Annotated in this window: 49 protein-coding genes (2 of these 49 cut by a window edge); 11 read left to right on the top strand and 38 right to left on the bottom strand. The window is 52.9% G+C overall.

Going from position 1 to position 57,671, the window contains the following annotated elements:
* From HNQ92_RS16815 to HNQ92_RS16785, 7 genes are all read right to left on the bottom strand, one after another.
* Positions 1-836: the 5' portion of a sugar phosphate isomerase/epimerase family protein gene (locus HNQ92_RS16815; RefSeq protein ID WP_184175293.1), read on the bottom strand. It extends 127 nt beyond the left edge of the window; the window shows 836 of its 963 coding nt (coding positions 1-836); it begins with the start codon at positions 834-836; its stop codon lies beyond the left edge, outside the window.
* Between the two features lie 122 nt (positions 837-958).
* Positions 959-2,362 (bottom strand): BNR-4 repeat-containing protein, encoded by a 1,404-nt coding sequence (locus HNQ92_RS16810; protein ID WP_184175292.1) that lies wholly within the window; start codon positions 2,360-2,362, stop codon positions 959-961.
* A 28-nt stretch (positions 2,363-2,390) separates the two neighbouring features.
* The gene (locus tag HNQ92_RS16805; RefSeq protein ID WP_184175290.1) at positions 2,391-3,839 is read right to left on the bottom strand and encodes a BNR-4 repeat-containing protein; all 1,449 of its coding nucleotides are present in this window, start codon (positions 3,837-3,839) and stop codon (positions 2,391-2,393) included.
* Positions 3,840-3,922: 83 nt separating this feature from the next.
* Positions 3,923-5,365: a RagB/SusD family nutrient uptake outer membrane protein gene (locus HNQ92_RS16800; protein ID WP_184175288.1), complete on the bottom strand. Its 1,443-nt coding sequence runs from the start codon at positions 5,363-5,365 to the stop codon at positions 3,923-3,925.
* 22 nt (positions 5,366-5,387) lie between these two features.
* Positions 5,388-8,864, bottom strand: a complete 3,477-nt coding sequence (locus HNQ92_RS16795; protein ID WP_184175286.1) for a TonB-dependent receptor — start codon at positions 8,862-8,864, stop codon at positions 5,388-5,390.
* 226 nt (positions 8,865-9,090) lie between these two features.
* Positions 9,091-10,086, bottom strand: a complete 996-nt coding sequence (locus tag HNQ92_RS16790) for a FecR family protein (protein WP_184175284.1) — start codon at positions 10,084-10,086, stop codon at positions 9,091-9,093.
* 103 nt (positions 10,087-10,189) lie between these two features.
* A complete protein-coding gene (locus HNQ92_RS16785) occupies positions 10,190-10,780 on the bottom strand; it encodes an RNA polymerase sigma factor (protein WP_184175282.1) in 591 nt (196 codons plus the stop codon).
* 248 nt (positions 10,781-11,028) lie between these two features.
* Between HNQ92_RS16785 and HNQ92_RS16780 the strand changes: the two genes are divergently transcribed.
* Complete coding sequence (locus HNQ92_RS16780; RefSeq protein ID WP_184175280.1) at positions 11,029-12,669, top strand: glycerophosphodiester phosphodiesterase family protein; 1,641 nt, start codon at positions 11,029-11,031, stop codon at positions 12,667-12,669.
* Positions 12,670-12,723: 54 nt separating this feature from the next.
* On the opposite strand, the gene HNQ92_RS16775 is transcribed toward HNQ92_RS16780, so the two are convergent.
* The 19 genes from HNQ92_RS16775 to HNQ92_RS16685 form a co-directional block, all read right to left on the bottom strand.
* A complete protein-coding gene (locus HNQ92_RS16775; RefSeq protein WP_184175278.1) occupies positions 12,724-13,632 on the bottom strand; it encodes a cation diffusion facilitator family transporter in 909 nt (302 codons plus the stop codon).
* A 19-nt stretch (positions 13,633-13,651) separates the two neighbouring features.
* Positions 13,652-14,383 carry a siderophore-interacting protein gene (locus tag HNQ92_RS16770; RefSeq protein WP_184175276.1) on the bottom strand — a complete coding sequence of 244 codons (732 nt, stop codon included), beginning with the start codon at positions 14,381-14,383 and terminating at the stop codon, positions 13,652-13,654.
* Between the two features lie 80 nt (positions 14,384-14,463).
* Positions 14,464-15,324, bottom strand: a complete 861-nt coding sequence (locus HNQ92_RS16765) for an AraC family transcriptional regulator (protein ID WP_184175274.1) — start codon at positions 15,322-15,324, stop codon at positions 14,464-14,466.
* A 222-nt stretch (positions 15,325-15,546) separates the two neighbouring features.
* Positions 15,547-17,133 carry a glycoside hydrolase family 28 protein gene (locus HNQ92_RS16760; RefSeq protein ID WP_184175272.1) on the bottom strand — a complete coding sequence of 529 codons (1,587 nt, stop codon included), beginning with the start codon at positions 17,131-17,133 and terminating at the stop codon, positions 15,547-15,549.
* 25 nt (positions 17,134-17,158) lie between these two features.
* Positions 17,159-18,802: a RagB/SusD family nutrient uptake outer membrane protein gene (locus HNQ92_RS16755; RefSeq protein WP_184175270.1), complete on the bottom strand. Its 1,644-nt coding sequence runs from the start codon at positions 18,800-18,802 to the stop codon at positions 17,159-17,161.
* Positions 18,803-18,837: 35 nt separating this feature from the next.
* Positions 18,838-22,248, bottom strand: a complete 3,411-nt coding sequence (locus HNQ92_RS16750) for a SusC/RagA family TonB-linked outer membrane protein (protein ID WP_184175268.1) — start codon at positions 22,246-22,248, stop codon at positions 18,838-18,840.
* 44 nt (positions 22,249-22,292) lie between these two features.
* The gene (locus HNQ92_RS28690) at positions 22,293-23,267 is read right to left on the bottom strand and encodes a FecR domain-containing protein (RefSeq protein ID WP_184175266.1); all 975 of its coding nucleotides are present in this window, start codon (positions 23,265-23,267) and stop codon (positions 22,293-22,295) included.
* Positions 23,268-23,497: 230 nt separating this feature from the next.
* On the bottom strand, positions 23,498-24,106 hold the full coding sequence (locus HNQ92_RS16740) for an RNA polymerase sigma-70 factor (RefSeq protein ID WP_184175264.1): 609 nt from the start codon (positions 24,104-24,106) through the stop codon (positions 23,498-23,500).
* Between the two features lie 203 nt (positions 24,107-24,309).
* Positions 24,310-24,789: an ankyrin repeat domain-containing protein gene (locus HNQ92_RS16735; RefSeq protein WP_184175262.1), complete on the bottom strand. Its 480-nt coding sequence runs from the start codon at positions 24,787-24,789 to the stop codon at positions 24,310-24,312.
* 127 nt (positions 24,790-24,916) lie between these two features.
* The gene (locus tag HNQ92_RS16730) at positions 24,917-25,309 is read right to left on the bottom strand and encodes a VOC family protein (RefSeq protein WP_246440317.1); all 393 of its coding nucleotides are present in this window, start codon (positions 25,307-25,309) and stop codon (positions 24,917-24,919) included.
* Positions 25,306-25,770, bottom strand: a complete 465-nt coding sequence (locus HNQ92_RS16725; RefSeq protein WP_221307474.1) for a GNAT family N-acetyltransferase — start codon at positions 25,768-25,770, stop codon at positions 25,306-25,308. Before HNQ92_RS16725 ends, HNQ92_RS16730 begins: the two co-directional genes overlap by 4 nt.
* Positions 25,771-25,800: 30 nt before the next feature.
* Complete coding sequence (locus HNQ92_RS16720; RefSeq protein WP_184175260.1) at positions 25,801-26,502, bottom strand: carboxypeptidase-like regulatory domain-containing protein; 702 nt, start codon at positions 26,500-26,502, stop codon at positions 25,801-25,803.
* 161 nt (positions 26,503-26,663) lie between these two features.
* Entirely contained in the window at positions 26,664-27,134 is a 471-nt protein-coding gene (locus HNQ92_RS16715) for a hypothetical protein (protein WP_184175258.1), read from the bottom strand.
* A 126-nt stretch (positions 27,135-27,260) separates the two neighbouring features.
* Positions 27,261-27,809, bottom strand: coding sequence for a dihydrofolate reductase family protein (locus HNQ92_RS16710; RefSeq protein ID WP_184175256.1), 549 nt, complete (start codon positions 27,807-27,809; stop codon positions 27,261-27,263).
* Between the two features lie 93 nt (positions 27,810-27,902).
* A complete protein-coding gene (locus HNQ92_RS16705; RefSeq protein WP_184175254.1) occupies positions 27,903-28,151 on the bottom strand; it encodes a hypothetical protein in 249 nt (82 codons plus the stop codon).
* 80 nt (positions 28,152-28,231) lie between these two features.
* The gene (locus tag HNQ92_RS16700; protein ID WP_246440315.1) at positions 28,232-28,717 is read right to left on the bottom strand and encodes a putative immunity protein; all 486 of its coding nucleotides are present in this window, start codon (positions 28,715-28,717) and stop codon (positions 28,232-28,234) included.
* Between the two features lie 114 nt (positions 28,718-28,831).
* Positions 28,832-29,260, bottom strand: coding sequence for a PH domain-containing protein (locus tag HNQ92_RS16695; RefSeq protein WP_184175250.1), 429 nt, complete (start codon positions 29,258-29,260; stop codon positions 28,832-28,834).
* 127 nt (positions 29,261-29,387) lie between these two features.
* Positions 29,388-29,732, bottom strand: a complete 345-nt coding sequence (locus HNQ92_RS16690) for a low molecular weight protein tyrosine phosphatase family protein (RefSeq protein WP_184175248.1) — start codon at positions 29,730-29,732, stop codon at positions 29,388-29,390.
* Positions 29,733-29,954: 222 nt separating this feature from the next.
* A complete protein-coding gene (locus HNQ92_RS16685) occupies positions 29,955-30,866 on the bottom strand; it encodes a COG2958 family protein (protein ID WP_184175246.1) in 912 nt (303 codons plus the stop codon).
* Positions 30,867-31,032: 166 nt separating this feature from the next.
* Here HNQ92_RS16685 and HNQ92_RS16680 point away from each other — a divergent pair, with 166 nt between their 5' ends.
* Positions 31,033-31,218, top strand: coding sequence for a hypothetical protein (locus HNQ92_RS16680; protein ID WP_184175244.1), 186 nt, complete (start codon positions 31,033-31,035; stop codon positions 31,216-31,218).
* Positions 31,219-31,325: 107 nt separating this feature from the next.
* On the opposite strand, the gene HNQ92_RS16675 is transcribed toward HNQ92_RS16680, so the two are convergent.
* The 6 genes from HNQ92_RS16675 to HNQ92_RS16650 form a co-directional block, all read right to left on the bottom strand.
* Positions 31,326-32,351: a PDDEXK nuclease domain-containing protein gene (locus HNQ92_RS16675; protein WP_184175242.1), complete on the bottom strand. Its 1,026-nt coding sequence runs from the start codon at positions 32,349-32,351 to the stop codon at positions 31,326-31,328.
* 568 nt (positions 32,352-32,919) lie between these two features.
* Positions 32,920-33,327 (bottom strand): hypothetical protein, encoded by a 408-nt coding sequence (locus tag HNQ92_RS16670; protein WP_184175240.1) that lies wholly within the window; start codon positions 33,325-33,327, stop codon positions 32,920-32,922.
* Between the two features lie 127 nt (positions 33,328-33,454).
* Positions 33,455-34,102, bottom strand: coding sequence for a hypothetical protein (locus HNQ92_RS16665; RefSeq protein WP_184175238.1), 648 nt, complete (start codon positions 34,100-34,102; stop codon positions 33,455-33,457).
* A gap of 190 nt (positions 34,103-34,292) precedes the next feature.
* The gene (locus HNQ92_RS16660; RefSeq protein WP_184175822.1) at positions 34,293-34,925 is read right to left on the bottom strand and encodes a hypothetical protein; all 633 of its coding nucleotides are present in this window, start codon (positions 34,923-34,925) and stop codon (positions 34,293-34,295) included.
* Positions 34,913-35,617, bottom strand: a complete 705-nt coding sequence (locus tag HNQ92_RS16655) for a hypothetical protein (protein WP_184175236.1) — start codon at positions 35,615-35,617, stop codon at positions 34,913-34,915. Before HNQ92_RS16655 ends, HNQ92_RS16660 begins: the two co-directional genes overlap by 13 nt.
* Before the next feature lie 167 nt (positions 35,618-35,784).
* Positions 35,785-36,432, bottom strand: a complete 648-nt coding sequence (locus tag HNQ92_RS16650; protein ID WP_184175234.1) for a hypothetical protein — start codon at positions 36,430-36,432, stop codon at positions 35,785-35,787.
* A gap of 437 nt (positions 36,433-36,869) precedes the next feature.
* Here HNQ92_RS16650 and HNQ92_RS16645 point away from each other — a divergent pair, with 437 nt between their 5' ends.
* Positions 36,870-37,916: a ferredoxin--NADP reductase gene (locus tag HNQ92_RS16645; protein WP_184175232.1), complete on the top strand. Its 1,047-nt coding sequence runs from the start codon at positions 36,870-36,872 to the stop codon at positions 37,914-37,916.
* A gap of 10 nt (positions 37,917-37,926) precedes the next feature.
* Here HNQ92_RS16645 and HNQ92_RS16640 read toward each other — a convergent pair whose 3' ends face one another.
* From HNQ92_RS16640 to HNQ92_RS16630, 3 genes are all read right to left on the bottom strand, one after another.
* Complete coding sequence (locus tag HNQ92_RS16640) at positions 37,927-39,504, bottom strand: beta-N-acetylhexosaminidase (protein WP_184175230.1); 1,578 nt, start codon at positions 39,502-39,504, stop codon at positions 37,927-37,929.
* Positions 39,505-39,561: 57 nt separating this feature from the next.
* Entirely contained in the window at positions 39,562-41,022 is a 1,461-nt protein-coding gene (locus HNQ92_RS16635) for an alpha-L-fucosidase (RefSeq protein WP_184175228.1), read from the bottom strand.
* Positions 41,023-41,104: 82 nt separating this feature from the next.
* Positions 41,105-42,529 carry an alpha-L-fucosidase gene (locus tag HNQ92_RS16630; protein WP_184175226.1) on the bottom strand — a complete coding sequence of 475 codons (1,425 nt, stop codon included), beginning with the start codon at positions 42,527-42,529 and terminating at the stop codon, positions 41,105-41,107.
* A 230-nt stretch (positions 42,530-42,759) separates the two neighbouring features.
* Between HNQ92_RS16630 and HNQ92_RS16625 the strand changes: the two genes are divergently transcribed.
* A complete protein-coding gene (locus tag HNQ92_RS16625) occupies positions 42,760-44,958 on the top strand; it encodes an FUSC family protein (RefSeq protein WP_184175224.1) in 2,199 nt (732 codons plus the stop codon).
* A 16-nt stretch (positions 44,959-44,974) separates the two neighbouring features.
* On the opposite strand, the gene HNQ92_RS16620 is transcribed toward HNQ92_RS16625, so the two are convergent.
* Positions 44,975-45,421 (bottom strand): hypothetical protein, encoded by a 447-nt coding sequence (locus HNQ92_RS16620; RefSeq protein WP_184175222.1) that lies wholly within the window; start codon positions 45,419-45,421, stop codon positions 44,975-44,977.
* 109 nt (positions 45,422-45,530) lie between these two features.
* Between HNQ92_RS16620 and HNQ92_RS16615 the strand changes: the two genes are divergently transcribed.
* The 5 genes from HNQ92_RS16615 to HNQ92_RS16595 all read left to right on the top strand — a co-directional run bounded on the left by HNQ92_RS16615 (position 45,531) and on the right by HNQ92_RS16595 (position 53,721).
* On the top strand, positions 45,531-48,335 hold the full coding sequence (locus HNQ92_RS16615) for a M16 family metallopeptidase (RefSeq protein WP_184175220.1): 2,805 nt from the start codon (positions 45,531-45,533) through the stop codon (positions 48,333-48,335).
* 155 nt (positions 48,336-48,490) lie between these two features.
* Positions 48,491-49,576, top strand: a complete 1,086-nt coding sequence (locus HNQ92_RS16610) for a TlpA disulfide reductase family protein (RefSeq protein ID WP_184175218.1) — start codon at positions 48,491-48,493, stop codon at positions 49,574-49,576.
* 141 nt (positions 49,577-49,717) lie between these two features.
* Positions 49,718-50,860 carry a caspase family protein gene (locus HNQ92_RS16605; protein WP_184175216.1) on the top strand — a complete coding sequence of 381 codons (1,143 nt, stop codon included), beginning with the start codon at positions 49,718-49,720 and terminating at the stop codon, positions 50,858-50,860.
* Between the two features lie 159 nt (positions 50,861-51,019).
* Positions 51,020-52,213, top strand: a complete 1,194-nt coding sequence (locus HNQ92_RS16600; protein WP_184175214.1) for a hypothetical protein — start codon at positions 51,020-51,022, stop codon at positions 52,211-52,213.
* On the top strand, positions 52,177-53,721 hold the full coding sequence (locus HNQ92_RS16595) for a C1 family peptidase (RefSeq protein ID WP_184175212.1): 1,545 nt from the start codon (positions 52,177-52,179) through the stop codon (positions 53,719-53,721). Before HNQ92_RS16600 ends, HNQ92_RS16595 begins: the two co-directional genes overlap by 37 nt.
* Positions 53,722-53,760: 39 nt before the next feature.
* Here the strand turns inward: HNQ92_RS16595 and HNQ92_RS16590 are convergent, their stop codons facing one another.
* Together HNQ92_RS16590 and HNQ92_RS16585 are read right to left on the bottom strand one after the other, a co-directional pair.
* Positions 53,761-53,937 carry a hypothetical protein gene (locus HNQ92_RS16590; protein ID WP_184175210.1) on the bottom strand — a complete coding sequence of 59 codons (177 nt, stop codon included), beginning with the start codon at positions 53,935-53,937 and terminating at the stop codon, positions 53,761-53,763.
* A gap of 124 nt (positions 53,938-54,061) precedes the next feature.
* Positions 54,062-56,155 carry a tetratricopeptide repeat-containing sensor histidine kinase gene (locus HNQ92_RS16585; protein WP_246440312.1) on the bottom strand — a complete coding sequence of 698 codons (2,094 nt, stop codon included), beginning with the start codon at positions 56,153-56,155 and terminating at the stop codon, positions 54,062-54,064.
* Positions 56,156-56,257: 102 nt separating this feature from the next.
* Between HNQ92_RS16585 and HNQ92_RS16580 the strand changes: the two genes are divergently transcribed.
* Both HNQ92_RS16580 and HNQ92_RS16575 read left to right on the top strand, forming a co-directional pair.
* Positions 56,258-56,623: a BlaI/MecI/CopY family transcriptional regulator gene (locus HNQ92_RS16580; RefSeq protein ID WP_184175208.1), complete on the top strand. Its 366-nt coding sequence runs from the start codon at positions 56,258-56,260 to the stop codon at positions 56,621-56,623.
* A 22-nt stretch (positions 56,624-56,645) separates the two neighbouring features.
* Positions 56,646-57,671: the 5' portion of a M56 family metallopeptidase gene (locus tag HNQ92_RS16575; RefSeq protein WP_184175206.1), read on the top strand. The gene runs 1,017 nt beyond the window's last position; the window shows 1,026 of its 2,043 coding nt (coding positions 1-1,026); its start codon is at positions 56,646-56,648; the stop codon falls past the right edge of the window.

Genomic DNA, 57,671 nt, shown 5'->3' with positions numbered 1-57,671 from the left:
AGCGAGATAGGTACCTGTACCTGGTACTTTTTCAGCAAGCCAAAGTACGTCTTGAAATCCACCATGCCTTCGCCCAGGGGTACATTTTTTACCTTATACACGCCCTTGCTGTCTTTCTCCCACAGGAAATCCTTGATGGCCAAAATCTGGATGTTGGGGTGGATCAGGCGGAGGCCGTTTTGCCAGGAAGTACCCCCTTCCACGGTAGCGTGGCGGATGTCGTACTGCACGCCCATGTGGCTGGCTTCGGCGTCGCGCAGCATTTCCCAGATCTCCCAGATCGACGCCCCCACCAGCATGCCCGCGTGGTTCTGGTAGCAGCCGATCAGCCCCAGCTTTTTGTTTTGGCGGCTCAGGTCACGGACCTGGCGGCGGTACTTTTCGAGGCTTTGCGGCAGACTCTCCGTCTCGCTGTACTTGTACCAGTTCATGCGGTAGTACTTGATGCCCTGGCTGGCGGCGGTTTTCAGCACGCGGTCGTCGATGTCGCGCCCGCCCTCCACGGTGGTGGTCATCATGAGGGGGGCCAGGCCCGCTTTCTTGATGGCCTCCACAGCCTTGGGCAGGTCGTCTTCCACGCGCTCGGGCAGGACGTGCCCGCCGCCGCGCACGGTAAGATCGATGCCGTCGAAGCCCATGTCGGCGGTTGCATCGGCCAGCTCCGGGTACGAAAGAAATTGCAGGTGCTTGGAGAAAACCAGGATTTGGGGCATAGCTGCCGGGACCTGCGCTGTGGCCGACTCGCGGGCCAGTACCTCGGTAGACAGAAACGGTAGCGCACCGGCCGTGAGGGCCGCTTGCTTCACAAAATCGCGCCGGGAAAAGTGTAATTGCATAGCCTGGGTAGGTAGGTTTCGGATGTAGGAATAAAAGGGGAAAAGTACCTGCCCTTACTGCTCGCGGACGAACGGCACCGGACGGGTACTTTTAGTAAGACTACAAAACCGGCCTCAGGTACTTACTTGACCCGCTTCGGTTTTTCCGAATTTTTTTTCATGGTGTACGGTAGTTGCCATACCTGGCCCTTGCTATCCCCAAAGTACATCAGCGATTCGCTCAGCTTGTCGGGGTTGCCGTCGGTCCAGAAATAGAAGAACGGGTCGGTGCCGCCCACCACCCGCCGGATGTAGTTGTGGTTGCGAGGGCTGTTTTGGGTGAGCTGTCGGGTACGGGTCCAGGTTTTGCCCTTGTCGGTACTTTTCCACATCACTACCTCGCCGCCGCCGCCCCAGGGTTGAGGGGTATTTTCGGTCGGGGCCACGACCATCCATTCGTTTCCTTTTACAAAGAGGCTGCCCGTGTCGTAGTTGTGGTCGGAGGTGGTGATGGGGTGGTTTTCCCAGGCGGAGCCGTTCCAGTAAATCACAAACCACTCCCGCAGGCCGTTTTTGGGGCCGGGCTGGTGGCCGGGCCCGGCCAGGTACAGCGCGATGGGGTTCCCCTTTTCGTCAAAGTTCACATCTTTGATGTACACATTTTTGCCCTGGCTAAAGTACTCCCTGAGCAAGATCGGTGAGTTGACGTCCGTGACGGGAATGTCCACCTTCTTGCCATCTACGGTGGTCCAGGTTTGGCCCATGTCGGTGGTCTGGAGGTAGTAGATGTTAGTGCGCTGGTCTACGTTGCCGTTGGGGTGCCAGTTGAAAAAGAAAACGACCTTCTCGCCGTGCTGGCCGCTGATCTGGTAGTGGCCGCTGTTCTTGTCTTCGGGGCGCTTCATGCCCGCCAGCTTTTTATCCTCGGTCCAGCTGACGCCGTCGCGACTGGTTTCAAAGTACAGCTCCCGCACGCCGGTGTACTTGGTAAACAAATGCAGGAAGCCCTTGCCCGGAATGTACTTGGGCTGGGGGTAGGTCATGATTTCTTCCGTAATTTGCTCAAACGACTCGATGTCGTACGGCTTGCTGCTGCGGTACTTGAAGCCCGGCCGACTGGTATTGCGGCCACTCACAAACACCCACAGGTACCCGTCGTCGTCGAGGGCCAGGCTGGGGTTGTCGTGCGGGTCATCGACGCCCTTTTTGTCATAAACGACCGTCGGCTTCGACACCGTCTTTTTGGCGTGGTCGTATACCCCAATCATGCACAGCAGGTACCGGTCTTTTTCGCCGGTGGTACCGCCGTACACAAAGAAGGTTTTCTTCACCTTGGGCGCGTAGATCGAGAGCGGAATGTGCTTGGCCGTGTAGGTACCTAAGCCGCCGGAGTACTTGTCGCCGTACTCCGAAAACTGCCCCAGCGTAAACCAGATGCCCTTGTAGCCGTCGGCTTTCTGGTTGTTGCGGGAGGTACTTTCCTGCGCAAAACTGAGGGTAGTGGCCAGGAGAAAAAGAGCGCTTATTTTTAAAAAAGGGTACTTCATGAAAAAGCAATAAGGGTTTAGAAATAATCTATTTTTTGCGTTGGGGTGTAATCATGTCCTCGGTGGCGTGGCGGGGTAGTTGGTACACGTCGCCTTTTTGGTTGGTAAAGTAAAGGTACGACTCCGAAGGTTTCCGTCCGTGCCCATCGGCCCAGATTCCGTAAAAATCCGGCTGCGCGCCGCGCGGTTGCCGTACGTAGGAGTGGTTCATGGGGCTGTTTTGGGTCATTTGCTTTTCTTTTTTCCAGGTACTTCCACCGTCTTTACTGGCCCACATCGTGATCTCACCGCCGGGGTTGTATACCTGCGGACCGTCCACGGTGGGGCCAATGACCTTAAGTACCTTGTCGGATTCGACGTAAATCGAGCCCATGTCGTAGTTGCTGTCGGAGGTCGTGACGACGTGGTTCTGCCACTGGTTGTTTTTGAACTGGAAGAGCCGCCATTGCCGCGGATTATTGCCAGGGCCCGCCTCGTAGCCCTTGCTGGAAATTACCAGAATGGCTGGCTGGCCTTTTTTATCAAAAGTAATGTCCAGCAGGTAGCAGTTCAGCTTTTCGCTGACGAAGTCTTTCACCACGGCCACGTTTTCGATGTCCGTAAGGGGTAGTTGGGCCGTTACGCCCGTGGCCGTGTGCCAGCTCTGGCCGAAGTCGGTCGTTTCGAGGTAGTGGAGGTTGGTGCGGTAGTTGAGGCCTTTGCCCTTGGGATGAAAATCAAACGCCACGCCCACCTTGCCGTCGGCCTCGGCGCTGATCTGGTAGTGGCCCTGCCCGATGTGCGCCAGTACTTTCCACTCATTCCAGTGTACGCCATCGGCGCTGGTGTTGTAGCCAATGACGCGGTCGCTCCACTGGTTGTACTTCGTAAAAAGCGCCAGAAAGCCCTTGCCCTTGATGTGATACACCTGAAAGTAGGAGAAATTGTCGAAAGGCTTCTCCTGGCCATCGACCCGCTCGGTGGCTTTCACGGTCTCGAACTCACTGATGTCGTAGGGCCTTTTGCTGCGGTGAATGTACGACGGGCGCGACACGCCGTGGGAGGTCGAGAAGATCCAGATAATGCCCTGGTCGTCCAGCGAAATCACCGGGTTATCGTGGGCGTCGGTGGTTTTTTTGTCCAGTAGAATCACCGGGTTGGCTACTTTACCGGTTTTGTGGTCATAGTACGATACGTTGTGCAGCAGGGTAGAATTAGCGTCGTTGGTACCGCCGAAGCAGAAAAAGGTTTTATTGACCTCCTTGGCATAAATCGCAAAGGGCCGGTGGTTGGCGGGGTAGGTAGCCAGGCCGCCGCTGTACTTGTACACGTACTCGTCGTTGGAGGGTTGGTTCATGTACCAGATCCCCTTGAAGCCGTTGGCCTTTTGCAAAAGTACCTCCGCCTCGGCGTAGCGGGCGTCGGGGTGGACGTTGGTTTGGGCCTGAGCGGTAGCCACGACCGCGATCAGGGTAATAAAGTGCAGTATCTTTTTCATAGAAAAAATCAGGGAAAGAAGGCCCCGGGAGGTACGGGCAAACCTCCCCCCGGGGGCTATAAAGAATAGACGAATGGCTTAGGCTAGTACCCCGGATTTTGTTTAATCCGGTCCGGGTTGATGTCGATCTGGTTTTGGGGAACGGGCAGTACCAGCTGGTGCGCCTGGATGTTGAATCCTTTGCTGTTCATCACCTCCAGCGCACGGCCCGTGCGCACCAGGTCAAACCAGCGGTGATTTTCGAAGGCGAGCTCAAAGCGTCTCTCGTTTTCGACGGCCAGCCGGAAAGCCGCCTGGGTAGGGAGCTCGGCGCTGGTTTTGGGCGCCAGACCGGCGCGGGTCCGGATGCGGTTGAGCAGGGTAAAGGCCTCGCCGTTGGGCGTATAGCCTACTTCGTTCAGGGCTTCGGCGCGCATCAGCAGCACGTCGGCGTAGCGGAGCACGGGCCAGTTGTTGTCGGCGTCGCTGGCGGCAAAGGGAGCCGGGTCGAGGTACTTTTTTACGTACGGAATGGCCACAAAGCTGCTACCGCTGGTGTAGCCCAGCGCCAGCGAGGGTTCTTTGCGTTTGTCTTCCGGCTCGTAGGCGGCGATCATCTCGGCGGTAGGGTGGTTGTGCCCGCCTCCGGCCCCAATGGTGGTGACCACCACGCCCGACAGGCGGGGAGCAAACCGGTTGTTGAAAGGGCTCCCGAGGCCATAGCCACCCTTTTTGTATTGTACTTCGAAGAGCGACTCGCGGTTATTTTTATTATTGATCCGATAAATATCGGCGTAGTTGGTCAGCAGATCATACTGGCCGGCGTCAAGTACCTCTTTGGTTTTGGCCGCGGCTAGGTCCCACTTCTTTTGAGTAAGGTATACTTTGGCCAGGAGCCCTTTGGCGGCTCCCGAGGTAGCCCTCCCGATCTCCACCCCCGCGTAGGAAGCGGGTAGTTTTTGCTCGGCGGCCAGCAGGTCTTGCTCGATCTGCTGGTATACCTCGGCGGCCGGATTTCGGCCGTAGGAGTAGCCTTCCGTTACGTCGGAGGTTTCTTTCAGGACGAGGGGTACATCGCCGAAGATCCTGACGAGGTTGAAGTACATCAAGGCGCGCAGGAAAGTCACTTCGGCCACGTAGCGTTCTTTGAGGGTTTGATTCATTTCGACGGGCGCGATCCGGTCGATGACGGTATTGCACGCCAGAATGCCCCGGTAGTGGTCGTTCCAGATGGAGCTGACGAGCCCATTGATGGTAAGCGTCGTAAAGGCATCGATTTGGGTGATGTCGATCCCGCTCTGGGCGTCCAGAATTTCGGTGTTATCGGAGCGAACCTCCCCAACGGCGTATAGGCCCTGGTTGTACAAGCCATTGAACTGCAATGACGCATAAGCGGCATTGACCGCATTGAGCATGTCGTCGGCATTGCGGTAAAAATTCACGTTGTTGGTTTGGGATATGGGCGCCAGATCCAGAAAACCTTGGCGGCAGCCTCCGGTAGAGAGCAGTACCAGTAGCAACGGGATGAGAATACGGTATGATTTCATCTTGAATAAAGCTTTTTATGGATTATAAACCTATGTTCAGTCCCAAGGTGATGGTTCGGGCAATGGGATACCCGCCGTAGTCGACGCCCGGCGTGAGGGGATTGGCCCCGGCCACACTCACCTCGGGGTTATACCCGGAGTATTTAGTCCACGTGATAGGGTTGACCATGTTGAGGTACACGCGGGCGTTGGTAAGCGAAATTTTATTGACCAGGCCCGTCGGTAGGTTATAACCCAGCGAAATGTTCCGTACCCTCACGAAGGAGCCATCTTCGATGTGGTCCGAGGAGATATTGGCGCTGGCGTTGCTGCTGCTATAGCGCGAGAGGTCGCGGTTGACGCGGGGCGTTTTGCCATCACCGGGCTCCTGGGGCGACTTCCAGGCGTTGTGCCTGAGGCCGTTAGCCGTTCCGGCGTAGTTGGCGTAGAACCGGCGGCCCAGGTGCATGATCTCACCGCCCTGCACGCCCTGGATCAGGACGTTCAGGTCAAATCCTTTGTAGGATAGCGTGTTGGTGAGTCCAAAAATGAAATTGGGCAGCGGGTTGCCCAGGATCGTGCGGTCAAGTATGCTCAGCACGCCGTCCCCGTTGACATCCCTGAACCGGAAATGGCCAGGTCTGGAATCGGCAAAACTGGGGTTGTTGTCGATTTCCTCCTGGGTCTGGAAGATCCCGATTACTTCGTAACCGTAGAAGTTGCCCAGGGGCTTTCCGATCTCAGTGATGTGGCTGTTGCTCAGCTCATAGTTGCCGAAAATCGGCTCGCCGCTGGGCCCCAGGGCCAGTACTTTGTTGCGGTTGATCGAAATATTGAAGTCCGTAGTCCATTTCAGTTCCCGGTTCAGGTTGCGGGTCGTTAGGCCCAGCTCCCAGCCTTGGTTCTGTACCTTGCCGATATTCTGCCGGGCCGAGGTGTAGCCCGTAATGGAGGGCGTCGGTACGTTCAGGAGCAGGTCGGAAGTGATTTTATTGTAAAAATCCGCCACCAGGAATACCCGGTTCTGGAAGAGCCCGAGCTCCAGCCCAATATCCAGCTGCCGGTTTCTTTCCCAGCTCAGATCGGGGTTGCTGATGGAGTTGGGAGCGATCCCATTCACCACCGCCCCTCCGCTGCCGCCAAACACGTAATTTCGGGTGGTCAAAAGGCCTACATGGTCGTAGTTGCCAATAAAATTGTTTCCGGTGAATCCATAGCTGGCCCGCAGTTTGAGCTCACTGATAGGCGTAAAACTTTTCAGGAATGCCTCTTCCGAAATGCGCCATCCGGCCGAAACCGACGGAAAGACGCCCCATTTGTTATTGGTACCAAACCGCGAGGAACCGTCTCTCCGGATTGTGCCCGTGAGGAGGTACTTGCTCATATAGCTATAGTTGACCCGAGCCAGGTAGGAGAGCAGTGACCACTCACTGGCGCTGGTAGAGGCCGACGTCACCAGGCCCGCATTCAGGGTTTCTACCAGGTCATTGGGGAAATTGGTAGAAGAGATGGACGAACTATGTGAGTAGGCGCGTTGGGCCGTAAAGCCCCCCAGGGCATCTAGTTGGTGGTTATCCCGTGAAAAAGAGTAGTTCAAGGTATGCTCGACCAACCAGTTGTACGAGTCGTCCGTGGTATATCCTCCCACCGGGATGGTAGGCGGCGGGTTCCCGTCGGTACCCAGGGTAGAAGGCCGGTACGTCTTCCGGTTCGACGCCAAAAGATCCGTCCCGACCAGGAGCTTGTAGGTCAGGTTGTCCAGGATTTTATATTCGCCGTAGACTGTGCCCAGCAAGCGTAGGTCGGTGATGCGGTCGGTGCGTTCTCGGGCCTGCTTCACGGGGTTAGAGATGCTACTGAAGCCATTTCCCAGCGCGCGGCCGGTGGTGTACTTGCCGTTTTCGTCATAGACCGGTAGGTGCGGTGCCAGCGTAAGGGCCGAAAGTACTACGGCCCCGCTGGACCAGTGCCCTTCGGAAAGGGTCGGGTTACTTACCGTGTAGGCTGGGGTGAGGTTCACGCCTACCTTAAAGCGCCGGGAAGCGTTGGCTTCCAGGTTGATCCGGAGGGCGTAGCGTTCAAAATCGGAATTGATGACGACGCCATCCTGGCGAAAGTAGTTGCCCGATACCAGGTACTTTACGTTGTCCGTTCCGCCCGACACCGTCGCCTGGAGGTTTTGCATGGGGGCCGTTCGGAAAATTTCCTTTTGCCAGTTGGTACCTTCGCCCAGGGCTTCGGGATTTTGCAAGGCGGGGAGGATCTGGTATATGGCGCTTCGTTGTGAATTGGGGGCGGAAGGATTGCCACCAATATCGACCCAGGCGTTGTTGCGAGAGTCGATGATGTATTGCGCAAACTCCCGGGCATTCATCAAGTCCATGTATTTGGTGACGTTCTGTACCCCGGCATAGGTGTCGATATCCACCTTCATCTTGCCCGACTTCCCGCTTTTGGTCGTGATGATGACCACCCCGTTGGAGCCCCGCGAACCGTAAATGGCCGTAGCCGAGGCATCCTTAAGTACTTCGATGGACTCAATGTCGTTGGGATTGATGGAGTTGAGCGGGTTATTATTCTGGTTGTAATTGGCCGTAACCGGGAAGCCGTCGATGACGTAGAGCGGCTCGTTGCCGGCTCCGATGGAGCCCGTGCCGCGTACCCGTACCGTAAGCCCGCCGCCCGGTGTACCGGTGGTTTGGGAGACGTGCACACCCGGCATTTTTCCGGCCAAGGCTCCGTCGAGGCTGGGGGTGGGAATAGACTGGATGTCCTTAGCGCTAACCGACGACACCGAGCCCGTAATGTCCGCGCGCTTCTGGGTACCGTAGCCTACTACCACGACCTCATTCAGGGCTTTAACATCAGCCGCCAGCGTGACATTCAGCTGGGTACGGTTGCCCACGGCCACTTCCTGCGAAATGTACCCCACGAAGCTAAACACCAGCGTGGTGTTCTGGTCGGGCACGCTGAGCTGGTAGGTACCTTCGGCGTCGGTGGTGGTGCCGCGGGTGGTGCCCTTGATCACCACGCTGACGCCGGGCAGCGGCTCGTTATCGGCACTGATTACCTTACCGCCAATGGTCACATCCAGGGGCTGCACAAAGAAGCCGGGCTGTTCTTCGCGTTCAGGTACCTGTGCGGAGGTTCTTTTGCGGGCTTTGGCCAGAAGTATCTGGTTATTCACGACCCGGTACTCGATTTGTAGCGGCGTGAGCAGTCGGTCCAGTACCGACGCCAGGCGCTCCTGGTTAGCCTCCACGCTAACCGGTTGGCTGAGCCGGATCAAATCGCTGCTGTAGGCAAAGCGAACCTGCGTACTTTTTTCCAGCTGCGAAAGGGCCTCTTTCAGAGCGACATTCGTAAGCTTCAGGGTGACGCCCCGGTTCAGGAGCTCCTGAGCGGGGGTAGTATGGGCATAGGCCATCGCCGATAAAAAACTTACGCACACTAACTGGTAAAACGTTACTCGCATAATCGTGAATAAGGTTCCGTGCTTGGAATACAAATGTTTCTTCATAGTTTTACTGTAAACTGGTTAAAGGATACGTACAATACTTCCCGGGTTATGCTTGGTCGGCCTTACTACGGGAGGGAGAGCCTTAGTCAGTTCATCGTCAGGAGTGTTGCAACCACTCCTGATTTTTTTATGACCCTTGGCCCAACGTGTGAAAGCGGGGGTGGAGGTAGTGGTCAGGTCATAAAACGTAGGGTTAGGTTTAGTATACTTCTCAAAAAAGGGGTACTTAGGGGGCGCAGCCCTCGCCCGACAGCACGATGCGCTGGGCGTCCATTTCGTAGGTAGTACCCACGATGGTGTTGATCATCTCCAGGATTTCGGGCAGGCGCTGGTGGGTCAGGTCGATGGTCAGGCGGCAGGTACCCAGCCGCGCATTGGCCAGCTCGATCTTCACCTTGAAGGTACGTTGCAGGCGGGCCACTACTTCCGTGAGCGGAGTATCCTCAAACGCCAGCGACACCGGTTGCCAGTGTTCCTTGCCCGACGCCTTTTCGTGTACCTCTGAAAGCGTAAACTGGCTCGTCTGGCTTTGGAAGGTAGCCTGTTGGTTGGGCTTGAGCACCAGGCTCTCGGCCCGCGGCCGGGCTTCGGTGGAGCTTACGGCCACACTGCCCGTCACCACCGACACCTGGTAGGTAGGTTCGTCTTCGTTGGCTTTTACGTTGAAGCTCGTGCCCAGTACCTCGGTTTTGAGCTTGCCGCTATAAATCACAAAAGGCTGCGCTTCGTTGCGCCGTACGTCAAAGAAGCCTTCGCCCCGGAAATGTACCTCGCGGGTACCGGCCTGGGCAAAAGTACTTGGGTGGGTAAGCTGCGCACCAGGATTGAGCCAGACCTGGCTGCTATCGGGCAAGTAGTAGCGCACTATTTTTTTCTGCCCGTTGCGGAATTGAATGTCACGGGGTACCTCCGCCGCCAGCTCCGACCGGCGCGCCGGGGCGTACTGAGGCAGGTACAGCAGGGCCATCACCACCACCGCCGCTGCCGCTACGCTGGCGTACAGCCACCGCCGCGAAAGTACCCGTCCTTGGTGGGTTTCTTTCTGCCGGATATCCCCGCGGATGCGCTCCAGGAGGTTGGCTTCGTCGAAGGAGTAAGAGGGGGCCTCGTTCTCCCGGTCCAGCGATTGGTACCACGCATCGACCCTACGGCGCTCCTCCTCGGAGCACTGGCCAGTCAGGTACTTTCGCAGCAAGTCGGGAGGTAAAGGTTGTTGATCCATTGTTTTTGTAACAGTATTCCCTTGGTTTGTACAACTTCTATAGGTACAGTCTGGACCAAACGGGAATATCCCTTACTCAACAAGGCATTTTTTTTAGAAATATTTAAAGAAGAGGGGAAACGCTACTGCAAAGTACCGCAAAAGCAATGTAGTCTTTCATCTCCACGCGCAAAATGCGCAGCGCTTTGCTGATGTGCGCTTCCACGGTTTTTTCGGAGATCTGGAGGGTTTGCGCAATCTCCCGGAGGCTGTATCCTTTGCGGCTCATGATAAATACTTCCCGGCACTTTTCGGGTAGTTTTTGCAGCGACTCCTGGTAGAGCTCGTTCAGGGTGTCAAATTGTACCTGCTCGCTGGTTTTTTCGTCCGTCAACAATTCCGCATTCTCCAGCGGCAGCGGGCGCTTCTTTTGCTCCTGGTAGTAGTACGTAATCACGTGGTTGCGCAGCATGCCGTTCAGGTAGGCCGCCAGGTTTTTCTGCACTACTACTTTTTGGCGGTTGAGCCACAGCTTCACAAACAGCTCCTGCACCAGGTCCTCGGCCACGGTGCTACTTCCCGTTTTCCGAATGGCCGTATACACCAGCGTCCGGGCGTAGCGGCGGTACAGCTCTCCAAACGCCAGCTCGTCGTGCTGCGCGCGAATGAGTTCCAGCAGGTCCTCGTCGGAGTATATGAAGTACCGGTCGGTCAAAAAAGTGCGTGATTTAGGATGATTTTAGCTCAAAACTATACAAAAAAAAGAAGAGTAGAAACTAACCCAAGGACGGAGTTTAGTCCTAATTCCGTTTGCTCGCCTACGTGCCACCTCATTCCAACCCTTCTTTTGCCCGCCGAAGGGCTTTATTTATTTTTTGAGTGCTGTGTAAAGTACCCCAAGTACCCGGCGGGCTAGTCCTTTTGGGTACTTGGGGCGTAGTACCTGCAAACCATTTGCATTGGATGAGCATGAATACCATCAGCCTGAACCACATCGGTAGATCCATCGTCTTTTTCTGCCTGGGGCTCACTGCCGCTCTGGCGCAAAGTACCCTGGCACCGCTGCCCGTTTCCAGGCACGGCCTGGTAGTCATAGCCCACCGGGGCGGGCACGACAAAGTACCCGAAAATACGCTGGCGGCCGTCGAAGAGGCTATCCAGAGCGGGGCCGACTACGTGGAGCTGGACCTCCGCACCAGCCGCGACGGGTACCTGGTGATCCACCACGACGCCACCGTGGACCGCATGACCAACGGCCACGGTAAGGTAAGCGAGCTAACGCTGGCCGAGCTCCAGGCGCTGAAGGTAGGCGGGAGCCCCGATGGGCACCGCATTCCGGAGTTTCGGGAGGTACTTCGGGCGTGTAAAGGGCGCATCAACCTGTACCTGGATTTTAAAGAGGCCGACGTGGCCGAGGCCTGGCGGCAGATCACGGAAGCGGGCCTGGAAAAGCAGGTGGTGGTGTACCTCAATAAAGTACCCCAGTACAAGCAGTGGCGCAGCGCGGCCCCGCAGGTACCTTTGATGACCAGCCTGCCCGCCGAGGTGAAGAGCGCCGACCAGCTCCGCTTTTTTTTGGGACAAGTGCAAATAGAGGTACTTGACAACGTGCAGGATACGGCGATGGTGCGGGCGGCGCGCGAAAACGGCGTGGCCGTGTGGCTGGACGTACAAAGCCCATCCGAAGGCCCCACGAGCTGGAGCGACGCCCTGCAAAAAGGCGTGCAGGGCCTACAAACCGACCAGCCCGCCAAGCTGGTAGCCTACCTGAACGCGACCAACCAGCGGAATCCGGCTACGTTGGCCGTCGCCGCTCCCAAGCCGACCTACCGGGCGCTCATGGATGTACGCTACGGACCCGCCGAAGGAAAAGACAACCTGCTGGACGCCTACCTGCCCGCCAACCTGTCGGCCAAGACGAAGGTGCTGGTGTACCTGCACGGCGGCTCCTGGAGCCGGGGCGACAAGAGCGAATTTCCCAAGCTGCTCATCGACGAGCTGGTGGGAAAAAAGGGGTACCTGCTGGTGTCGATGAACTACCGGCTGGTCAAGGACGGCGCAAATTTATTTCCGACCCAGATCGAAGACATAACCCAGGCGTTGGCGTTTTTGACCAAAAATGCGAAACGCTACGGCTACCGGGCCGACGAGCTGGCGCTGATGGGCGGTAGCGCGGGGGCGCACCTGGCCATGCTCTACGCCTACGGCTACGACCCCGCCCGGCAGGTTAGGGCCGTCGTGGATTTGTGGGGGCCAACGGACCTAACCGACAAAAGGGTACGGGCCGACGGCAGCGATGCCGACAAAACCGTGATCCGGTTTCTGGGGGAAGCCGACCCGCAGGCCCAAATCTGCCGGGACGCCAGCCCCGCCTACCACCTCACCCAGGCTACGGGGGTACCTACCATCCTGTTTCACGGGGAGGAGGACCCGCTGGTGCACGTGAGCCAGGCTACCAACTTGTACCAGAAGCTCGTGTCGCTGGGTATTCCGGCGCAGCTGGAGCTGTATCCTCACGAAAAACACGGCATGAGTCCGGCGGCGGCGCTGGATGTTTTTGCCAAAATGATCGACTGGCTCGGAAGGTACTTTCCGGCGGACTAACGGGAAAAGGGTACTTTGGAAAGCCAAAGTACCCTTCAAAGTACCCCAGACGGGCTAGCAGCTTACCCATTGGCAGGAGATATCCGTGGTTTCGAGCTGCACGGTAGGATGCTGGATGTGGTGTTTTTCCATTACTTGACGAATGGAAGCATAAATACTATTTTCGGAATGCTGGTGAGAAGTACCTATCACGGCGTGCAACGAGCCCACATGGTAATTTCCGTCCAGGCTCCACACGTGTAAGTCATGTATATTCTCAACGCCTTCGAGGGTAGTTAATTCGGCGGACAGCTGTTCAAGGTTTACGTTTTCGGGAACGGATTGCAAAAGTACTTTCAGGACACTGGTTAGGTTTTTGGTAGCATTGTAGCCGATAAAAGTAGCAATGGCCAACGTAAGTACCCCATCGATCCAATACCAGCCCGTATAATAAATGACCCCTGCTCCCACCAAAACCGCCACCCAGCCCAGCACATCTTCCAGCAGATGCAGCATGATCGCTTGATGATTATGATTGTGGCTATGCCCATGGGTGTGATGAGACCCGTTGCCGTTTTTTATGCGTAAAAAGGCAAACCCATTGATGCCTATCCCCAGCACCGCCAGCCACAACATGCCAAGGCTATCAACCACTTCCGGATTGAGCCAGGATTTTACGCCGCTGACGGCCATCAAAACGGCCCCAATCAGCAGAAATACTGACAGCCCCAGGGCGGCCAGAAGGGAAAAGCGTTTATAGCCGTAGGAGAAGCGAAGGGTCCGTTTTTTATTCGAAATTTTGTCCAACAGTACCGCCAGGCCAATCGCCGCGGTATCCATAAAATCATGGAAGGCGTCAGCCAAAATGGCGGTTGAGTTGGTCAGAAGACCTCCATACACTTCGATGATTGAAAATAGTAAATTCAGCCAGAAGGCCACGGAAACTCCGCTGGCTGAGGGGCGGTCTTCTTGATGAGGTACCATGCTGTTTCGATGTTATAGTTTACAAACCTGTTTTTCCTTCCAGCCAGTACCCCTTCGTGAAGATCCTCCCCCTGGCGTGGTTGTTTTTCAGGGCTTTTCGAAAGGTCTGCACGGACTGGCCGTTGCCCGTCAACACATAATTGCTCGCCTGCCAGCAGGATTTCCAGCGCGACGTTTCAAAAAGAGGTACTTCGTTGCTCCGTTGCTCGCTTCTGAAGGTATCTTTCTTGGAAAATACCGTGTAGTTTTCCAGTCCGAGTAGGTCAGGTACCTGCCTGTTTTCCTCGTCGAGTTCAAAATAAAACTGGAATTCATGCTGCCCCTTTTTCAGAACGGGCTGAAACGCACAGGCCAGGGCCAGGGAGGTTTCATCGCCAAAAAGCAGTTGTTGTTTTACCAAAGGATCATACTGCTTTTGCCCTCTGGGCATACTGATCCGTACTTCGTCGCCCGGTTTCAAATTAGTCATAAACTGGCTGCCGGGCGCGGAGCCGTGCAGGTGTATGAGTAGCTCCAGGGTACCTGTAGCCACATCGCTGAAGGAAGCGGTGTAGTTTCGAAATTCGGTATCACTTACCCGGATGGCAACGGCATAGCCCAGCTGAAAATTCATCCCGGACAGGTTTCCGCTAAAACGTATTTTTTTGATGGACGGATTAAGGTAACTCGTTTCCGTTACCTGCATCAACGGTATCTTGGAGGCTAGCAGACTTTCCATGGCGTCACCTACCCACTTGGCTATTCTTGGCATTTTCAACGGCTTTTTTGTACAAGGCAAAGCAACTGTACGGCGCCTTCTGCTACAAAGGGTAGATCGAAGTGAGTGATGGACTAATCGAAGTTTTGCTTTCTGAACGCCGAAGCGGCCATGCCGGTGGCTTTGGTGAAAAAACGCGAGAAGTAAGCATAATCCTCATAGCCCAATTCGGCGGCGATTTCTTTAACCGATTTGTTGGAGTGATAAAGCAAGCGCTTGGCTTCTAAGATAATGCGCTGCTGAATATGGTACGAAACCGGGTAGCCCGTGGCGTTTCGGAGGCATTCATTGAGGTAAGGCGTGGAGATATGCAGCGCCTCGGCGTAGTGGGAAGGGCGCTTGAGGGATTGAAAATCACGCTCCAGCAGTACTTTGAACGCTTTGGTGACGGCCTCGAAGCGGGAAGGAGGGTTGATGGAGGTAGTTTGCAGCAGGTACTGGGAAACGATCAGGCTGATGAGGGCGTTGCAATAGGCTTTAAGAGTAGCAATGTACCCTTTGTCCTGTTTGCGTTCAAACAGCACAATACACAGCTCCAGGGCCTGCTTGAAAACAGGTAAGGTCTCCTTGGGTAGCGGCAGAGGCTGCGCGGGCAGAATCACCTGCTCCAGGGTCTTTAAGTACTCGGGATAGATGTTCTCCCCTTTTATTCCGAGCAGGTAAAATTCCCCTTTTTTTATTTTCAGGATACGATGTACCTGGCTCGGATGAATATAAAGGAGGGAAGGTGCCTTGATGCGTTGTTGCGCAAAGTCGACCTCCATATGAGCGCTTCCTTTTTGAATCAGCAAGAAAATGTGGTAGTCGTGCCGGTGCGAATGGTTTATTGTCTCCAACGATTGTGATGGATCATAAACCATTTTTCCGATGGCAATGCCGGCCGCATACTCTTCCGCCAGTGAATTTACGGGGATAGCTTTCTTTTTTTTAGACATGGTATGCTGAATCTCCTTGGGAAAAGCAGCTTTTATTCTGAAAGCTGGCTTGGCCAAGTTAGCAAATCAGGATGTGCTTCCAAAAAGAAGAATCAGGCAGAGATAGGAAGAGTACTTTCTGCTACCTGACCGAAAAGATACTTTCGGCTCAGGTAGCATCTTACGAAAGTAGTTCCTGTGCTTCCCAACAAAACGCTAAGAAGGTACTTTACTCCTAAATCATCACTTCTCGGCCATCAGATTATTTGAAAACCTAACACCCGGCGTGGAGCCTTTTGGGGTCGTTGGGAAAACGCGGCCAATATTAGACAAATCATTGTTCTGGAGTAGTATGCCCTGGTTCTTTCCTTCGAGCTGGATGAAAGCCTGCTGGGCGTTTCCTCTGGGCTGGCAATCGGCAATGCGGAGCGAAGCCACGTCTTTTAGCCTCAGCATAGCCGTTCCTGCAAAAACAGAATGGACCCGAAAGGATTGAAGGGATACATTTTCTGCATTTTCGATAAGTAAGGCCGGGCGCAGATCTTTCTGAAGGGTACTTACGGAAATGTTGTTGAGGGAAATATTTTTGACGTGGCGAATGTTGAAGGCAAAAGCGGGCGTCACGCCAAAGTTGCTGTATTCAGGATATACGCTCGGTTTGTCCTCCATGTTTCTTTTGGCATCCTCCGCCGTGCCTCCCCCCGAAAACTGCAACTTAATATGGTCGAAAGAGACATCTTCTACCAGAGCGCCCGGTAAGCCCACCACCAAAACACCTATTTTTTGGTCGTTGGGTACCTTAAAATAGGGAGCACTTCGATCGGGTTGCCACTCGCCTATGCCGTCGGCCGTGATATTGGAAAAATGGACGTTCCGAAGTACCCCCGGTGCCTGCCCCTGCCGGTGTCCCAACTTGACAAAAATAGAACCATTGACATTGTGCATGGTAATGTTGTTGATGGTGATTCTTTCCATGACACCACCGTCTACCAGTTCCAGGGCTAGCCCCGACAAACGCGTGTCAAACAGCACGCAGTTGCTCACGACCACGTCGGAAAATCCTCCCACACTGGCGGTACCAAACTTAATGGCGTTGGACTCGCTCTTCACGATGCAGTTGGTAATGGCCAGATTCTTCACGCCCCGGCCCGACTCACTTTTCGGACAGATGGCGTCGTCACCGCAGTCGAAGTAGCTGTTAGACACCCGCACGTGATGGCAATCCGTGATGTCAAGTCCGTCATTATTAGCTACCGCTCTACTGATGATCCTAATGTTATCCACTGTAATGTGATCCGACTCTTTCAGCATCACGCACCAACGGGTGCCGTTTCGGAGGGTAAAGTCCTTCAGTACCACCTGTTCACAAGCGGCGAACGAAAGGGTATTGGGCCGGTCTTTCAGCCCGTTGGCCCGGTCATTGCTGTAAAAAATCGGGTGTTCTCCCCGCCCGTGAATTGTTCCGTCACCCACGATGCTGATGTTTTTCTGACCATTGGCGATGATGAGCGCCTTCCTACCGGTCATTGCATCCCGTGCATAATCAGTTGTATCGACGCTACCTACCAGGACGGCCCCGGCCTCCAGGTATAGTTTTACGTGGCTTTTCAGGAAGAGAGTACCGGTATGAAAGGAGCCATTGGGCACAAGTACCTGCCCTCCGCCCGCCTTAGCACAGGCGTCGATGGCTTGCTGAATGGCTTTTGCATTGTTGACCGTCGAATCCTGGGTCGCGCCGAAATCGGTAATAGAAAAAATAGACTGCCCATAAGCCAGCAAACAGGTAGTCAGATAAAACGTGGCCGATAGGATCGCAAACTTGCTCGTCATGATACTAAAAAGTTAATAGGAGGTTTTAATTATACCCAGGGTTTTGGGTGATTACATTGCCCGAGTTGGCGTCGATGAATTTTTGGGGAATGGGCCACAGTACGTGGAAATCCTGGATGGCGTTTCCGGTTTTGTAATTGTACTTCCGGATGCGCTGGGCCAGGACGGGCTGGTTGACGATATACCCAAACCGGTGCAGGGTTTTCCGGCGGTGTTCCTCCATGACCAATTCCCGTGCTCGTTCGTCCAGGATATAATCCAGGGTCATTTCGGCAGCCGTAGCGGGGATCGCCTTGGCGCGTTGCCGCACTACGTTGATATCCTGCGCGGCCAGTGCCGGGTTGCCGTTCCGCAGATGGGCTTCGGCACGTAGCAGGTACGTTTCAGCGAGGCGCATTTTATAAAAATCCACGAAGGTTCGGCCGTAGACTTCTCCGGCCAGCGGGTCGCCCTCCAGTTTACGGCTGTAGGGATAATACCGGGCCGAGTACACTGTGTCGATGTTGTCGCGGATAGGGTCTACTACCTGGCCGAAAAGCCGATGGTTAGGGTCGTTGTACGTCCAGCCCCGACGGATATTAAACCGGGAATTACGCATGTCTTTCCAGTCGGTAGAGGTCCAGACATCGTAGGCGTAATAATTTGAAAACATGATACGCCCCGCACCCCGGCCCATGCTATCGGCTACGATCATGCCGGGCTGGTTGTAGTAGGCGGGTCCCCATTCGCGCATGAGATTATTGCCGTGCCCCGCCGAGGCAATTCCACCTTGGGTCTGAAACTCAAACTGAATAGCCCAAATCGTTTCGGTATTGGCGGCGAGGTTCTGATTGTTATCGCGGAAAAGATCCGAGAATACATCACCCGGTTCGTTGATTTTAGAGCCAAACCGGGCTCTCATCAAAGCGTATCTGGGGTTGTCGATCACTTTCGTGGCCGCCGCTATAGCCTTTTCATTCTCGCCAACGATCATGTACGCTTCCGCCAGGAAATGGTTGGCCGCCGCCCGGACAACCCGACCCGGATGGGGTGTGGTTTCTGGCAGCCACTGGGCCGCAAACTCCAGATCGCGGACCACGAGTTCAAAAACGTCTCTGCGTGGGGCTCTGGTGAAATCATACTTTGGCGACAAAAGTAGCTCATCCACAATAGGTACATCGCCATAAATAAGTCCGAGCATGTGGTAGGCGTAGGCTCTAAAAAAGCGGGCTTCGGCCACTACGGCATTCTTTTCGGCCTCACTAGACCAGGCTACCGTGGGCCTTTCGGCGTAAGTGATGATCGTGTTGGCGCGGGGTAGCATTTTCAGGTAGGCCCATTCCCAAAAGTAGTTTACAAAGCCCGCATTGGCATTGAGCGTCACGTTGTAGTCCAGCAGATTGGTCGCTCTGCCCGCCTGGATGTAGGCATCGGTGGCGTTGTTCATCAGTGATTGCTGCGAATCGTCCGATAGAAATGTTTCGTCCCGGGCCGCCGCGTGCAGCGAAATGATGTAGGCTTCGAAGCCCGCCTTGTTGACCAGCAGTACGTCAGCGTTAGCAAAATCGAGGGGTTGTTCGGTGAGAAAATCTTCCTTGCAGGAAAAAGTAGTCGCCAGAAAAGCCAGGGTTAAGGTGGTTCTGAACAAGAAAACACACACCCTGTGGTTCGTATTGATTTGAATCTTCATAGCAGCATTCATTTTTAATGATATACCATTCGTTATTAAAAAGTCAGGTTAAGCCCACCTACCAAAGTACGTTGAGAAGGCCAGGCACCCGTCGTGCCGGAAGTAGCGTAGCCGCTCTCCGGATCGAAGCCCGGGAAGTCCGTGAAGGTGGCTACGTTTTTGCCACTCACGTACAAGCGAAGCCCACCTACCTTGATACGATTCAGCAGACTTTTGGGTACCTCATACGCGAGGGAAACATCCTGTATTCGGATGAAATCGCGGCTGGCGTAGTAGTTATGCCCCGTGGCATTTACGTAGTCCAGCGAGGGGCGCGTATCGGAGGGGTTATCTTCGGTCCACCAGCCAGAATCCAGAAAATTGGCGGGTCTTCCCGGAAAATTACCACTACCTCCGGTGTTGTTTACCGCTAGCAGATTGAATTGCTGGATCCAGCCCTGCATAGCATTCACAAAAACGGAGAGGCTGAACGGTCCGTACCGAAACATATTCGTAAAGCCCCAGCGGTACTTAGGTTCGTACTGGCCAAACACAACCCGGTCTTCCGGCCCGATGGTTCCGTTGCCACTCACATCCTGGATTCGGTGCCAGCCGGGGCGCTGTCCGGTCGGAATGTCATCGTCGCCTACCTGGTAGATTCCATCGAGTACATAATCAAAAGCGACCCGAATCGGCTGGCCGATAAACCAGCGGTTGGTGAGGTTGTCGTCTTCTATGCCATCTTTATTGGCGTCTTCTCCGGTGAGGTGTACAATACGGTTTCGATTGGTTGAAAAAACGACATTGCTGCTCCATTCAAATTTCCCCGAGCGTACATTAACGGTATTGAGGGTAATTTCCAATCCTTTATTATTCACTTCACCAACATTTTCAAGGATGGAATTGAAACCCATTGCCGAGGGGAGCGTCTTACTCAGGATCAGGTCTTTGGTATTCATATTATAGGCTTCCAAAGTACCTCCAAGTCTACCGCGCAACATCTCAAAGTCAACCGCCAGGTTGGTAGAGTAGGTTGTTTCCCATTTAAGGTTGTTGTTGCCTATGCCCGAAATAAAGCCGCCGGTATAGGTAGGGCTGCCGTCACCAAATACATAGCGCAGGGTACTTCCTCTGACCAAAGTTTGGTAGGGGCTAATGGCCTGGTTGCCCACGGCCCCGTACGAGAGCCTGAACTTGAGTAAATCAAAGGGGGAGGATTGCAGGAATTTTTCTTCGGACGCAATCCAGGCAATGGCTGCCGAGGGCATGGTGGCATATTTGTGATTCTCCGAGAAAACGGACGATCCGTCGCGGCGGGCGGTGAGCGTGAAGAGGTACCTGTTCTTAAACCGGTAGTTTAAGCGCAACATGGCAGACACCCCTTCTACCTGGGTAGCGTTTGATTCTACGTTATATACCTGGGCTACGCTCAGGTTATTCCACCCGTTCACGTCGGTAAAGGCAGTAAAGTCAGACCCGGCCGCGCTGGTGCGGTTGTAATTGGTGGCATTTCTACCGTAGAGCGCCGTGACGTCGAACTCATGGTTCTGGCCCAAAGACTTTGTGTATGAGAGGATATTTTCAAGTACCCAGTCAAAATTGCTGGTATTTTCCTTACTGGCGCTTCCCAGGTTATTGAGTCCGTAGCGTTGATAAATGGGCGAAAAATTATAGTTTCGGCCCCAACGAAAGTTTGGAGAGTAGTTAATCCGATAACTCAGCCCTTCTATAAAGGGCAGGTCTATCTTGCCGTAGAGGTTGGCGAACAAATTCTGCGATCCTTGCTCGTTGCGATTGAGCAACGCACCCCTGATGGGACTCGACACCAGCTGGTCATCTACCGGGTACGGGACGGGGTCGCCGTCTTCATAAAACAGCTGGGCATAGGGGCTCAGCCAATAGGCTTCCCGAATATTGGCAGGTACCTTTGACATATCCCGATCCGAAAACTGGGCATTCATACCTACCGCAAACCAATCAGCTACCTTGGTCTCAATATTGGCGCGTAACGAAATTCGCCGGGCATTATCATTGAAGATGATCCCCTTTTCCAGCGTATAGTTGCCCGAAATAAAATAGTTGGTACCCTTAGAATTACCTGCAATGCTCAGATCGTACGATTGCATCCGGCCCTGCTGTGCTACTACGTCCCAGGGATCCAGGGTATGTCCGTTGGCATAGTTTACTCGTTCTGGCGGGGTTAGCAGATTCTCGAGTTGGGAGATGTCCGGGCGTTGGGGCGTTCGGCGAAACTGCCACTCATAATCCAGCGTCTTTTGAATGTACCGCTCCGGAGTAAGCAGTTTGGGGCGGTAGCTCCATCCAGAAACACCCTGAAACGTATTGAAACGCACAGTAGGCTTGTCGGAGGTACCTTTTTTGGACGTAATCAAAATAACCCCGTTGGCGGCGCGGGAGCCGTAGATGGCGGCGGCGCTGGCATCTTTGAGTACCTCCATCGAGGAGATGTCATTCGGGTTGATATCATTGAGGCTGCCGTTGAAAAAGATACCGTCCAATACAATCAGCGGGCCGTTTCCGGCCGAAATGGAGCGCTGCCCCCGCACCAGAATATTCCCCCCCTGTCCGGGGCGGCCGTTTTCCGTGAACTGCACCCCGGCTATGGTACCGCGCAGGGCCTGCGTAACGTTGGTATTGGGGTAGTTTTCAAATTTCGACATCTCCACTTTGGCAATGGAGCCGGTTACATTACGTTTACTTTGCTGTCCGTACCCTACTACCACCACTTCGTCCAGCGACCGGTTGTCCGGTGCCAGCACCACGTTAATCACGCTTTGTCCATTGATGGCCACTTCTTTGGTACTATAGCCAATCGATGAAAAGACCAGGGTACTTACCTGATCGGGCAGTGAGAGCTGAAAAGTACCCTCGGCGTCGGTAACGGTACCTACGGTGGTTCCCTTGCCCAGAATGTTTACGCCCGGCAGCGGTTCGTTCGACTCATCGGTGACCTTCCCCGAAACGCGAATTTCCAGCTGCTGCAAGGTACTTGGTGTAGGCAGGTTGGGGGTACTTTGTGAGTGGGGAAGTACCTCGGGCTCCAAGGCAGACTGGCTTTTGGCAGGCGTGGGCTTAGGTATCTGGGCCGACGACTGCTTGGCGATCAGGAAATAGCCCGTCTTGATTTCCTTTAAACTTAAATCAAGATCGCCGAGCACCTTATTCAATTGCCTGTATAAATTTTGCCGGGATACCACGAGGTCGGATTTCGGAACTACTTTGTCTTTCACTACTTCACTCTCGTAATTGAACCGAACCGCGTAGCGCTGTTCCAATTCGCGCAGAAAATCAGCTAGTTGCATTTCCTGGGCTCGGGAGCCAAGCGTCCTGCCAGGTTGTTGGGTTGCTGCCAGCACAAAGTTTTGGACCTGCGCCATGACAGCCGTCGAAAAAATGAGTAGACACAGGGAGAGTACCCCCGTGAATCGGGATAGACGATTTGCCATACGTATTTTATTAAAGGTTAAGGGGTTTAAGAAGCTATTTTGATTTATTTTGGTGTGAATACGACGCGTTGACCCGAGCGGGAAATCTTCATGTCAAACAGGGTCGATAAACTTTCCAGGAATACCTCCACGTCATTCATGGGCAACGAACCGGTAAAAGTGCGCTGTGCCAGGGCCGGGTCCGGAATGCTCACCTGTAAGCCAAACTGATCTTCCAGTGTTTGAGCTACTCGTGCCAGGGTAGCCTGATGAAATTTCAGCTCCTGTTGCTGCCAGGAAGTAAATCGGCTTATGTCTACTACCTGGCTGGTCAATTCCCGGCGGGTGGGCTCGTATTCCAGCATTTCGCCGGGTGCCAGGGTACGATACGTTTCTAGCGCCGGTACCTGCACGCGTACCTTGCCCGTTTCCAGCGCGACCTGCGTTTTGCCTCTCCGGTTATTGACGTTAAAGGTAGTACCCAGCACCACTACTTCTGCCCCCTCCGAGTGCACTATGAAGGATTGATGGTTGGCGGTATGTTGTACCGTAAAAAAGGCTTCTCCTTGCAAATCAACCTCTCGGGCACCTTCGTCCGGCCACCGTTGCGAGTAGGTCAGCACGGAGTTGGCGTTTAGTTTCACTCTGGAACCATCCGGTAAGGTGATTTCTTTCATCTGCCCGAAAGCAGTACGCTCGGTTATTGTCGCGTTCATGAGCCAGATCCGATACATCACCGCGGTCAGAAGTACGATACCCGATACGGCAGCGGCCGCCGCAAACCACGGCCTGCGCCGATGTATCGGTTTTGGAGTATCACGAATGGTACCCAGAAGCCGGAGACGAAGGCGGTCAAAAAGCTGGCGGCGGGCCGTATGCGTAGGTACTTCTTCCCAGTTTTCTTCCGCAATAACTTCCTGCAAAAGCTGGTCGTAGGTGTCGACTTGCAAGTAAAGAAAAACCTGCTCGAGTTCCTCCCGACTGCATTGGTTGTTTAGGTACTTTCTAAACAGCGCTTTTATAGATTCCTGATGCTGCACGTGTTTGCTTTTTCCCTAATACAATCAGGAAAGACGGAAGGGTAGCTCCCGATAAAAAAAACAAGATTTTATAGCAATGGAAGGATACCTGCTAAGCACTACTTAAAAAGAAGACACCCATAGCCAGTGCCTAAGGTACCCAGCCTGGCCTGCTCAGGTAAGTAGTAATGCGGTATAATGCCTTGCTGGTGAATGATAAGCAAAAAGGGCAGCCGGAAGAAAGTAAGGTACTATTCAAACCAAAAATAGTGGAGTACACTTAGCCAGCCCAGGGTAATGTCGGTATGTAGCTTCAAGTAAAGCTTGATCGCTTTCGTGGATTTTACGATATGTTCTTTGATGGCGTTTTTGGAGATACCCATGTACGCGGCGGCATCCTCGTAAGAGAGCCCGTCGAACTTCACAAGGGTGAAGACCCTCCGCCGCTGAGGGGGGAGCAAATGCACGGCTTGTTGTAGAAGTGCTTCGGTCTCATTGGCAAAAAGCTGCTGGTAGGTTTGGTTTTCCGAATAGCTAGCAGCCCTCATGATTTCCTCATTGATGGCTTTTAGCTTAGCGGCTCTTTTCAAGAAGTTGAATACATGATGCTTGGCAATGGTGTGCAGGTAGGCGCTGAAGCATTGCTCGGGCTGTAAATCTTCCCGTTTTTCCCAGATCTTCAGCCAGACATCGTGCATTAACTCCTCGGCCAGGCTTTCAGACTTGACAAATTTGAGGCAGTAGTATAAAAGCTTTTCCTTGTACCGTTCATAGAGTGCCACAAAAGCCCACTCGCTACCAGTCTCACGGAGTTGAGAAACATAGTACCTATCGGGATGATGCGGGTCGGTCGTGTACACAGCTTTTTAGCTAGGGGAAGCTTTTTTGACAAAAATCTTACAATTTTTATCAAAATTAATCAAAAGGACAAGGAAATAGTGATGTTTTGTGAAATATCAAGCTTGTCCGTGGCTTAGAAACCACGGACAAGCGCTATGGGCCTCCGGCCGGAAAGGTACCTTCGGCTATCCACAGGGCCAAGTACCTAAGGCCATGTAGATCCCTACTTCCCTAGCTTCCGCTCGATCAGCCCCACAATCTCTTTATGGTTTTTGGATTTGGCAAAATCCAGCGGCGTTTTGCCATCGTTCGACTTCAGACTCAGATCCGCCCCGGCCGCCAGAAGTACCTTCACCACCTCCACGTTATTTTGCCAGATGGCGTCGTGCAGGGCGGTGTAGCCGTTGTAAGGGCCCTGCTTGTTGATGTCGATGTGGTAGTCTACCAGGAGCTTGGCGGCTTCGGTACGGCCCGCGTAGGCGGCAGCGTGCAGTGCCGTGGCCTTCATGCCCGGATCAACGGCCCGCACATCTGCCCCGGCTTCCAGCAGCAGCCGCACAATGGCATGGTACCCTTTGTAAGCGGCCATCACCAGCGGGGCATCCTGGTTGGCGTCCAGCTCGTTTACGTCGGCACCCTCCTGAATGAGGCGTTGTACGAGCACGCTATCATTTTTCTGGACGGCTTTCATTAAGGCGGTCATAGTGGTTCAGGGATTTTTGGATGGAATGTACGTTTCCCCCGTAAAAGTATCATTTCCTGACTACAAAGTACCTCACCAAAGGTACTTTGTGAACGAGAGGGCTTGGATACTTATCACCAGGCTTCTGTTACAATGCTTCGTGGATTCGCCAGGGTGGGTGCAGGCGGTTGTTTCCGGCAAAGTACAAGATGAGCTGATGCCCGTCGGGATCTTTGAGCCGGGCCTCGCGCCACAGCCAGGGCTGGTCGGTGGGTAGTTCCTCAAACTCCAGGCCCCGGTCCAGGAGCCGCTGTACGTCATGGTCGAGGTCTTGCGTCTCAAAATAGATCCAGGTACTTTTGCTGGCCTCGGAAGGCCCGGCCCGGTGGAGCGAGAAGGTAGTTTGGCGGCCGTGGCACACAAAACGCGCGTACTCGGGCAGCGACTTCACGATCAGGATTAGTCCTAGCTTTTGATAAAACGCTATGGACGCTTCCACGTCCCGAACCTGGATGGTGAGTTGGTTGAGATCCAGCTTCATGACAGGTACCTTGTTAGCATGATCATGTGTTTCACCAGCAGCCCATGTTCGTACAGGGGGTGGGGGTAGTTCTCAATGAAGAAGTTTTTTCGGAGGCTGGTCATTTCAAAACCCATTTTTTGGTAGAGGTAAAGCTGGCCCACGCTGGAATTGGCCGTACCGATGCTGATTTCCCGAAAGCCCTGGCTTTGCGCTTTTTGAATGGCATGTTGCAGCAAGGCCTGCCCCACGCCCTTGCCCTGGTACTTTTCCTTTACGGCGAGGTTCTTGATCTCCACCAAGCCCTCCTCCTGCGGGCACAGTACATACACCCCTACGACTTCCTGCCGGAAGCGGGCTACGTATACTTCCGAAAGCGGCAAATACTGCTGTATGCGCTCGCTGGACGGATCGGCCAAGAGCAGCAAGCCGAAGGGTGCGGCTTCTTTGTCCGGGAGTGGTATTATTTCAATTTCTTTCAATGGAGGAGTAGGGTTGAAATCTTTACGGTTTTACTTCCAAAATTGCCACCATCTTTTCCTTTTAACAATACACACTTCGCCCATCATGGCTGTCTCCGCTGGGATTACCAAAAGCATTTTTGTCTTGGATAGTTCTCTTCTGTGAATGACTACTTCTTTCGATTCGTAACCAATATATATAATTTGCAAGGTTACTGTGTCGGCCATCAAGCTGTCTGGAATTACCAACTTAAATTGCCCATCTTGATCAGCGGTTGTGCCCGTTTTTGTGCCTTTGACTAAAATGGGTACAAACGGCAGTGGCTCTTTAGATAGTGCATCGATCACCTTTCCTTGAATAATATTTTTAAGGCTATCGGCTGCTGGTTTCGTATCGTTTTTGCCTATATTGTTAGCTATTGGATTGTTAACCGCAGAGGCAATTTCCTGTTTTGTAGCTAGGTGGTTTTCTGCAAATGAATCTTCTGTGTTTCCCATCAAAAGAAGCCCAGCTAATGTATTATAAAATAGATGCCTATTTCGATTGGTGCCTTTTTTAATAATTCGATTAAGCTGCTGCTGTGCTAATCGTCCGCATACTTTTTCCGTCCTTTGTTCAAGAATTTGGATAACCTCGTGGTCATTCAATGATGTAAAATCAATGACTTTCTTTGCGCATTGCGAGCAATATTTACCCATTCCGTTTTTAGCCATTGATGCCCACTCTTGATTGCAGGGGTTATCAATTTTCAAGAGGTACGTTTGTCGTGGCATGCCTTTGGGATTAGTCGATCCATATATATAATGTACGGCTGTGGAGTTAGCTTGCTCTTTACAAATTTTATAAGCATGGGCAAAAATACCTCCCCTTCTTTGCAATCGCCAGTTACCACCCGGACGGTAACCGTCAAGTATTACTTACTCGCGCTAAGTCTCCTGTACATGTACGCAAAGGCGGCTCCTCCCAAAAACGCCCCTGTTGCATAGATGGGCATCATTTTCCCGTCAAAACGACGGCCCGTGAGCCCCACGCCGTAGCCTCTGGAAAGATCGGCCGGTAGTAAGGCCAGCACGAGCAACATAGAAAGAAGGGCAAAACCGATGCTGCTTGCATAGAAAAGTACCCTATCCTGACGTATGCGCTCTTTGAAAAGAAAGACGAATGTACCAAAAAGAAGAACGAGGGAAAGCTTTACGGCCGGTCCCATTTCATCCGCAATTTCCCACACCGTTCGTAAGGCATTTAGAATCGGGTTAGAATGATACGTTTCGTAGGTGAGCGGCGAAAAGAAGAAAATCAAGAGACTGGTTCCAAAAACGATGACGATCCAGCCCGCTAGCAAAGCGCGTAAAGTTATGACAAGGGTACTTTTTTGCCTTTCCATGGAGCGGTAAGTAGGTACGCAAAGTTGATTTATTGGCTCCGTTGTTGGTGTTCTCACCAACAACTTCCGTATACGGTCCTTAAAAAAGCTGGCTCCGTTGTTCTCACCAACAAGGGTATTTGCAGATTATTTTTTGTGTTCGTACACAAGCTGCACCACGCCGGATCTAAACCTATTGACTTCGATCAAGTCGAGATTGATCCGTTCTTTCACGTGCTCAAACAGCGGCTTGCCCGCGCCCAGTACCGTGGGGTGGACGGAAATCCGGTAAACATCGATGAGAGCCAGGTCGATGAACGTTTTGATGAGCCCGGCCCCGCCGTACAGCCATATGTCCGTTCCGGCTTGTTGTTGAATAGCCGCAACGTTTTCGGCCAGGTCAGACGTGATAAAGGTTGCGTGGTGGTCTTCTGGCTGAGGTTGGCTGGAAAAAACGTACTTCTTTTTGGAATGGACACGCGCCCAAAGGGATTGCTCGGCGTCGCTGGCTGTGGGTTCGGGCTGGTAGTTTCCCCACAGCGCGTAGCTTACCCTACCGTAAAAGATCGTGTCGATGCCGGCCAAAAAACCATCGAAGTTCATGTCGTCGTCCAGGATGCACCAATCTATTTCCCCGTTGGGACCCTCGATAAACCCGTCGAGCGTGACGGCCAGGTCCAGCATGATTTTTCTCATCCGTGCGCGACTAAGCGAAGGTACCTGCTGAACCCAGCGCCACCGTGGGCGGGCGGCGCGTGGGTTCACAAGACTTTTCTGAAATTTTGTAGACTAGGCTTTTTCCCGTCCAAAAACCTGCTTGATCGTCAACCAGTTAAAGAGAGTGGTCATAAAGATGGCCATAAACGTGGCACCAAATACGTGATAAGGCCACGACTGGCTCTCTAGGGAGAATAGAGATTCCGTGGCTAGCCTGGTAACCAGCCATAAAAACCAGTTGGCTACGAACGCGTAGAGTAATGTCTTTTCGGGCGTCAAGTTCTTACGCCATTCCAGGTGCTTCTTCAGGTACTTTCTCATGTGGATGTTTGGTTAGGTTAATCATTGCGAAGGCAATTTATTCAAATGGGCACAATAAAAAAAGCCTCGGCTTCGAACGATCAATCACCAAATACAAACCAGCAAAGGTGATTTCGTTTTTTCTGGTCGTCAAGAACCAGGTCCCGAATAGCCTCCGGAAGCTGATCGCGTTGCCATTGGCATTCTTTCCGGGCCAGGTCATCCTTTTCTCCTACTCCGGCGGCCTCCCCCATGGCCCTGATGGCGTAGGCCGCTGCCCCGAGAGCATGGGCCGCAACGTGTGCCACCGCCACGGCTTGCCCTGCGGACAAGGCCGCAAACTTGGCTGCGGCGGGCATACCTTTAGCCGCCGCATTGGCCGCAAAGGCGGCTTGGTGGGCCTGTTTCATGGGTATTTCGCCCCGTACCCACGCCCGTGCCAGCATCAGGGCTTGCCGGGGGCGTGGATCGTCGGCATTGGCAAGCTCAAACCAGGGCAGTACGTGCTCGGCGCAGGTAGTGGCCCATAAAGCCAGTAAGTGATGATCTGCATCCGTTAAAGTACCCCCTCGTCGTATGGTGATCAACCGTGGGTCTCTTTCTTTTGGTAATATCATGGCCTGGCTGTATAGTTCGTGTTTGCTTCCTGGTTGGTGGTCTCACCAACCAGGTCAAAAAAGATCTTCCCTGCCTTTTGCCTGTCAGGAGCGGGTACTTTTATCGTGTAACACCACTTCGATTCGATCGTTCACCGCTTGTAGCTGCCTGATAAACGCCGCCTTCTCTTTCGGCGAGACGATGACACTGTCAAACCTATTGTAAAATACCTCAAGCCGGTCCAGGGACATGGCCGGAGAACTCAGAAGGGTGTTGGTCTCCTCGACCTTCCTTATGCTCGCTATCTCGATTGTTTTGTTAAAGAAAATACCGCTTCGCACGCGTAAGTAGCTGGCGTCGACGGTGTATTCGGTGCTCAGGAAGGTATGTATGATAAAAGCAGAGGTACCCAGGATAATCACAAGCCCCGGCCAAATTCCTTGGAGTAGGAAAAGAATACCCATTCCTCCTAAAATAATAGCAAGGGGGATGACAAGTTCAAGCCCAAGCTTTGATTTAAAAACGATGTTCATGCGTTTTGGTTGGTTTGACTCTCTTGTTGGTGTTGTCATCAAAGACCTCGATGTGCCTTCACCGGAAAGCTTGTTGGTAAGAGTACTAGGAAGGGGTAAAGATTTTGTGGCTTATTATTGGATGAAATCAGATTTCGTAAACCATTTTCAAAGTATCGTTCATTCGATCTGTTAGTAGCTCAATAAGTTCTTCATTCATGAATTCATACTCGTCTGGGATGTTCAGCACTTCAATGGTCGGCAATGCTACGTGTCTGTATAGGTCCCGGATTTTTGCCCGTTGCCCTGATTCCATTACAAATACTAAGTCAGCCCAGTTCAAATCATTTTCCGAAATTTTCCGGTTACTTTTTGGACTCAATCCAGCCGAACGAATACTAAAACGGTCGTCGTTTTTGAAAATGTGCTCCGCAGTCCTGCTTCGCTTTTTATTTCGCCCACACACGACTAATATATTTGGTCTTTCTGTCATTTTAAAATTGATTGTAACGGACAAAGCTTAGTGACTGGCCAGGTATTCATTGAACGTCCAGCCACCATCCGAAGCCAAAAAATGGTTTGTAGTTGACGATAAATTTTTCTTGGGCTTGTTAGTTACACAGTAACTGCTACCGATTAGAACTAACATTGTTGATGTTGCGTTCAGTCTCCCCCTATTATGCCAAGAGACCTCTATAGGTAGCTGATATTTCTGTCAACCGCTACAAATTTTCTTTAACTCGTCTATTTCCAAAATAGTATCGTACTCTTTCTTATGTATTTTCTTACTGGATATATCAATCTTCACCCGTGACAGGAACTCTTTGAAATCGTTGTTCATCGTCAGTTTGTTAATTGTCTCCCAGTCCAACGTGTCCCGATACTTTGCAGGTAACAAGATTTTTGTTGAATGTGGATCTTCTATGCTCAATTCAATAACGCCAATTCCAAAGGAAGTGGAAAGCCGTGTAAGTTCATCTATGAAATCCGTATCATTAGAAATTTTAGAAGCAACCAGATAACTTTCATTTGCCCAGGAAGAATTAGAAACTGTCTGGAAGAAGCTTTCCCGCAAATTTCCAAAGTTTAGTTCTCGTTTTAGTTCAAAGGATAATATTTTGATTGAAACGTTTCCGATAGCTGAACTCAATTCATAAACTTCGGATTTCCATTCGTCAAGGGGGTAATAGCAACCAACCATGTCTGGATGCACCCATTCACCAAATTCTTTTTTGGTAGATTGTGAATGATTTATAGTCTTGGTGTAACAGCGCAAATGATAATAAGCGTAATAAGCCAAAAATGCGTGCAGGTCTCTTTCTAAATAGTCAAATTTTTTCTTTTTCGTGGTTGAATTGCCAACCTGGATAGGGTCAAGTTTCAAGTCAATATTTTGGCTCTTGATATAAAACTTCTTAGGTCGTGTGTCCGTTTGAGCAAAGGGTGTCTTAGGATTATCTTTGGCGTTCACATAAATCTGCGCCCCTAGCGTCGCCCAGGGAGTTTTTCCTTCACTATTAAGATGCTTGTCGTAGCCTTTTGTTACGGCAATTTGCCAAATCTCATTTGCTGTTAGCGGTTTTTGCTCGTCTTTCAGTACTTGCTCTGCTAATTCTAAAAATGTCATTTATGGTTTTGGGTTTTTTAGGTGGATGCTAATTCCTAAATGTACGAATCTTTTATATAACTTGCTTCATAGCTAATAACCATTGAAATTATTCACAATAAGAGCAATGGAGCTACCAAAGGTTGTACACGTAGCGATTCGATATAACTATTTCAATAAAAGCATATTGAAGCAATACAAAATACGCACCGATCGCTGTACCCAGAGCCATAACCATTTCACAACCCTACAAAGCCCCACAACCCAGCACCCTACTGACCAATCTTCGGCCCAAAGTACCTTTTCTTCCCGCAAAACCAACCAATGGGGTACTTTGTTAAGGCTCATGAACGAACTCACACTTCACGTCTAACAGTTTATCTCAGAAACCCACGACGTCCGGACCGCTAGGACGGCTCATTTTTAAAACTCAGGAAAGCGCCATTCGGGTATTGAGGTATCAGCTTCATCGTTCTTTTCTTAATCGGTGGCCTTTAATTCATTTAGTACTAAGGTTTGCAGCTCTGCTTTGGGCAGTAAAAGCTGGTACTCGGCTACACCTATGGGCTTGTTGATGTCTTGCAGGGCTATTTCTACATCCAGGTGGTCTTTATCGGCACAGAGAATGATACCAATGGAGGGATTTTCGTTTGCGCTCTTTTCCAGACGGTCGAGCAGGGAAAGGTAGAGATTCATCTTGCCCACGTATTCCGCCTTAAAGCTGCCGATTTTCAATTCAATGGCCACCAGGGAACGTAGGCCCCGGTGGAAGAAAAGCATGTCGACAAAATATTCCTTGCCGTTGTACTCCAGCCGGTACTGGTTGCCAATAAAGCTAAATCCCCGACCCAGCTCCAGGATAAAGGATCTGATTTTGGCAATGAGCCGGTTTTCCAGCTCCAGCTCTTTGAGGGGTTCGGTTATACCCAAAAAGCCCAGGTTGTAGGTACTTTTAAATACTTCGTTGGCATAATCGGCGTGTACCGTGGGAAGCGTTTGGTCAAAATTGTGGGTTTTGGTTTGTTTTTGTGCCTGGCCGTAGCTATCCATTTTAATGGCATTGAGCAACAAATCTCTGGACCAACCTTTTGTCAGGACTTCATTGGTGTAAAATGCAATCTCTGATTCATTATTTAGCTTATTGATTAATAGTAAATTATGTCCCCAAGGCAAAACTGCGACAGCTTGTCGCAGTTTTACATCTGCCTGGTAGTATCGCTCATAGAATCGTTTCATATCCCACAGGTTGCGTGGGGATAAACCCATGTCCGGGAACTCGCTTTTCAGGTCTACTGACAATTGCTTCACTACGCCGCTGCCATAGCCTTCTGCCAACTGTTTTTCGGACAGCAATTTTCCCAGGTTCCAGTAGACAGACTGAATGCTGGCGTTGACCTGTTGAGCCATTGACAAACGAGCGGTACGGATCTGGCTTATGGCTTGCCTTAGGATTTCCCCATACTCCGCTTCGTTCACGGGCGACGGTGTGGCTTTCTTTTTATTCATTTGATTCGTTGCGTTTCATAACCCGGTCACTCTTTTTTGTCTCCTTGGTGAGTGTTGTTGCCAACGGCCTCTGTGCACCTTCGTTGGGAAAAAAGCTTGTTGGTGATAACACCAACAAGGGCCAAAAGTAAGTAATGGCTTGATGGTGAGAACATCAGGGAAGGGCCAAAAAACTCGTATTCTTTTCATTTAGTTCATTTTAGGAATTGTCAATAGCAGCCAAAGCCAAAATAAATTCCATAGTAGTCCTAAACTGTTTATAACCAATAAAATTAAACTGTTTTTGAAATTATCTCTAAAAGCCAGTCCTGCTGTTATTAGAAGAAAATTTGTCGATAATAGGATTGGTAGCATTAACAGTCCATATCCCATTGGTCCACCTGCGTCTCTACTAATGGCACAATTTAATGGAACGAAATAAATATTCGTCAAAACAATTATTGTCGCTATAGCTCTATTTATTGCTTTCAACTCCATTTATCATTGTTACGGAGTGGTCATTTAACATTTACCTCCTTTGTTGGTGAGAACACCAACAAGGGCCAGGAGGGCCAGATTATCTGTCACTTCAACATATTTCAATGTCGCCCGACCCCAAACCAATGTATCTATTGTCTCCAAAGGAAAAGTCATATGCCTCATAACCCGATGAAGCAATAAAGATTTGGATTTTGATGTCGTCCGAAATTACTAACGTCAGGTCAGCTGTGTCTTTATTCACTCTTATTTCGGTCAACTTTTTTGCAGTCAGCTGTTTCGTAATATTTTCTACGAGGTCAAGTGGTTGAGGAAGTCCGAATTGATGCCCATTGTCAAACGAAGTAAAAACAATTTTATTAGCTTTAAGCAGTCGCCAGAAACCGAAAGAAGAGGCGTAAATTTTGTCCGAAAAATAAAAATGCCAACTGGCAGTGTCCTTTTCGTAGGTTACTGATTCAAAGATTGAATTGGTCTTAAAAGTTAAATCGTTTGTCATTGTTTTTGTCGCCTTACCATTGCAGCTAACGTTTTGATATAAGGCGTTTGCCTTTACCTTAGTTTAAAAATAGAATAAAAAAGGCAAATTACTTATATCTTTTGTTGTGGGCTGGCCGCTTCCCTTATCACCTTTGTTTTAATTCTCCAATCCAACGATGTCCTTTATGTTCGTAAAATAGTCGTTGTGAATTGCCTTCATTGTCCGTTATAGTCCTGCTTGGCACATTGTCGCTTAAGAGTCTTCTATATAGTCTTTGTTCTGCATTATAGCCAGCGAGGGAATAATAGTCCTTAGCCTTTGTCTCAGTGAACTCAATTTCAAAGTAGACGTCAATGTCACTGTAAACATGCCAGTCAAACTGCAAAATTCTTTCTTTCTCGGTCTGAAATTCCTTCAATGGGAACTCTCGATTATCAACTTTAATCTGTTCAAAATTTTCATAGTGGCTTATCTTGTCCTCTATTGCAACAATTAACTGTGAGTCAATGAATCTTGGATACTGAATCCATAATTTGAGATAATAAATTTCAAACTCTCGATCTAGTACTTGTTTCCAGTTGAAATAAAAGTCAATGAGGTGGGTTAGTAATTGCCTCCTGTAGTTTTTTGGATATGGTTTGTCATTGTAAAGATTTGCCCAAGGTCCGACTTTCGGTTTTACGTATTGATATCTATTCTTTTTTAGTCTATCTAAATCGACTGATTTGTTAAACTCTACCCAACGATCAATATCGTGTTGTCTGCGTTTTAGCCCTCGGATTTTTTTTGACATGTTATTTAAATTGTCGAAATATTTTGGTTAGGTGTCCTGCGGCTTGCCATATAACGATTAACAGGTTTGCGATGTGGTGGCATTTTGTGTTCCGTCAGTTCAAATTTATTACTAAAGTTCAATAGTAGTACAATCGTTCAGCACTTATTCGTCAGCCACCATATTGCAAAACCAATGTTGTAGGCAGTTGTTATGAAGGTGCTTTATAATATTTCTGCTTCAAATCATTAACCCGTTTCCAATCACAGCCCAAGACAAAGGTTCTAAATACTGGATTGTTCAATCCATAGTAGGGAATTTCATCTTGAAAAAAATCGATAGTTAATGAATTAAGTTTTTCACTCAGCTCAACTGCCTCATTCTTGTTTGTTGTGAATCCGATGCAATGTGCTTTTGCCCACTTATCGTTTTGGAGTTCCGTGAACACATATTCTACAATTTCCTCTTCAGTCTGAAAATATTTTAATGTATTTCTTTCGCCACGTTCAGTGTAATACCAGATAAATAAGCTTCCAAATCTGTCAATGCCATATCCTTCAAAAATGGCATTACCATTTATTGAGTATGATTGAAAATTGAAGCAATTGGCTTTCATCCATGCTTCCAATTCAAGTTCTGTTTTCGGGATATAGTTCGTCGCTTCTGACATTAATAAGGTGTGGTCTAATTGCAAACAACGTTTTGCCGCTTTGCGAAGGCGGGGATTTTTAGCACTAAACTTCATTAGATGCACAAAGCTTGAATTTAGCACTTCACTGTCATAGAAGCACGAAACCCCCGCTTTTGCAAAACGGCTGTTAGCACCAGTTTTTATTCTTCCCAAAATATTTTCTTTTTACTCAAATTTTTAGGCGATATTTTTTTGGTAGGTGTATATTCATAGTATGTAGTTCCTATACCTGGCAAGTTTTTTGAAAATGTTCCATCTGTATTTTTATAGGTAAAGTGCATATGTTTTGATAGTTCACCAAAAATTTCGATAAACTCTATTGAATCATTTTTAGCCTTTATTGAAACTGAGCCAAGTGGAAAACTTCTAGTATTTTTCCTTTTTTCACTATAATTAAAACGGACATATATTTTGTCGTTGCTTGTCCAAGCCGAGTCAAATGTATATCTGTTTGTGCCTCCAGAATTTGTTTTGTAGTTTATACTTTTTAAAGTAAAATCTCCAATTTTTGAGTATGTTGTTTTAATTGGAAGTGTGTCTTTTGGTTGATTAAGTTCTGACTTAAAATCATAAACTAACAAAGTATCATTGTCAATCCAATGACTTATTGCACCTTGAATTTTTACACCTTTTCCTTCTTCAAAATTTTTGTCAATTGAAAATAATTCAGTCGATGAGATGTCGGAACTAAATGCCATTGAACCATATCTTGCATAGTCGTAAATCACATATTTTCCGCTAGGTGTTATCTGTTTTCTAAATTTATAATATTCGTATTTCTCAACTTGGTTATCACAAGAAGTTAATAAAAATAGAAAAATCGATATTAATAAAATTTTATTCATTATTCTGTTGCTCTAAAATTGGTGCTAACGTTTTGCAGCTACCCGAAGGGCGGGACTTTTACCACAAAACTTGATTTGAAAAACTAATGTTTGATTAGCCACAAAACTGTCTTTGGAACACGAAACCCCGCCTTTTGGGTAGGTGCTGTTATTGGGTGTAGTTCTTGTCACCATATTCCAATCCAGTTTTCTAATTTTCTTTTAAACTCGTCCACCGCAAGCCAAGTGTTTACTTTTTGGTCGTCTTTTTTGTCGTATGCAGTCAAGTATTGAATGTGAATTTTCTCTCCTTTGTTTAAGTCGGGAATTTTTGTCACAAATCCGTTTTGTTTCATTTCTGTTATTGACTGATAGAAGTCAACTTTGTTTTTTAGTCTTGGCGGAAACCAATCATCATTTTCGGCTCTTGAATTTAAAATTTCTCCATCTTCTGTCCCAATGTGCAAAGTCCAATCATTACTGTCAGCTTGTATTGCGTCCAAATGCTCTCCAGTTGCTGTGTCAAAAGATATTTCGTCATTACTTTTGTCAAGTAGGCAATATGTTTGAATTTTTTCTTCTAAGTCAGCTGTTTTTTCAATCCTAAAAATCCAGCCGAAACTGTCGGTCAAGTTGTCGCCATTATAAAGTGGAACTTTTATTTTAAAAGAAACAATTTCAATTTTGTGTCCTTCAGTTTTAAGAATTTCTGCACTGCCGTTTTCATATTTCTTTGTCTCAACAACATTCTCTTGTCGGTTACAGATAAGTCCGCAACAAACAACTCCCAAAGGAGTCTTAAATTCTTGTTTTATGTCTGTCGTCTGTGTCGTCATACTATGCCCTATAACATTTGTATAAACGAACCTAGATTCGTTTATACCCGCTATTGACGAATCATTTGCAAGCGTTTACAAACGACTACAAATGGTTCTGATGATTTTGTGGCTTTTAGTAAGTAAAAATCTTTCGGCAAAGAAGTACTATACGCTTCAAGCCAAAGACACCACTTGGCCTACTATCGTCCGTTGGCTACCGCGTCGCTCGATAGCGACAGACCGTCGGTGCACCGGGCGTCCGTTGGTGATAAAACAGCATGAAAGTTTTTCACTTTCCTGGCCGCTACCTTTACACCACAATCCTACAAAGCCCCACAACCCAGCGCCCTACTGATCAGTCTGAAAGCCAAAGTACCTTTTCTTCTGAACCCAAAACCAACAAATAAGGTACTTTTGGGTTCAGAAAGTACTTGGAAGGTACTTGGTCAAGGCTTATGAACGAACTTACACTCCGCGTCCAACAGATTATCTCAGAAACCCACGACACCCGAACCTTTGTGCTGGAGCCAACGGACGGCGCGCCGCTCAGGTATCAGCCGGGGCAGTTCCTGACGTTCCTGCTGCCGCAGCAGGGGCACGAGATCCGGCGGTCGTACTCGCTCAGTTCGGCACCGGGCGTGGATGCGCGGCCCGCTATCACGGTGAAGCGCGTAGTCAACGGCGAGATTTCGCGTTTTTGGCTTAATACGGTGCGGGAGGGTACTTTGCTCAAGGCGCTGTCGCCGTCGGGCCGCTTCGTGCTGGATGAAAGTACCCTCACCGACGCGCCCTTCGACCTGGTGCTGGTGGGGGCGGGGAGTGGCATCACGCCGCTGTTTTCGATCCTCAAAGAGGTACTTACGCAGGTACCCCAGGCGCAGGTCACGCTGCTGTACGCCAACCGGCGCGAGCGGGACATCATCTTCCGCCAACAACTCGACGACTGGCAGCGAAAGTACCCCGAGCGACTGCGGCTGGTCCACGTGCTGAGCCAGCCCTCCGACGACTGGACGGGCCTGCGCGGACGGCTGAATAATTACCGGCTGGAGCAGTGGGTAGGTACTTACCTGAGGTACCCCCCGGAGCGGGCGCGTTTTTTTATCTGTGGTCCGTTTGAGCTCATGCGTACGGCCGAGATCACGCTGCGGTTTATGGGTTTTACCAAAGAGCAGATCCGGAAAGAAAACTTCGTGATTGACGCCGTACCGGTACTGCCCGTGCAGTCGGAGCCGCATCCGGTGCGGTTGCGGTTTCGGCAGCGGGAGTATACGCTGCAGGTACCGGCCTACACCACCATATTGCAGGCGGCGCTGCGGGAGGGCATTCCGCTCCCGTACAGCTGCAAGGGCGGGCGCTGCTCGGCCTGCGCGGGCTTGTGCCGGGAGGGTACTTTGCACATGAGCATCAACGACGTCCTGACCGACCGCGACCTGGCCCAGGGCTGGGTACTGACCTGCACCGCCTACCCCGACAACGACGAGGTACTGATTGAGATCGTGTAGGAGGTACTTACTACTCGCCCTTTGCCCAGGGTACCCGCTCCGATTGGTAAAAGTTAATGCGCTTGGCTTTCAGACGGCTGTAGTGGTTGCCGAGGCGTACTTTGTATTCGTCCCAGCTACGGGCCGAGGCGGGCGTCCAGCCGATTTCGGCCAAACCGAGCAGGCGGGGAAAAGCCATGTACTCCACCTCGTCGATCTTGGCGAGGGTCTCGGTCCAGAGGGGCGCTTCGATGCCCAGGATGTGGTCTTTGGTCACGCCGGGTACCATGGTGGCGGGGTCCCAGCTGTAGGCACTGTCTACCTCAATGTAGGCCGCCCAGTGCAGGCCGTACTGCGTGGTGGAGTCGTACTGCATGTCGAGGTAGGCCTTTTTGGCGGGCGACACGATGAGCTTCACGTTGCGGTCGGCGGCGGACTTGGCGTACTCGGCTTTGGCCCAAAACTGCGCTACCGAGGTCGGTTTGAGGCTGGCGTTGGTCACTTCGTCCCAGCCGATCAGCTGCTTGCCGTGCGCCTGCACGATGTCCTGTACACGGTTCACAAACGGAATGTAGTCCTCCATTTTGGTCACGTGCGACTCGTCCCCGCCCAGGTGAATGTACGGCCCCGGCGTGAGTGCGGCCAGCTCCCGCACCACGTCATCCACAAATTTATAGGTGATTTCCTTGCCGGTACACAGCGTACTAAACCCTACCTCAATGCCCGTGTAGAGCTCCCGCGCCTTGCCGTCGCAGTTGAGCTCGGGGTAGGAGGCCAGGGCGGCGTTGGTGTGGCCGGGCATGTCGATCTCCGGCACAATGATGATGTAGCGGTCCTGGGCGTAGCGCACCAGGTCGGCGTACTGCTCCTGGGTATAGAAGCCCCCTTCCGCGCCACCCACAGCCGACTTGCTGCCGTGGGCCGTGAGGTTGGGCCAGGACTTGATCTCGATGCGCCAGCCCTGGTCGTCGGAGAGGTGCAGGTGCAGGGCGTTCATTTTGTAGGCCGCAATGAGGTCGATGTAGCGCTTCACGTCGTCGACGCCAAAGAAATGCCGGGCTACGTCGAGCATGGCCCCGCGGTAGGCGTAGGTAGGGTAGTCGCGAATGGTACCCGTAGGTACCAGCCAGGGGCCTTTCTGGAGGTGATCGGCCTCGGCGCGGGCGGGCAGTGCCTGCCGGAGCGTCTGGATGCCCCGAAACAGCCCCGCGGGCTTGGCCGCCGCCAATTGAATACCCTGGGCCGTGATGCTGAGCGCGTAGCCCTCTTCACCCAGCTCGGCGTCGCCGGGGGTGAGCGTGAGGGCAATGTGCCCCGAAGGTACCTGGGAGGTACTTTTTAATTCGGGCTCCAAGCCGGTAGGTACCTTCAGCAGATCCACAAGGTACTGCCCTATTTTCTTTACTTCCTCGTTTCCTTCCGGTACGTAGATGGCCGTATTCTTGGTGAGTTCAAAGGTACTGTCCGTGGCCGTAACCGATACCGGCAGCGGAATCAGGCTCTGCGCATCGAGCCGGGCGGGGGGCTCGGTTTTGCACGAAAAAAGAACCGTGAACACAACAAAAAAACTACTGAGGCTTACAAGAAAAGAAGGAAAGCGGCGGTGCATGAGGCTAAAATAAGGGTTGCGGTCTGAATTGGTTTTTTGACAAAAAAAGAAAAAGTACTACTCGGCTATTTTGTAAAACCCGAGCTCACTCATGGCCATCCCCACCGGCGACTTGGTGATGCGAAGTCGTACGCGCTGGGCGGTGACGGGGGCGCTGAGCCGCACGAGGCGGCGGGCTCCCACGCTGGTACCTTTATGGATTTCCTTCCACTGGCCATTTTCCTCCTTATCTAGGGCAAAGCCCTCGATGCGCTGGCCGAGCTTGATGAATTCGCGGAGGTCGATGAGGTCAAAAGTTTTGGGCTGGTTCATGTCAATGATGAGCTCGGGCGTTTTGAAGTCGTCGTCGGTGGCCCAGTAGGTGGTGCGTTTGCGGTCTACCAGGTTTTTGGTGCCGTAGATGGAGTTGTAGCCCCGCACGTTAGACGCCCGAATGCTGGCGTTCTGCACCAGGTTGACGGCAAAAGTTTTCTGCAACATATCACCAAATGCTTCGAGCGAAGCCACGTCGTCTTCGTGCAGCAGGCCGCGCGTGTCGGGGGCCAGGCCCAGGTCCAGTCCCGCGCCGCGCCCTACGCTTTGCAGGTACAGGTCAAAGAGCTCCTGGGGCGACCTGGGCTTTTCGTTGGCGTGGTAAAACCAGCCTTTGCGCAGCGGCACGTCGCACTCGGCGGGCATCCAGAACTCCCCGTCGCGGTGGCCCACGGGGCTCTCGGGGTAGTTGGCCTGGCCGGGTACGGCCACGCTTTTGCCCTGCGGCGGTTTGGGCGTGAAGGTAGCCCAGTGGGTTTCGCTCGCAATGCCTTTTTCGTTCCCTACCCAGCGCACATCCCAGCCAATGTCACTGAAAATATTGGCACCCGGCTGGAGCTTACGCGTGAGGTCGTTCCAGGTGTTGGTCCAGTCGTAGTAGGTAGTGTTGTCGATGGAGCGTTTTTCGTTGGCTCCGCCGTAGTAGCCGTCGCCGCCGTTGGCACCGTCGTGCCAGGACATAAAGAGGTCGCCGTAGTCGGTGTAGAGCTCACGCAGCTGCTCGCGGTAGATCTCCAGGTACTTGGGCGTGCCGTAGGCGGCGTTGTTGCGGTCCCAGGGCGAGCAGTACACGCCAAACTTCAGGCCGTGCTTGCGGGCCGCCTGTTCTACCTCGCGCACCAGGTCGCCTTTGCCCTCGCGGAAAGGACTCTTGGAAATATTGTAGTCGGTGGTTTTGGTGGGCCACAGGCAGAAGCCGTCGTGGTGCTTGGCTACCAGCACAATGCCCCGCAACCCCCCGGCTTTGGCCGCCAGCACGATCTGATCGGCGCTGAAGTTGGTGGGGTTAAACGTCTTGGGGTCAGCGTCGCCGTAGCCCCATTCTTTGTTCTCAAAGGTAGTAGGCGTGAAATGAATAAGCCCGTACGATTCGACATCGTGCCAGGCCAGTTGCCGCTCGGACGGCACGGCGCCGTAGGGCTTGGGGGGTACTTGGGCCAGCAGGCTGTGGGAAGCCAGCAGCAATACGAGAAAAGCTCTTTTCATAATCAATTAGTCAGGCGTCACCTTGGGGTCAGGTAAATATAAAGACATTCGGGACGCAATTTCTACTAAGTACCCAAAAATCCTACGGCTCGATCCGGAATACGTAGGCGGCTCGCTGGTCCAGGGCCTGGATGGTCCGGGCGGGTACTTCGATGATCCCTTTGGTCACTTTGAGGTACTTGTCGTGGCCCAGCAGCTTCACTTTGGCGTTGGCGGGCAGGGGCAGGCCCTCGGGCTGGAGGCGGGCGGGCAGCGCTTCGCCCACTTCGGCCAGGTAGGTAGCGTAGCGCGTCGGGCCTTTTTGGGTGTAGGCCCACTTGCCCTGGCGATAGGGAGCCAGCGGCCGCGTTTCGTAGATGGACTCGCCGTTGAGGTCCATCCAGGTACCTATCTCCTGGAGGCGCTGGTAGGCTTCGTCGTGCCATTCGCCGTCGGGTCCGGGGGCGATGTTGAGTAGCAAATTGCCACCCTTGGCCACGATGTCCACGAGCGTATGTACGAGCTGGCGGCTGGTTTTGAAATTCTCTTTCGGTACGTACGACCACGAACTACCCATCGTCATGCACGACTCCCACGGGATAGGCAGGTAATGGTCCGGGATCTGCTGCTCGGGCGTCACGTAGTTCTCAAACTCGCCGGTCACGGTGCGGTCTACTACCAGCAGGCCGGGCTGGTGGGTGCGGGCCATCTTGGCGATGCGCGCCATGTCGATGTCCTGCTCGTAGGGGATGGTTTTTTGCCAACTGATGGTGGTGTCGATGGTGTTGTAGGGGCGCACCCAGCCGCCGTCGAGCCACAAAATATCCACCGAGCCGTAGCCCGTCATGAGCTCCTGGATCTGGTTGTAGGTAAAATCCTGAAACTTCTTCCAGAGCTCGGGGTACTTTTTGGGGTCGTAGGACGAGTTGCGGTCTTTGGGCGGAAAGTACGGCCACCAGTACGACTCCACGTTCCAGTCGGGCTTGGAGAAGTAGGTACCCGTCATGAAGTCTTGTTGCCGAAAAGCCGCCAGGATTTCCTTCGTCACGTTGCTGCGCGGGTTAGCGGCAAAGGGCGACTTCGCACCCGTGATTTTGTAGTCGGTTTGTTGGGTGTCGAACATGCAGAAGCCGTCGTGGTGCTTGGTGGTAAATACCACGTACTTCATGCCCGCGCCTTTGGCCGCCTGCGCCCATTTTTCGGGGTTGAAGCGGGTGGGGTTGAAGGTACTTTGCAGACCTTCGTAGGCTTTTTTGTATTCGTACCAATTGTGCGCGTGCGGGCCGCGGCGCTCGCACCAGCCCTCGTCCTCGGGGCAGAGCGACCACGACTCCACGATGCCCCACTGGCTATAAGTACCCCAGTGCATCAGCAGGCCGAATTTTACGTCCTGCCACTGGGCCAGCTTCGCCTTCACTTTTTCGTCGGTCGGCGGTACGTACTTGGAGTGATCCTGCTCGGCGTGCTGCTGGGCGCGGGTACTTCCCGCCCAAACCATTATACAAAGAACAAAAAATGCTTTTTTCATAGGGCAGGGGGGTACTTTGGGGCAAGAGTTATTTTGTATTTTTAAAAAAATTAAAATTAGTAGGCAATTATATTAAAAAATATCAAATAATAGCTACTTGTGGTGAAAGTACCCACTTGGAAAAGAATGCCGATCTGAACAAACAAGGTACTTCGGAAGTCCTAAGTTCGGGAAAAGGGATTAGTTACGGAAGTGATGGATCAAGTAAAGCAAAGTACCTCAGCGCGCCTATGAACCTCCAAGCGTATATCCGCTCCGAAGATACCGAGTCGGCCCTGCGATTTTTGGTGGGGGCGTCGCTGCCCCTGCTGGTAAGTACCTGGCTGGGTTACGCCGAGCTGGGTACCTTCATGCTGCTGGGTGCTACGTTTGTCTTTGGCATTGACGTGCCGCTGGCACTGCCCAAGAAGCTGGGTTTTATGGTACTTTCGGGGGTACTTTCCGCGCTGATCTTCTTCGTATTCACGCAGGTGAAAGCCTCACCGGTGGCTACGGGGGTACTTTTGTTCGGGATCTTGTTTGGGCTCAATTTCCTGTCGCCGTTCAGTCCTAACTTTACGCTTGTGACGCTACTGCTCAACCTGGCCGTAATGATAGGCCTGAGCATGGCGGCCACCATTCCTACGCTGGCCTCGGCACTGCAAAAAACGGGGTACTTGCTGCTGGGCTCGGGCTGGTACATTTTGTACGCGTTGCTGCTGCACCCGCTACAACGCCCCCGGCAGCTCCGCCGACGCCTACAGAGCTGCCTCCGGCTCACGGCCAGCTACTTTGCCCAGCAGGCCGCGCTGCTGGAGGCGGACACCGCGCGCCCGGAGGTACTTTTGGCGCTGTCGGAGCGGCAGAGTGCGGTCACCGAAGCCCATCAGCAGATCCGGGAGGTACTGCTGCGCGAGCCGATCAACCTCACCAATCCCGACACCTTCATGGGCCGGGCTACCTACTTTCTGGCGCACCTGGTAGACCTCTTCGAGCTCGCGACGGCCTCGGCCTGGTCGATCCAGCGCCTGACCGACCGCCCTGAGAAGGTCGAGGCCGTACCGCTGCTGCGCGCGCTGAATGAGTACATCGTGACGCAGCTCCACCAGCTGGAAGCGGCTTTGGGTCAGCAAGGTACTTTGCCCCTGGCCGAAGCCTCCGGGGCCGAAGGTACCTTGCGGGAGCTCACCGAGTACCTCAATGAGCTGAGGGTACACACGGCGAGTGAGGCCGAGACGCGGTCATCGGAAGTATACCGGACGCTCCGGCGGGTGCAAAAGTACACCGAACAGCAACTGCTGACGCTCACCGCCCTGCACGACATCCTGGCCCGGCGCAACGTACGGATGGACCTGGGCCGGGAGCAGCTCCGGCAGTTTGCCCTCCACGAAACCATCGAGTGGAGTCATCTGCGCAGCCATTTTACGTTTCGATCGGGCTTTTTTCGGTACGCGCTGCGCATGGCGCTCACGGCGTTAGCGGCCTACTACCTGGCTACCTGGCTGCACTTCAGCCAGCCCAGCTGGGCGCTCCTCACCGTGCTGGTGATCCTGAAGCCGGGTTTTAATTTATCCAAAGAGCGCCTGGCGCAACGTGTGTACGGTACGGTGCTGGGCGTGCTGGCGGGGCTGGTACTTTTCTACCTTTTCCGACCCGGCCCTGCGGTGAGTATGGCTATTTTTCTGGGTTCGCAATTTTTTGCTTTTTCGTTCATCAAGCGGCAGTATGCGGTCACGAGCTTCTTCTTTACGCTCTTCATTCTTTTCTTTTACAGCTACCTGCACCGGGCCTTTATGGATACGGCCGTGTACCGGCTGCTGGATACGCTGCTGGCGGCGGCGCTGTGCTGGCTGGCCATGCGGTTCGTGTTTCCGTATTGGGAAGTCCAAAAACTACCCACGCTCGTACCCAGTACCCTGCGGGCCAACCGCGACCTGCTGCGCAACCTGCTGGAGCAGCTCGACGCCGACCCGCGCGACCCCGCCCGCTACAAAATGTACCGAAAAGAGGCCTTCCTGAAAATGGACGAACTCACGAGCTCCTACCGGCTGGCCCTGGCCGAAACGCCCACCCAGACCGAGCGCCTAAGTACCCTACAGCGGGTGACGCTGCTGCTCTACACCCAGCTCTCGCTGATCATTAATTTGGGTTTGTTCCTGAAAAGGTACCCCCACTACCGCTGGTCCGACGACCGCCTGCGGGGGTACTTGCAGGAGGCGCTGGCGGGCCTCAACGCCCTGATCGAGAGCGACGGGTCGGCGGCCGCTCCGGCCAACGATACCCAGGCGCTGGTGGAGGAGCTGACGCGCCGCCGTCAGGAAGTGAGTGCCCTGGTACTTCAGAACGGCGACCAGTATCTGGCCCGCGTGCAGGATTTGTTTTGGGCCGAGGGCGCGTACGAAATCATGGAGATTACGCACAAGCTCCGCCAAATGCCGCCTACGGTGTAGGGTACTTGTAGCTCCACTACCGGATAATATGTACCTGGCTGCCCGTTTTTGGGGTGCCGTCGAGCTCGTAGCGTTGGAGGGCCTGGTACGGATCGGCGCTGAAGAGCCCGCAGTCGTTGCAGAGTTGTCGGGTCGTTTCGATAGCCCCGAGGCGGTAGGTACTGCCGGCCAGCGTTACTTCGTAGTCATAACGGCTGGGGAGTGGGGCCTCTCCCAGGAGTACGAGCTGGCTGGAGGTACTGGCCCGCTGGGCCCGGTCGAGGTAGGTGTAGCTGGAAACGAGGGTGCTGGTACCGGGCTCGAAGGCCCGGAACTGAATGGTGTCGATCTCCTGCGGGCTGAAACCCTCGAACTGGATGGCGACGAGATTTTCCCAACTCAGGCAATTTTTTTTGGTGCAGCACGAAGTAAGCGCCAGAAATAGAACGCCAAAAAGCGGCCAGGTACCTTTGAAATTTTGCATAAATGTTAAAATTTCTTATATAATGGTTTGGACTTGTTTTTTAGCAAGATAACTACTTTATTCGTTCTAAGATACCTATGTTCATCGTTAACTACTAATCCGCAACTTTATGAACCGCATTTTTTGCTACCTGCTTGTCTTTTTGGTAGTTACTATAAGTACGCCCAGCTGGGCCCAAAACCTGAATCAGCCCGTGCCGCTGGACCCCAGCGTGAAGGTGGGCAAGCTCAAAAACGGCTTAACCTACTACATCCAGAAAAACACCGAACCCCAGCAGCGCGCCGAGCTGCGGCTGGTGGTGAAAGCGGGCTCCATTCTGGAAAATCCGGATCAACTGGGGCTGGCCCACTTCATGGAGCACATGAACTTCAACGGCACCAAGAATTTCCCCAAAAACGAACTCGTTGATTTCTTGCAAAAAACGGGCGTACGCTTCGGCGCCGACCTCAACGCCTACACCAGCTTTGACGAAACGGTGTACATGCTCCCCATCCCGACCGACTCCGCCGGGCTGCTCGAAAAAGGCCTACAGGTACTGGAAGACTGGGCGCACAACGCCCTGCTGGAGTCGGCGGAGATCGACAAGGAGCGGGGCGTTGTGCTGGAGGAATCGCGGCTGGGGCGCGGCGCACAGCAGCGGATGCGCGACAAGTACCTGGCCATGATCCTGAACAACTCGCGCTACGCCGAGCGGCTTCCCATCGGGAAGGATTCCATTATCCAAAACTTCAAATATGAAACCGTCCGGCAGTTTTACCGCGACTGGTACCGGCCCGACCTCATGGCTGTCATTGCCGTGGGCGATTTTGATCCGGCGCAGGTGGAGCGCATCATTCAGAAGGAATTTGGGAGCATTCCGATGCCCAAGTCGCCCAAGAAACGTACCGAGTACAGCATTCCGCTTGACGGCTCCACCAACGTGGCCATCGTAACCGACCCGGAAAATCCGCAGACGGTGATTCAGCTGATGTACAAGCAGCCCGAAACCAAGGAAAAAACCTTGCAGGATGTACGCAATAACCTGGCGCAGTTCATGTACAACGCCATGATGGGCCAGCGGATGCAGGAGCTGACGCAGCGGGCCGATCCGCCCTTTCTGGCGGGATTTGCCAGCTACGGCGGTTTTCTGAGCAATCTTGACGCCTACACGGCCGTGGCGCTGGCCAAGGATGCGTCGGGCGTGGAGCGCGCGCTTACTACCCTGCTGGAAGAGAACGCTCGCGTGCAGCGCTTTGGCTTTACGGAGCCCGAGCTGGCCCGCGCCAAGAGCTCCTTCCAGAACAGCATCGAGCGGGCTTTTAAAGAAAAAGACAAAACGCGCTCGGGGAATCTGGTGCAGGAGTACATCCAGCATTTTCTGGACGAAAAACCCTTCATGGGCATTGGTGCCTATAACGACTTTGTGCAAAAGTACCTGGGCGACGTAACGCTGGCGGAGGTGAACGCCCTGGCCAAAAAGTACATCTCCGACCAAAACCGGGCCGTCGTGATTATGGGTTCGGAAAAATCCAAGGATCAACTACCCACCGAGGCGCAAGTGCGGGCGCTGCTAGCCGAGGCGGGCCAAAACGTAACGGCCTACGTGGACGACGCCCTGGATACGCCGTTGCTGGCGGCGGAGCCTAAGCCTTCGAAGGTCGTGAGCGAAAAGGTACACGACAAAATAGGCGCGACGGAGCTGACGCTCGGCAACGGCGTGAAGGTGATGCTGAAGCCCACCACCTTCAAAAACGACCAGATTATCTTTGAGGCCACCAGCAAGGGAGGTACTTCGCTCTACCCCAACGACTTCGAAACGGCCCTCTTTGCCAGCTACGTGGTAGCGCTGGGCGGCGTGGGCCCCTACAACCAAACCCAGCTGCAAAAGTACCTGGCGGGCAAAAGCGCCAACGTGCGGCCCTACCTCAACGAACTGGCTGAAGGCATAGCCGGAAGTACCAGTCCTAAAGACCTGGAAACGGCCCTGCAGCTTGTTTATGCCTACTTCACGGCTCCCCGCCTGGACCAGGACGTCGCCAAAGGCTTCCTGGCCAACCAGCGCGCCTACCTCGAAAACATGCTGAAGACGCCCACGCCGGATAAAATCTACTCCGACACGCTGTCGGGCGTGCTGAGCAGCTACCACCCCCGCCGCGCGCCCATGACGCCCGAGCGCCTCGACAAAGTGAACCTGGAGCGGGCCATGGAAATTTACAAAAGCCGCTTTGCCAGCGCCTCCGACTTCACCTTTACGTTTGTGGGGGCTTTTAAGGTGGAGGAAATGAAGCCGCTGCTGGAAAAGTACCTCGGCGGGCTCCCTACCACCAACCGCAACGACAGCTACCTGCATCCGAATATTTTCCCGCCTAAGGGCCGCATCGAGAAGACCGTCTACGCGGGCTTTGAGCCCAAAAGCCGCGTGACGATGGTGTACAGCGGCGAGTACGACTACAAGCCCGAAAACAACGTGCAGATCGAGGCGTTGCAGGAGGTACTTCAGATCAAGCTCATCGAGGCGCTGCGCGAAGAGGAGAGCGGCGTGTACGGCGTGAGCGTTTCGGAAAGTACCGACAAGGTACCTTCGGGCCACTACAGCTTCCGGATTGGCTTCGGTTGCGGGCCCGAAAACGTAGACCGCCTCGTGAAGCGCACATTGGCGGAAGTCGAGAAAGTCAAAACGAACGGAGCTGACGCCAAAGACATTGAGAAGTTCACGGCCGAAACCCGCCGCAAAACGGAGGTAGATCAAAAAACGAACGAGTTCTGGCGCGAGTACCTCGACAGCAGCCTGTTCTACGGGGACGATCTGAACGAGGTTTTCCGGGAGGCCGAACTACTCCGGCAGGTGACGCCCGCCAGCACCAAGGCCGCCGCCCAAAAGTACTTCAACGACGCCAACTTCATCAAGGTAGTGCTGATGCCCGAGAAGAAGTAGGTTCATTTCGCTGGTACGCGTTTGCAACGCGTACCAGCGAAACAAGCGTTTGTAACGCGATTTGCCTTGCTTGATCCGGCGTGGAGGTACTTCTCAATGGCTATGGATTAGTATTTAAAACACACGGACTTTCTCCTTTCCCACCATACACCCACATGAAACCACTACGCTTCCTCAGCAGCTTGCTGCTAGGCCTGCTCCTGGCCTGCGAGAAACCCAAAACGGATATCGTCATCCAAGGTGCCATCGAGAACCTGCCCGATGGGCAAATAAAGTTGGTAAAGGCGTATGACTTGTGGACAGAGCTGGACTCCACCTTGCTGCAAAACGGTACTTTCCGCTTTACGCTTCCGGCTAGTCGGTTTCCCGAGCCTCTGTTGGTTACTTTAAGATATGAAGGGAGTGATATGAAGGGATTATTTATGTTTGATACCAACCGGCGATTCAGAGGATATCCGATGAATATGAGTTTAATAATGTTGGAAGACGGCCTGGACATCAAAGGTACTTATACTGAGAATGAGTATAAGTATGTTTCTTGTAGCGTGTCAGATAAGCGAGGCAAGCAAACCCAGGTAATGTACAACGACACGCTGGATTTTGCGCGGATCGCGAAGGTGGGCAAGATCAAAGAATTGATCCGACTGCATCCGTATTCGTACTACTACCTCTACGAGCTCCAGGAGCGCGTGGCGCAGTTCAGCGACGAACAATTTCTCTCCACGTTGGCGTGCTTCGACGAGGACGTACAACAAAGTACCACGGCGCGGGAGCTCCGAGAGTACATCGAAACCCGGGGAACCAAAAAGCTCAACGCGCAGACCCAGCTGCCAGACCCGAGCGAGCAACTACAGCCGGTATTGGCCCAGGGCGCGGGCCTGCACATGGTGATTCTGTGGGCTTCCTGGTGTGGCCCCTGCCGGGCGGAGATTCCCGAGCTCAGAAAGATCTACGAGCGGTACGGTGCCGACAAGCGCTTCGGCATGGTGTCGGTTTCGGTAGACGACGACAAAAACCGCTGGCAGGAAGCCATGCAGCAGGAAAAAATGCCCTGGCGACAGCTTCTGGTCAATAAAGAAAATGCCCGCTACGACCGGGAAATATTCAGCTATGACCGGTCCATTCCCACTACCTTGATCGTAGACGCCCAGGGGAAAATCCTCAAGAAAGTAGTAGGCTACGATGAGAATAGCCTGGAGGAGTTTTCGACGGTGATTAGCGAGTACCTGGCGGGGAGGTAGCGGAGGCAGGAAGTACCTCGCCTACTAAAGGCTTTTCTTTCTGTTGGATATTTATGTACCTTAGAGGCCTTGGTTCTCAGCGCGCTAGGGTACCTGGCCTCTTTGATATCCTCCGTCTGCGCTTTCCTTCCTTGATACCCGATGCGATCCGTTTTAGTTATTCTCTGCGTTGCTTTTTTTGGCCTCACTGCACAGGCCCAGACGCTTCACCTGATGCTGGTGTCGGAGGTAGAAAAGCAGCCGCTGGGTATGGTAAGCCTTAAGGACGAAGAACGCATCGTTCAATTCTTCAAAACCGTAGAGTGGGGGCTGGGCTACAAGCTGGAAATCAGCTACCTCAACCGCCGTGATTTTACGGCCGCTGCCATCAAACAAACCATTGCGGCGCTCCGTACTACCCCCGAAGACATCCTGGTTTTTTACTACAGCGGTCCGGGTTACTATATTCCCAAAAACCAGAGCTACTTCCCTTTTCTGAAAGTAAAAGACTACCGTAAAAATCCGCTGTCGCTGGATGACGTCGGTACGCTACTCCTCGCCAAAGGTACCCGCCTGAGCATCGCGCTGGTCGACGGCCGGGATAGCCGACTTCCTCCGCCTTTAAGTCCGATAACCCCGCCCCCGCCGTCGGTGCAGGTGGATTTGCGGAAAGTAGTGCTGCAAAAATTGATGCTCGAGCCCACGGGCCTCCTCAAGATCGCCAGCGCGCGGCCCCCGCAAGCGGTCTATGCCCAGCGCGACTACAGCGGTTCTTTGTTTACGTACAAATTTAACCAGGAGGTCAATTTCCTGCTGAAGACCAACTACGTGGGCATCGACGCTATCTCGTGGGCGTACCTGCTGACCCAGGTAAGGAACTCGGTGAGCTCCATGGCGCAGAACGCCGGGGTCCGGCAGGATGCGGTATGGCAATTCATGGCCTACAAGCCCAACACTCGTTTTAAAACCTACGACTTCCCTTCGTACCGCCACGCGCTCCAGCCCTGGGAGCTGGAGAAGAAGCTGCTTGAGTTGAAGGCGGATGCCGAGCGGGAAAGTCAGCAGAACAAAGCCGCTGAGCTTAGCCAGGGCTTTCAGGAAAACGCCACCGTACGGGTCGTTCGTCGGTTTTCGGCCACCCGCCGAGAGGAGTCCACTGAATACGGCCTGGCGCAATACCTGGAAACCCTCCGGCAGCATTCCGGACGGCGGGTGGTGATCAAGGTCGATGTGGCTTCGCTCAAAAGAACACCCGACCTGAGTAAAATCACGTTTGTGAAAATCACGGAAACCTGGACCGAGTGAACACCCGTCGGGTTTAGCCAGGGTGTGCCGCTTATAGGGTATAAAGTAAAAAAAGGTACTTTGAATGCCTTTTTCGCGTAGATTTAAGCGCTGATATTCAGTGTTAAACTGGAGGCTATTCGCGCCCATGCGCGGCCGAATCGCTTTCTCTTTCTTGACATGAGGATGAAACTGATTGGCTGTTTGCTTTACTTAGGTACTTTTATTAGTGCTGTGCAAGCCCAAACGCTGCACCTGATCCTGGTGTCGGGTAAAACCAATACGCCGCTGGATCTCAATAATAAGTTTGATGAAGAGAACATCGGGCTGATAGCCACCACGGCCAGCCAGCTACTGGGCTACTCCCTAAAACCCAACTACCTAAGCGGGTCGGATTTCAATGCCGCCGCGGTGAGCCAGCAAATACAAAAGCTATCCACGAGGCCTGAGGACATTATCCTTTTTTATTATACGGGGCTGGGGTATTATCCCGATAAGAGCGATTTTCCCCACCTGCAACTCACGGATTACCAGAAAGCGCCGCTCTCGCTGGATCGCGTCGGGGAGCTGCTGACGGGCAAAAACGTGCGGCTGAGTATGGCCCTGGCCGATTGCCGTGATACGATCCAGGAGATTCCGTCCAGAATGGGGGAACCGGCCAAGGTCAATGAAGACCTTCGTCGGATCATTATGCGCAAATTATTCTTAGGTACTTGCGGCCACCTTACCGTAGCCAGCGCCCGGCGGGGCCAGCCGGTTATGGCCCATTTGCCCGAAAAGGGGAGGGGCTCTGACTTTACCAATAATCTGTATCGGTCGTTTGGGATGCTGCTGCGGGCTCGCTTTCAGGATGTTCACAACATCAGTTTAGAGAATTGGCTGCGCCAAGCCGAGTCCATGACGGGGTTCGATGCAGAAGACAAAAAAATCCAGCAACCCATTTGGAAACTAATACCCTGCACCGCAAGCCGCCGAAGCCGACTCGTGGCCGTTCCGTCTTACCGGCACTCGTTGTCGGCGCTGGAAATAGAAAGCCAATTCAAGAAAATACTTTCTGCGCAGACCAACGAAAAAGAGCGTGCCGAACTGCGCGCTACCACGGGCAAGGCTTTCCAGAAAAACGCCTTGGTGAGCCTAACACGTCGGCAATCGGTACGGCCGTCGGAGCTGGCGCGGTCCGGGACGGCCGCCCCAGTTCCGGTGCGCCTGACCATCGAAGCGTACCTGCGGCAGTTGGGCTCGTCAGCAGACCGCATTCAAAATCTCCAGGTGGATGTGCCTAGCATCAAAAGAACGCCGGATTTTCAGTACATCACCAGCATCACCATTACCGAAGTATGGAAACAACCTCCCCCCGCAGCGGCTCCAAAATGACAAGGTACTTCCTGTGGCTGGTGGGCTGGCTGGGCACCGCCGGGGTACTTTGCGCCCAGGGGATGAAATTTGACGATAGTACCTACCGTAAAGTACCCCAAAAGTACACCTACCGGGCCACGGATGCGGCGCGCCTGCCGCCCCGGGTGGACCTGTCGATGTACGTACCCAGTGCCATGAGCCAGGGAAAGCTAGGTACCTGCGTGGGGTTTTCGACGGCCTACTACATGCGTACCATCCTGGAGGCCATCCGGCTGGGTATGACCGATCGCGCAGCCATTGACACCATCCGGTTTTCGCCTTCGTATCTCTACAATGCGATCAAAGACGAGGACGATTCGGACTGCCTGGGAGGGACCGACCTGGACGTGGCCCTGACGTACCTCAAACAGCACGGGGTGGCGCGGCTCAGCCAGCAGCCCTACCCCGACTGCGAAGTCAGAAACGAGCTGGCGCTGGCTTCGCAGTCCAAAATCATGGACTACATCCGGCTTTTTGGCCTGAGCGAACGGCCCGAGAGCATCGTGAATGCCACCCGAAAGGCCTTGTTTGAGAAAACCCCCGTCGTCATTGGTTTTCAAACGACCCCGTCGCTAAAAAACCTGGGGATTTGGGGGAGGCTGTGGCGGTGGATCGTACGGCTTTTTGGGGGCGAAGACGACCGCGGGCTGTGGAAGCCCGCCGACTCCGACCGCTTGGGCGGGGGGCACGCCATTTGTGTGGTGGGTTACGACGACGAAAAATTTGGCGGGGCTTTTCGGGCTGTCAATAGCTGGGGCAAATCCTGGGGAGAGGAGGGTTTTTTCTGGATCAGGTACTCCGACTACTCCACCTACACCAAGTACGGCTATCAGGCGTACCTACCCATCGAAAGTGACTCCGCGGAGGTGACGCTCTCGGGGCAGGTGTCGGTTTTGCACGCTACCTTCGTCACCGGCAACGAAGTACCCTTTCTGCGCAGCCTGGAAGGCAAAGGTACCCAGTCCAACGGCGACGAACAGATGGTGGCCTATACCCTGCGCGACGCGCTGCCCATTGGGTCTAATTTTTACTTCACGGCCAACGTCGACCGGCTTTCGTACGTCTATGTGTTGGCGGCCAGTGCCAGTGAATTGCATACAGAAAAAATATTTCCGATTTCGGACACTATTAGCCCCATCGTGGGAGCCAATACCAAGCTGGTACTTCCGTCGGATAAGGCCCCGGACCTGGACCTTCAGAATCCGTTGATGATGCCCGCCGATGGCCTGGTGTATACGCTGGTGGGTGAGCCAGGTACCGAGTACTGGCTGTTTTTATTTTCGGAAAAAGCCCTGGACATCGACGAGTACGTCTATGACCTGAACGAAAGCGAGGGGAATTTTACGAGCCGCGTGCTGAAAGTCTTCGGCAAAGACCTGGTGCCCTACCAGCAGGTAGAGTACGATGCCCGTAAAATGGGTTTTGTGCTACGCGGCCAGCACGAAGGGTACATCGTACCTTTGCTCGTGGGTTTGCAGCAAAAATAGCCAGCAGGGGCCGGACCGCCGCCCAGCCCCGTTTGCTGCTTATTTTTTGGCCATGCGCGAGCCGATCAGGTACCCAATGATGACGCCCACCACCAGGCCGATCAGGATGGAGATCGTGTCCAGCCCCTCCAAGGGTTCGCGGTCGCGGTGGGTTTGGGCCATCACGCCCGAGGCCGACAACACAAACAGGCAAAAAAAGAGTAGTGTGTTTTTCATAAAAATTTGAAAGTTAGAGGGTTATAGAGTTGATTGTACAAGTTTAAGCAAAATTGATTTCATTTCATTGCCTTTTTGAAAATCCCTGAATTTCTTCGGTGTTTCCCAGTCCTTTTAGAAGAAATCAGCCCCGCTGGGGGATTTGCACGCTAAAGGTAGTACCTGCTCCTTCGGTACTTTCGACGTTCAGCTGCCCACTATGCCCCTTGATGACGATGTCGTAGGCCAGCGAAAGCCCGAGCCCGGTACCCTGGCCGGTGGGCTTGGTGGTAAAAAAAGGCTGAAACAGTTTGTCGAGGTACTTTTCGGGAATGCCCGTGCCGTTGTCTTTTACCCGAATCTCCACGGCCCGGTCCAGCGCGCGGGTCGTCACCTTAATGGCGGGCTCGTAGGCTTCCGGTTGTGTTTCTTTTTTTTCCATCACCGCGTAGAAGGCGTTGTTCATTAAATTCAGGATCACGCGCCCCACATCACCGGGAATCAGCGCCACCTTGGGCAGCGAAGCGTCGAAGTCCAGCGTCAGTACGTTTTTGGATAGTTTGTCCTTGGCACTCATGCCATTGTAGGCTAGTTCCACGTACTCTTGCGCCAGGGCGTTCAGGTCGGTCAGCTCGCGCGTGCCGCTGCTCCGGCGGCTGTGCTGCTGCATTCCTCGCACGATGGCCTCGGCCTGCTTGCCGTGGCGCAGTATTTTGCGCTCGTTTTCTTCCAGGTCAGTGGCCAGAAGCTGGATTTCCTCCAGGTCACCCCGTTCTAGTTCCTGCCTCATTTCGTCGATCAGCTCCAGGTTCAGCTCCGAGTAGTTGTTGACGAAGTTGAGGGGGTTCTGGATCTCGTGGGCAATACCGGCGGTAAGCTCGCCCAGGGAGGCCATCTTCTCCGACTGGATCAGCTGCGCCTGCGTGGCTTTCAGCTCCGTGAGGGTATGCTGCAATTCGTCTTTCTGGTACTGCAAAAGCTGGTTGGCCTTTTGGCGGGTGCGCATATTCCGGTAAAGCAGGAACGCAATCAACAGCGCGACCACGATACCCGCCAGCAGGGCGTAGGTTTGGACCAGGGAGCGGTACTGTATCTGTTCGTATTCGAGCTGCTGGCGATTGAGCTCTTCTTTGAACCCCAGGTTTTCCAACTGTCGTACTTTCTCCTGGGCAAACATCTGGTCTTTGGCTGCCATGGCCTGCTGGTAGTAGCGGTAGGCCCGCGCCAGGTCGGTAGGCTCGTAGAGCGCCGCCAGCAGCGTAGCCGCGTCCAGGATGTTCTTGGGGTTCTTGACGTCCTGGGCCAGCCGCAGGGCCTTTTCGGCGTAGTACCGGCAGGAGTCCAGGCTACGGGTTTGCTGGAAAACCCGAGCCATTTCAAAGTAGGTCTGGCTGAGGTTTCGCTGATCTTCCGCGGCCTCCGAGAGCGGCAGGCTCCGCCGGTAGTATTCCAGCGCTAGGGGGTAGTTTTTTTGGCGGTAGTGAATATTTCCCAGGTTGATAAAAAGCACGCTGCTGGTACTTTCGTCCGGATTTTTAGCGGCCATTTCGTAGGCCCGCAGCGTATACACCAGCGCCGAGTCCAGCTGCCCCAGCAGGGCGTAGTCGGTCCCGATGTTGGTGAGCGAAATCTCGACCAGCTCGGCGTCGTTCAGTTGCTCAGCCAGGGCTTTGGTGCGGGTAAAGTACTCGATGGCCTTGCGGGAGTCTTTTTGCTCGGAATACAAAATGCCGATGCTATTATAAGCGCGCGCCATGCCTTCAAGGTCGTGGTGTTGCTGCGCCACTTTCAGCGCTTCCAGGTGCGCTTCCAGCGCCTGGGTATAGCTACCTACCGTCCGGTAAATGGACCCCAGCCGGTTGCGGTTGCGAGCAATGCCCCGGGGGTACTTTTTCTGTTCCGACAGCGTGAGCCCTTCCTGCACGTAGCGCATGGCTTCGGCGGGCCGGGAGTACATGAGGGCACTGCCGAGCCGCTCCAGCAGCAGCGCCCGCGACGTATCCGGCAGGGGTTGGGTAAGCAGCTGCTTGAGGCTATCCGAAGGGCTCTGCTGCGCCCGCCCCGCACCCGCCAGCAGGCACAAGCCCAGCGCGAGCCGTACGATTTGTACCAAAGAAAGTACCTCGGTTTTCATGGACAGAGGAGGAGGTTGAGGCGTTTCTCCGTAATGTACTACCTTTCTCGGAATCAAAAAAATAACGACGTTCCGGCGGGCTTCGAGGTACTTTGATTTGGACAAACCAGAGATAGGGTACTTTTTGATTTTCACCAAAAAATAAACCTAAATATTTTTTCGTACGAAAAATTTCCTACCTTTGAAACGTGATTAATAAATCTACGAATGGAACCCACAAAATCAGAACTGGAAATACTACAGGTACTTTGGCAGCACGGACCGTCGACGGTGCGGTTTGTGAACGATACCCTGAACGAAGAAAAGCGAGCGGTGCAGTATTCTTCTACCCTGAAACTTATGCAAATCATGGCCGAGAAGGGCATTTTGGTGCGGGACGAGAGCCAGATGAAGCACGTGTACAGCCCGGCGGAAGCCGAAGACAAAACCAAAAAAGTGCTGCTGGACCGCTTCGTCGACGCCATGTACCAGGGCTCGGCGTCCAGCCTGGTGATGCAGCTTTTTGGCAGTAAAAGTACCTCTAAAGAAGAGCTGGACGAAATCAAGGAATTCCTGAAAAAGCTGGACCAGTAAGTACCCCTAAATCCTATTAGCCATGAAATTGATCTTTCTTCAATCCCTACTCTCCCAAAAGGTACTGGAAGCCTTCAGCTGGACCCTCATCCACTCGCTCTGGCAGGGGCTGATCCTGGCCGTGCTGGTAGGCCTGGTGCTGCTTACCACCCGCAAAGCCCGGCCCGCCCGGCGCTACAACCTACTGGCGGGCTTGTTGTTGGTCTTTCTGATGGGTAGCGTAGGTACTTTTTGGTGGGCATTGCGCGAGCCGTCGGAGGTACCTGCGCGGGTTTCGGAGGTAGTTTTGGCCCCAAGTACCCCGGCGGAGGGGTACCTGGTCAGCGAGCCGTTGCGGGCGGTGGGGCAGGAGCAGCTGCTGAGCGACATCCTCACCTTCGGTACGGAGCACGCCGCCCTCATCGTGGCGGTGTGGTGGCTGGTCTTTTTGCTAAAAACGCTTAAAGCCGCCAGCGGCCTTTACTACATTCACCGCCTCCGGCACCAAGGTACCCGGCCGGTACCGGAGCGCTGGCTACGCCAGGTCACCGAGCTGGCCCACCGGCTGAAGATCCGAAAGGGTGTGGAGTTGCTGGAGTCCGAACGGGTGCAGGTACCTTTGGTGGCGGGTTTTCTCAAACCCCTGATCCTGGTGCCGACGGGCTTTCTGACCAACCTCCCGCTCAGTCAGGTGGAGGCCATTTTGCTGCACGAGCTGGCGCACATCCGCCGCAAAGACTACCTCGTGAACCTCTTTCAGAGCCTGGCCGAAAACGTGTTCTTTTTTAATCCGGCGGTACTTTGGCTTTCGTACCTCATCCGGGAAGAGCGCGAGCACTGCTGCGACGACCTGGCCATTGGCATTACCCAAAACAAAGCCTCCTTTGTAAACGCCCTGGTGCAGTTTCAGGAATACAAAATCGCCGCCACCGCGCCCGCTTTGGCCTTTGCCGGGAAGCGCAACCACCTGCTCGACCGCATCAAACGCATTATTTACGACAATCATAAACCACTAGATGCCATGGAAAAACTATTTGTAACCGCCAGCCTGATCACCGTTGCGGTGTTG

It is taken from the genome of Rhabdobacter roseus, from assembly GCF_014202275.1.
Classification (GTDB): Bacteria; Bacteroidota; Bacteroidia; order Cytophagales; family Spirosomataceae; genus Rhabdobacter; species Rhabdobacter roseus.
The sequence above is the reverse complement of the archived record's forward strand: the minus strand, read 5'-3'. Positions and strand labels throughout refer to the sequence as shown.

Excerpts from the sequence above, each read along its gene's own strand:
- HNQ92_RS16625 (WP_184175224.1), top strand. The coding sequence starts at position 42,760 with ATGAACCTCCAAGCGTATATCCGCTCCGAAGATACCGAGTCGGCCCTG.
- HNQ92_RS16645 (WP_184175232.1), top strand. The coding sequence starts at position 36,870 with ATGAACGAACTTACACTCCGCGTCCAACAGATTATCTCAGAAACCCAC.
- HNQ92_RS16640 (WP_184175230.1), bottom strand. The coding sequence starts at position 39,504 with ATGCACCGCCGCTTTCCTTCTTTTCTTGTAAGCCTCAGTAGTTTTTTT.
- HNQ92_RS16810 (WP_184175292.1), bottom strand. The coding sequence starts at position 2,362 with ATGAAGTACCCTTTTTTAAAAATAAGCGCTCTTTTTCTCCTGGCCACT.
- HNQ92_RS16750 (WP_184175268.1), bottom strand. The coding sequence starts at position 22,248 with ATGGCAAATCGTCTATCCCGATTCACGGGGGTACTCTCCCTGTGTCTA.
- HNQ92_RS16600 (WP_184175214.1), top strand. The coding sequence starts at position 51,020 with ATGAGGATGAAACTGATTGGCTGTTTGCTTTACTTAGGTACTTTTATT.
- HNQ92_RS16675 (WP_184175242.1), bottom strand. The coding sequence starts at position 32,351 with ATGAATAAAAAGAAAGCCACACCGTCGCCCGTGAACGAAGCGGAGTAT.
- HNQ92_RS16795 (WP_184175286.1), bottom strand. The coding sequence starts at position 8,864 with ATGAAGAAACATTTGTATTCCAAGCACGGAACCTTATTCACGATTATG.
- HNQ92_RS16800 (WP_184175288.1), bottom strand. The coding sequence starts at position 5,365 with ATGAAATCATACCGTATTCTCATCCCGTTGCTACTGGTACTGCTCTCT.
- HNQ92_RS16760 (WP_184175272.1), bottom strand. The coding sequence starts at position 17,133 with ATGACGAGCAAGTTTGCGATCCTATCGGCCACGTTTTATCTGACTACC.
- HNQ92_RS16590 (WP_184175210.1), bottom strand. The coding sequence starts at position 53,937 with ATGAAAAACACACTACTCTTTTTTTGCCTGTTTGTGTTGTCGGCCTCG.
- HNQ92_RS16605 (WP_184175216.1), top strand. The coding sequence starts at position 49,718 with ATGCGATCCGTTTTAGTTATTCTCTGCGTTGCTTTTTTTGGCCTCACT.
- HNQ92_RS16655 (WP_184175236.1), bottom strand. The coding sequence starts at position 35,617 with ATGAATAAAATTTTATTAATATCGATTTTTCTATTTTTATTAACTTCT.
- HNQ92_RS16685 (WP_184175246.1), bottom strand. The coding sequence starts at position 30,866 with ATGACATTTTTAGAATTAGCAGAGCAAGTACTGAAAGACGAGCAAAAA.
- HNQ92_RS16715 (WP_184175258.1), bottom strand. The coding sequence starts at position 27,134 with ATGGAAAGGCAAAAAAGTACCCTTGTCATAACTTTACGCGCTTTGCTA.
- HNQ92_RS16780 (WP_184175280.1), top strand. The coding sequence starts at position 11,029 with ATGAGCATGAATACCATCAGCCTGAACCACATCGGTAGATCCATCGTC.
- HNQ92_RS16650 (WP_184175234.1), bottom strand. The coding sequence starts at position 36,432 with ATGACGACACAGACGACAGACATAAAACAAGAATTTAAGACTCCTTTG.
- HNQ92_RS16805 (WP_184175290.1), bottom strand. The coding sequence starts at position 3,839 with ATGAAAAAGATACTGCACTTTATTACCCTGATCGCGGTCGTGGCTACC.
- HNQ92_RS16690 (WP_184175248.1), bottom strand. The coding sequence starts at position 29,732 with ATGACAGAAAGACCAAATATATTAGTCGTGTGTGGGCGAAATAAAAAG.
- HNQ92_RS16670 (WP_184175240.1), bottom strand. The coding sequence starts at position 33,327 with ATGACAAACGATTTAACTTTTAAGACCAATTCAATCTTTGAATCAGTA.
- HNQ92_RS16770 (WP_184175276.1), bottom strand. The coding sequence starts at position 14,383 with ATGCCAAGAATAGCCAAGTGGGTAGGTGACGCCATGGAAAGTCTGCTA.
- HNQ92_RS16580 (WP_184175208.1), top strand. The coding sequence starts at position 56,258 with ATGGAACCCACAAAATCAGAACTGGAAATACTACAGGTACTTTGGCAG.
- HNQ92_RS16790 (WP_184175284.1), bottom strand. The coding sequence starts at position 10,086 with ATGGATCAACAACCTTTACCTCCCGACTTGCTGCGAAAGTACCTGACT.
- HNQ92_RS16710 (WP_184175256.1), bottom strand. The coding sequence starts at position 27,809 with ATGAGAAAAATCATGCTGGACCTGGCCGTCACGCTCGACGGGTTTATC.
- HNQ92_RS16755 (WP_184175270.1), bottom strand. The coding sequence starts at position 18,802 with ATGAAGATTCAAATCAATACGAACCACAGGGTGTGTGTTTTCTTGTTC.
- HNQ92_RS16595 (WP_184175212.1), top strand. The coding sequence starts at position 52,177 with ATGGAAACAACCTCCCCCCGCAGCGGCTCCAAAATGACAAGGTACTTC.
- HNQ92_RS16630 (WP_184175226.1), bottom strand. The coding sequence starts at position 42,529 with ATGAAAAAAGCATTTTTTGTTCTTTGTATAATGGTTTGGGCGGGAAGT.
- HNQ92_RS16735 (WP_184175262.1), bottom strand. The coding sequence starts at position 24,789 with ATGACCGCCTTAATGAAAGCCGTCCAGAAAAATGATAGCGTGCTCGTA.
- HNQ92_RS16765 (WP_184175274.1), bottom strand. The coding sequence starts at position 15,324 with ATGTCTAAAAAAAAGAAAGCTATCCCCGTAAATTCACTGGCGGAAGAG.
- HNQ92_RS16695 (WP_184175250.1), bottom strand. The coding sequence starts at position 29,260 with ATGAACATCGTTTTTAAATCAAAGCTTGGGCTTGAACTTGTCATCCCC.
- HNQ92_RS16610 (WP_184175218.1), top strand. The coding sequence starts at position 48,491 with ATGAAACCACTACGCTTCCTCAGCAGCTTGCTGCTAGGCCTGCTCCTG.
- HNQ92_RS16705 (WP_184175254.1), bottom strand. The coding sequence starts at position 28,151 with ATGAGAAAGTACCTGAAGAAGCACCTGGAATGGCGTAAGAACTTGACG.
- HNQ92_RS16615 (WP_184175220.1), top strand. The coding sequence starts at position 45,531 with ATGAACCGCATTTTTTGCTACCTGCTTGTCTTTTTGGTAGTTACTATA.
- HNQ92_RS16775 (WP_184175278.1), bottom strand. The coding sequence starts at position 13,632 with ATGGTACCTCATCAAGAAGACCGCCCCTCAGCCAGCGGAGTTTCCGTG.
- HNQ92_RS16730 (WP_246440317.1), bottom strand. The coding sequence starts at position 25,309 with ATGAAGCTGGATCTCAACCAACTCACCATCCAGGTTCGGGACGTGGAA.
- HNQ92_RS16665 (WP_184175238.1), bottom strand. The coding sequence starts at position 34,102 with ATGTCAAAAAAAATCCGAGGGCTAAAACGCAGACAACACGATATTGAT.
- HNQ92_RS16635 (WP_184175228.1), bottom strand. The coding sequence starts at position 41,022 with ATGAAAAGAGCTTTTCTCGTATTGCTGCTGGCTTCCCACAGCCTGCTG.
- HNQ92_RS16620 (WP_184175222.1), bottom strand. The coding sequence starts at position 45,421 with ATGCAAAATTTCAAAGGTACCTGGCCGCTTTTTGGCGTTCTATTTCTG.